The sequence below is a fragment of the Agromyces indicus genome (assembly GCF_031432295.1).
GTDB classification, from domain to species: Bacteria; Actinomycetota; Actinomycetes; order Actinomycetales; family Microbacteriaceae; genus Agromyces; species Agromyces indicus.
Genome location: NZ_JAVKGS010000003.1, coordinates 629,290 through 684,832 on the forward strand (window position 1 = coordinate 629,290; position 55,543 = coordinate 684,832).

Consider the following 55,543-nt stretch of genomic DNA (forward strand, 5'->3'; position numbering starts at 1 on the left):
ATCTCGGCCTGCTTCACGGCGTCCTCGCGGCGGTTGTCGATGACGCTGACGATCCAGCCGAGCAGGAAGGCGAGCGGGATGGACACGATGCCCGGGTTCGACAGCGGGAAGATCGCGAAGTCGATCGCCTCCGTCTTCAGCATCGAGGTCTCCGAACCCGACACGACCGGCGAGAACGCGATGAGCACGATCGCCGAGATCAGGCCGCCGTACATGCTCCACAGCGCACCGCGGGTGGTGAACCGCTTCCAGAACAGCGAGTAGACGATCGTGGGCAGGTTGGCGGATGCCGCGACCGCGAACGCCAGCGCCACGAGGAACGCGATGTTCTGGCCGTTGGCGCCGATGCCGCCGATGATCGCGACGACGCCGATGATCACCACGGTGCGGCGGGCGACCTTGACCTCGGCGCCCGGCTCGGGCTTGCCCTTCTTCACGACCGACGCGTAGATGTCGTGCGCGAACGAGGCCGCCGCCGTGATCGTGAGGCCCGCGACGACCGCGAGGATCGTCGCGAACGCGACCGCCGAGATGAGGCCGAGCAGCAGCGGCCCGCCGAGCGAGAACGCGAGCAGCGGTGCCGCCGAGTTCGGGCCGCCGGGTGCTGCGGCGATGACCTCGGGACCGACGAGCGCCGCCGCGCCGTAGCCGAGCACCAGCGTGAACACGTAGAAGATGCCGATGAGCCAGATCGCCCAGACGACCGACTTGCGCGCCTCCTTCGCCGTGGGCACGGTGTAGAACCGCATGAGCACGTGCGGCAGGGCCGCGGTGCCGAGCACCAGGGCGAGGCCGAGCGACACGAAGTCGACCTTGGCGAGCTCCGAGACGCCGTACTTCAGGCCCGGGTCGAGGATCGCCGGGTTCTCCGCGACCTCGACCGCGCGGTCGAGCAGCGTCGAGAAGTTGAAGCCGTACATCGCGAGCACCCAGACCGTCATGAGCCCGGCACCGGCGATGAGCAGCACGGCCTTGATGATCTGCACCCAGGTGGTGCCCTTCATGCCGCCGACGAGCACGTAGAGGATCATGAGCCCGCCGACGACCGTGATGACGAGCGCCTGGCCGACCTGGTCGCCGATGCCGAGCAGGAGCGACACCAGGCCGCCCGCGCCGGCCATCTGGGCGAGGAGGTAGAAGAAGCACACGACGAGGGTCGTGGTGGCCGCGGCGATGCGCACGGGGCGCTGCTTCAGGCGGAACGACAGCACGTCGGCCATCGTGAACTTGCCCGTGTTGCGAAGCAGCTCGGCGACGAGCAGCAGCGCGACGAGCCAGGCCACGAGGAAGCCGATGGAGTACAGGAACCCGTCGTAGCCGGTCATCGCGATCGCGCCGACGATGCCGAGGAAGGACGCCGCCGAGAGGTAGTCGCCGGCGATGGCCGAACCGTTCTGCCCGCCCGTGAAGGAGCGACCGGCGGCGTAGTAGTCGGCCGCGGTGCGGTTGTTCCGGCTGGCGCGGAACACGATGACCATCGTCACGGCGACGAACGCGCCGAAGATGGCGATGTTGAGCCAGGGCTCGCCGGGTGAGGCGGCTGCCGCTTCGAACCGGAACATCAGCGCACCGCCCCTTCGTCGGCGCGGTCGAGGAACACGCCCGTCTCGATCTCGTCGCGGATCCGCTCGGCCTTCGGGTCGAGGTGCTTGTTCGCGAAGCTGACGTACCACATGGTCACGGCGAACGTCGTGACCACCTGGGCGAGCCCGAGGAGCATGGCGACGTTGATGCTGCCGAACACCCGCGTGGACATGAAGTCGACGGCGTAGACGGCGAGGAGCACGTAGGCCAGGTACCAGGCCAGGCAGGCTCCGAGCACCGGGAAGACGAAGCGCCGGTGCGTGCTCCGGAGCTCTTGGAATTCTGGTGATTGCTGCACTGCGGGATAGTCGACGTGGCTGAGGTCGACGTCCGCGCTCAGGGCCTCGTTGCCCATGGCGTCTCTCCTTCGAGGGGGTGCGGCGGGGCCGGGGCCCGCGTCGCTGCGGTCGCGATCCGTCCATGCTGACGAAGCCGGGGGCGCGCCGGGGGCCTCGACCGCTCGTCGTCGGCGAACGGCGGAAGCGGTGCGACGAACGGCGGAGCACGGCGACGAACGACGGCTACAGTGACCTGCATGCCCGAGTCGATGCTGCTCGTCGCCGCCGCCGGCGTCGTCGCCGGGGCGCTCGCCGTCGGGGTCGTGGTGCTGCTGCGGCGCTTCGCGGTGCAGTCGAAGGAGCTCGGCACCGACGCCGAACGGGCGACGTACCAGACGCTCCACCTGGCCTCGAGCGCGGCGAAGCACCTGCGCGGCGACATGAGCACGGCGGATGCCGCGAGGGCCGCCCGCCACCTGCGCGCCATGCTCGGCGCCGACACGCTGGCCCTCGTGATGTCGGGCGGCCCGGCCGCGGCCGACGGCGACGAGGCGCTGCTGCCGACCGCCGAGCGCCTCGCGGAGGAGGCGGTGGGGTCGGCGCGTCCGCACGTCGAGCGGCGCCTCGCGTCGCCCTCGGGCGAGACGGATGCCGCGGCCGCGCCGATCCTCGCGGGCGGCGAGGTCGTCGGCGCCGTGGTCGCCTTCGCGCCCCGCGTCCGGGCCGGTCTGGTGCGGGCGACGGGCGAGGTCGCCGACTGGGTCGCGGCGCAGGTCGAACTCGGGGAGCTCGACGCGTCGCGGGCGGCGCTCGCCGAGCTCGAGGTCCGGGCCCTGCGCGCGCAGATCAGCCCGCACTTCATCTACAACTCGCTGAACGCCATCGCGTCGTTCATCAACACCGACCCCGCCAAGGCGCGCGACCTCGTGCTCGAGTTCGCCGACTTCACGAGGTACTCGTTCCGCCGCGCCGGCGACTTCACGACCGTCGCCGAGGAGCTCCGCTCGATCGACTCGTACCTGAAGCTCGAACGCGCCCGGTTCGGCGACCGTCTGCGGGTGACCCTCCAGGTCGCGCCCGAGGTGCTCTCGACGGTGATCCCGTTCCTGTCGATGCAGCCGCTGGTCGAGAACGCCGTGCGGCACGGACTCGAGGCCAAGGAGGGCGGCGGTCGCATCACGATCACCGCGCAGGACGCCGGCGCGTTCGCCGAGATCACCGTCGAGGACGACGGCGTCGGCATCGACCCCGAGCGGCTCGCCGAGGTGCTCGCCGGCGGCCCGCCGGGCGAGCACGTGGGACTGCGCAACGTCGACGCCCGCCTCCGGCAGGTGTACGGCGACGAGCACGGCCTCGTCGTCGAGACGAACGTGGGCGCGGGCACGCTCGTGCGGATGCGGGTGCCGAAGTCGCAGCCGGGCCGGGCCGCGGCATCCGTCGACGTCGCCACGCGCGGCGAGCCGGATGGGAGACTGGTGCCGTGATCTCGGTCCTCATCGCCGACGACGAGCAGCCCGCCGTGGACGAGCTCGCGTTCCTACTCGGCCAGGACCCGCGGATCGGCACGATCCACCGCGCGAACTCCGGCTCGGAGGCCATCCGCATCCTCACGCGCGAACCCGTCGACGCGGCGTTCCTCGACATCCACATGCCGGGACTGTCGGGCTTCGACCTGGCGCGAGCGCTGCAGCGGTTCGAGCACAAGCCCGCGTTCGTGTTCGTGACGGCCGACGAGGAGGGGGCGCTCGAGGCGTTCGACCTCGCGGCCGTCGACTACCTGCTGAAGCCCGTGCGCACCGAGCGCCTGCAGCGGTCGGTCACGCGCGTGGTCGAGGCGATGCGGCAGGCCCAGCCGGGGGCGACGGATGCCGCGGCGAAGCGCCCCGAGATGATCGCCGTGACGCTCGGCGGCACGACCCGGATGATCCGCCGCGACGACGTGCGGTACGTGCAGGCGCAGGGCGACTACGCGCGCCTGCACACCGACGAGGCGAGCTATCTCGTGCGCGTGCCGATGTCCGACCTCGAGCGGCAGTGGGCGGAGGCGGGCTTCGTGCGCGTGCACCGCTCGTACCTCGTGGCGCTCCCCCACGTGACGCGCGTCCGGCTCGGCGGCGAGCGCCCCACGGTCGTGGTGGGGCAGGCGGAGCTGCCGGTGAGCCGTCGACTGCTGCCGGGGCTCCGGGAGCGGCTCGACCAGGTCACCCCGCGGGCCCGGCCGTGACCGACGACGAGGCGCCCCCCGGTGGTCGAGGAGGACGCGAAGCGCCCGTATCGAGACCGACCCGCGTCCGCGTCACCGCCCCGCGCACCCCCGCGCCCGCGGCATCCGCTCGCCCCTCGATCGCCCGCACCCGCCCGGGCGGGAGCGGCGACGTCGACGCGATGTACGTGCGGTCGCTCATCCGGTCGCAGCTGCGCCTCGCGCTGATCTGCGCGGGCGGGTTCGTCGCGGCGACCGCCGTGTTCGTGATCGGCATCGCGCTGCTGCCCGCCCTCGACGAGACGTTCGTCGCCGGCGTGCCCGTGTCGTGGCTGCTGCTCGGGCTCGGCGTGTACCCGCTCGCCATCAGCGTCGCGGCGCTGTACGTGCGCGCGGCCCAGCGCAACGAGGCCCGGTACCGCTCGCTCGCGGAGCAGGCGTGAACCCCGCCGTCGGCTACGCCGCGATCGTCGCGGTCGCGGCCGTGTCGGTGCTGATCGGCGTCTACGGCCTGCGGATCTCGCGCACGACGAGCGACTTCTACGTCGCGAGCCGCACGGTCCGCCCGTGGTGGAACGCGTCGGCGATCGGCGGCGAGTACCTCTCGGCGGCGTCCTTCCTCGGCATCGCGGGGCTCATCCTGCTGACGGGCGCCTCGGCGCTGTGGTTCCCGATCGGGTACACCGCGGGCTACCTGATGCTGCTGCTCTTCGTCGCGGCGCCGCTGCGACGCTCGGGCGCGTACACGATCCCCGACTTCACCGAGGCCCGCCTCGAGTCCGCCGTCGTGCGGCGCGTCACGAGCGTGCTCGTCGTGGTGATCGGCTGGCTCTACATCGTGCCGCAGCTGCAGGGCGCCGCGCTCACCGTGCGGATCACGACGGGCCTGCCCAGCTGGGCCGGCTCGGTCGCGGTCGCGGTGCTCGTGGCCGTCGTCGTCGCGGCCGGCGGCATGCGGTCGATCACGTTCGTGCAGGCGTTCCAGTTCTGGCTGAAGCTCGCCGCGCTCGCGATCCCGGTCGTCGCGCTGCTCATGGTGACCGGGGCGATCGAACCGGAACTCGCGCCGTCGACGGCGTTCCCCGCCGACGCCGGGCCCGGCTCCCTCGAGGTGTACCGCACCATCTCGCTCATGGTCGCCCTGCTGCTCGGCACGCTCGGGCTGCCGCACGTGCTCGTGCGGTTCTACACGAACCCGGACGGCCCGGCGGCACGACGCACGACGTTCATCGTGCTCGTGCTGCTGTCGGCGTTCTACCTCTTCCCGACCGCGTTCGGGCTGCTCGGCCGCACCTTCGCGCCAGACCTCGCGACCCCGGGCGACGCGGACGCGCTCGTCCTCGTGCTGCCCGACCGGCTCGTGCCCGGCGTCGCCGGCGAACTGCTCACGGCCCTGGTCATCGGCGGCGCGTTCGCGGCGTTCCTCTCCACGTCGTCGGGCCTCGTCGTCTCCGTCGCGGGCGTCATCTCGCAGGACCTCCTCGGCGGCAGCGTGCGCGGCTTCCGCATCGCGGCGTTCGCGTCGACCGCCGTCCCGCTCGCGGTCGCCCTCGCGACCGAGCCCGCGGGGCTCGCGGGCAGCGTCGGGCTCGTGTTCGCGTTCACCGCGTCGACGCTCTGCCCGGTCCTGCTGCTCGGCATCTGGTGGCGCGGACTCACCGCGCGCGGCGCGATCGCGGGCATGGCGACCGGCGCCGTGCTGTCGGCGGCGGCGATCCTCGGCAGCACGTTCGTGGCGGCGGCGGCGCCCGGCATCCGCCCGCTCGTCGAGCAGCCGGCCGCCTGGACCGTGCCGATCGCGGTGCTCGTGACCGTGCTGGTCTCCGGTGCCGACCGGCGGCGCGTGCCGCGGGGCGTGGACGCGTTCCTCGCGCGCCTGCACCTGCCGGAGCAGGGCGGCGCCTGAGCGCTTCAGTCGGCGGGCCGGTCGGAGCTCGGCGCCGACTCCCCGGACGCCTTCGGGGTCCGCTCGGATGCGACCCCGGTGTGCAGGGCCGGTCGGAGCCCGCGACGCGCCCGCTCCTCGGCGATCCACGCGTCGGCATGGCGGCGCGCGAACCGGCGCAACAGGGCCGAGCCGAGCAGGAGCGCGAGCCCCGCCGAGTAGTACACCCAGAAGAACCAGTCGCTCACCCGGCCGTAGCCGAGGCCCACGTAGAGGCCGACCATGATCGCCCCGAACAGCGCGACGGCGCCGAGCACCCCGAGCACGACGGCGGCGCGCCGCATCCGCCGGTCGACCGGAGCGGCTTCGCGCAGCGCCCAGGCGACGGCGAGGTCGTCGCGCACGGTGGAGACCACCTCGCGCTCCGGCGACGGATCCATCTGGGCGAGCACCTGCCCCAGTCGCTCCGCGCGCCGGAGATCGTCGGCGCGCACGTTCGCGAGCGCGATCGTGACGCTCGCCGCGGCGGTGATGAGGGCGACGACGAGCGGCGTCCAGAGGCCGGTCAGCAGCGCCGTGCCGGCCTGCTCCAGGTGAAGCATCCTCGACTCCTGACTGCGTGAACGGTACCAGCGTCCGGTCCCCCGCCGCAGCACCGGCCCGTTGCCGGGAGCCGCGCGGGCCGATCCCGATCGACCGGCGCAGCGACGGATGCCGCTACCCGGCGGCCGCGTCCGTCGCGAGCTCGACGGGCCGGTCGCCCCACCCCGCCAGTCGCGCCTCGAGGCCGGATCGAACACCGGGCCACTCGTCGACGAGGATCGAGTACACCGCCGTGTCGCGCCAGGTGCCGTCCGGCCGGGCGAGGTGCCGTCGCAGCACGCCCTCGAACCGAGCACCGAGCTTCTCGATCGCGGCACGCGACCGCGCGTTCCGGGCGTCGGCCTGCAGCTTGACGCGCCCGAAGCCGTGGTCGAACGCCAGCCCGAGCAGGAGCAGCTTCACCTCGGGGTTCACGACGGTGCCCCAGACGCGCGGGTCGTAGGCGGTCCAGCCGAGGTGGGCCGATTCGTTCGGCAGGTCGAGGTCGCCGAGCTTCGTGGCGCCGACGACCGCGCCGTCGTCGGGTCCGCCCCGGAGCCGCACGACGAACGGCAGCGCGTCGTCGGCCGGGGTGTACGACCGACGGGCGAACGTCGCGAAAGCCTCGGCATCGGCGGGAAACGACGACGGCCCGCCGCCGAAGCCGCTCGCGAACACCTCCGGGCGGCGGATGGCGGCCTCGAGCGCGGGCACGTCGGCGACGGTCATCGGGCTGAGCGTCACCGCCAGTCCGACGAGCGGCTGGGCGGCGGGGCAGGTCGCGGGCACCGTCCGAGTCTGGCACGCGGCGGTGCCGACGGCCGCGTCGCGATGACGGATGCCGCGGTCCCGAGCGTTCGCTGTGGAACCCGCGATCGCGGCATCCGCTCGCCGTACGATGACCCCGGAATCACCCATCGCAGAGAAGGGACCGGGGGACATGGGAGCACTGGACGACCTCGCGAAGAACGCGCAGCAGTTCGTCGAGGACAACAAGGACAAGATCAACGAGGCGCTGAACAGCCAGCAGGCCGAGGACATCAGCGACAAGGTCCTCGACGCCGTCGCCGACGCCGCCAAGAAGGTCACGCCGGACGAGCACGACGCCAAGGTCGACGAGGTCCGCGCGAACCTCGACAATTCCATCGGCACCGAGCCCTAGGCCGGCGCGCGTCCACAATCCGAGGGGCGGATGCCGCGTGGCATCCGCCCTTCGTCGTGGCCGGCCCGCCGCGGTGAACCCGAGTCGTCCTGCGCGTGAACATCGCGTGACGGTGGTGTGCGAGCATGGACGCACCCCCCGCCGAGAGGACGATCGATGGAGATCCGCGCCCCCAGGTCGAGGTTCGCGCGCTCGCGCACCGCCCTCGGCCTCGACGAGCCCCTCGCGGGCGGCATCCTGCTGCTGCTCTGGGGCACCACGGCCGCCTTCGTCGCCGCGCACCTCACCCACAAGCTCGTCGGCGCGCCGTGGCATCCGTTCTTCAACCTCGGCGCAGAGCGCGGCTACGCCGAGCTGTTCTTCCAGATGCTCACCGGGTGGAGCGTCCTGCTGTTCGCGATCGCCGCGACCCGCCGCCGCGCGCCCATCCTGGTCGCCTTCGCCGCGTTCTCGGCGTACCTGCTCGCCGACGACTACTTCCAGTTCCACGAGCGCATGGGCACCGGGTTCGGGCAGTGGTTCGACCGCGAGGTGGTCTACCTGCACGGCCTCGCGACGCACCTGGGCGAAGCGCTCTACCTCGGGGCCGTCGGCGTCGCGGTCGTCGCGATCTTCGCCATCGCCTACCGGCTCGCACGACGCGACGCACGACCCATGGCCGTCACCGGCGCCGTGCTCTACGCGGCGCTCGCCTTCTTCGGGGTCGCCGTCGACATCGTGCACGCCCCCTTCATCGACGCGCCGGTCATCGACCCGATCTTCATCGCCCTCGAGGACGGCGGCGAGGTCGCCGTCATGGCCCTCATCGTCACGTACTCGCTGTCGCTGGCGTTCGGTCGGCGCGACGGCACGGATGCCGCGGGCCCGGCCGCCGCCGCCGACGCACCCGCGGCGACGGACGAGCAGACGCCCACCGCGGTGGGCTCACCGGCCTGACGGCCGCGCGGTGGCACGGCCACCCGGCCGCGGGACGGCCGGGACGCAGGCGCCCTCAGTCCAGCAGGTCGTGCAGCTGCACGATCTCGTCGCGGCCAGGTCCGACGCCGATCGCCGAGAACCGCGCACCCGACATCGCCTCGAGCTCGCGGACGTAGCTCTGCGCGTTCGCCGGGAGGTCCTCGAAGCTGCGGGCACCCGAGATGTCCTCGGTCCAGCCGGGGAACTCCTCGTAGACGGGCTTGGCGTGGTGGAAGTCGGACTGCGAGACCGGGACCTCCTCCATGATCACGCCGTCGACGTCGTACGCGACCGCGACCGGGATGCGGTCGATGCCGGTCAGCACGTCGAGCTTGGTGAGGACGAAGTCGGTGACGCCGTTGATGCGGGCGGTGTAGCGGGCGATGGGCGCGTCGTACCATCCGGTGCGGCGACGACGGCCCGTCGTGGTGCCGAACTCGTGCCCCTTGTCGGCGAGGAACTCGCCCCACTCGTCGAAGAGCTCGGTGGGGAACGGCCCGGAGCCGACGCGCGTCGTATACGCCTTGACGATGCCGATGACCCGGTCGATGCGGTTCGGCGCGATGCCCGACCCGGTCACGGCGCCGCCCGAGGTCGCGTTCGACGAAGTGACGAACGGGTACGTGCCGTGGTCGACGTCGAGCATGGTCGCCTGGCCGCCCTCGAACAGCACGGTCTCGCCGGCTTCGAGCGCGCGGTGCAGCAGCAGCGACGTGTCGGTCACCATCGGGCGCAGCCGCTCGGTGTACCCGAGCAGCTCGTCGACGACCTCGTCGACCCCGATCGCGCGGCGGTTGTAGACCTTCACGAGCAGGTGGTTCTTCTGGTCGAGGGCACCCTCGACCTTCTGCCGCAGGATGTTCTCGTCGAACAGGTCCTGCATGCGGATGCCGACGCGGTTGATCTTGTCGGCGTAGGTGGGCCCGATGCCGCGACCGGTGGTGCCGATCTGCCGCTTGCCGAGGAACCGCTCGGTGACCTTGTCGAGCGTCCGGTGGTACTGCGTGATGACGTGGGCGTTGGCCGAGATGCGCAGCTTCGACGTGTCGACCCCGCGCGTCTCGAGGCCCTCGATCTCCTCGAACAGCACCTCGATGTCGACGACGACGCCGTTGGAGATGACGGGCGTGACCCCCGGCGTGAGGATGCCGCTCGGCAGCAGGTGCAGCGCGTACTTCTCGTCACCCACGACGACCGTGTGCCCGGCGTTGTTGCCGCCGTTGAACTTGACGACGTAGTCGAGGCGCGAGGCGAGCAGGTCGGTCGCCTTGCCCTTGCCCTCGTCGCCCCACTGTGCACCGATCAGTACGACCGCGGGCATCTCAGTCCTCTCCTGCCGCGTCGGCGGCGTTCGGTTCGGCGACGGGGTCGCCGGTGCGTGCCTCGGTGCCGACGACCGGCGCGAACGCACCGGCTCCGGCCCCGACGATGGTGATGACCTGGGTGGGCGTGAACTCCGAGGCGATGCGCGCGGCGGCCTCGCCGTCGGCGGCGGCGAGATCGGCGGCGGCGCGCTCGGCGCGCTCGTCCAGGCCGAGTCGCTCGGCCGACCGGCGCTCCGCGTCGAGCGCCCGCAGGTAGGCGCGGTTGGACTCGGCGGACCACGGGACGGGCTGGCCGTCGCGCCATCCGCTCGCTCGGAGCTGCTCGCGGGCGAGGTCGACGGCCACCACGGCGTACGCGAAGGCGTCGAGGGCCCGCCCCTCGGAATCGGCCAGGTCGGCGAGCTCGGCCCACGCCAGCGGGGACGCGGGGTGGGCGGTCACGACTCCGGCGACCGCCGCCCGGTCGCCCTCGGTCAGCGCCCGACGGACCTCGGGTTCATCGGCGAGCACCGCCTCGGCCTCCGGTGGGGTCTGTTCCTGAGTCACACTCAACCGTAACGCATGGGGTTTCGGCACCCCGGGAGCTCGCGCGGGCGACCCGGTCAGGCCACCGGCGGCACTCCCTCGAGGGCGGGGCCCAGCCCCAGGTCGACGAGCACGACGCGGCCGGCGAAGCGCGCGCCCGGCTCGCGCAGCAGCCCCGCCTTCACGGCGCCCATGGTGACCGTGACGTCGGCGGGCAGCACCGTCGGGTCGGGCACGCTGCCGTCGTCGGGCGAGATGCCGCTCGGCAGGTCGACGGCGACGACGAGCGGATGCCGCGGCGCGCCGCCGACGTCGGCCGCCCAGCGCGGCCCGAGCAGCTCGAGCACGCGCGCGACCACCTCGCGGCTCCGACCCCGGAGCGCCGGGCTCGCGGCCGCACCGATTCCGAGGATGCCGTCGACGAGCACGTCGGCGAGGCGCACGACCCGCTCGAACTCGTCGGGGTCCGCGTCGGGGTCGAGGTCGGCGGCGCCCGCGCGGCGGGCGGCGGCGGCGCCCTCCTCGTGCAGGGCCGATCCCGTGGCGACGATGCGCACGTCGGCGCCGCGCTCGGCCAGATGCGAGGCGGCGAAGAGGGCGTCGCCGCCGTTGTCGCCCGACCCGGCGAGCACGACGACGATCGACCGCCCCGCGGCATCCGTCGCCTCGCCGTCGTCGCCCTCGCTGCCGTCGCCGTCGGGGGCCTCGTCGTCGTCGGGAGCCTCGGGCAGGTCGAGCATGCGCGCGATCTCCTCGGCGAGCGCCGTCGAGGCGCGCCGCATGAGCGGCTCGCCCGCGTCGAGCAGGGGCCGCTCGGCCGCGCGGACCTGCTCGGCGGTGTAGCCGGCGTGCGGTGACGGCGCGGAGGCGGAACCGGATGCGTCGCTGCTCATGCGACCGACCCTACGCGCGACCCGCCGACACGGCGACGGGGCCGGGCCCGAATGGACCCGGCCCCGCCGGCGCGGACGTCAGCGCGTCACTGGACCGCGTTCAGCGCGTTGACGTTGCCGGCTCCGTAGAAGCCGTTGCGCTGGCCGCCCGTGCAGGTCGCCGGGTAGCCGGGTCGGAGCTCGAAGACCCCGTCCGGGCAGGCGATCGGCGTGGCGGTGCGCTCGAGGAACGACGCCAACTGGCCCGGCTTCATGCCGGGGTGCGCCGAGAGCGCGAGCGCGGCGACGCCCGACGCGTGCGGCGCGGCCATCGACGTGCCCTGCGAGTAGCCGTAGCCGCCGCCCGGGATCGTCGAGAGCACGGCGTCGGTCGCGGTCGAGACCGCCGGGTTGCGCCAGCGGCTGTCACCACCGGGAGCCGTCACGTCGACCACGCCCTGGCCGTACGAGGAGTAGTAGCTCTTGACCTCGGCCGGGCCGACGGCCGAGACCGTCACGACGCCGGGCGCCTCGGCGGGCAGGTCGACGCACGCGCCGTTGATGGTGCGGTCCTCGACCGGGGCGCTGCCGTCGTTGGGGCTGCCCGAGTCGACGAACTTGTGCTGCAGGTCGACGTTGCTGTTGCCGGCCGATGCGATCGCGAGGCCGCCCTTCGACGAGGCGTACTTCAGCGCACGCTGCACCGCGAGCCACACGGGCCGCTGGCGCTCGTCGTTGCGGCAGTTGAACTCCCACGGGTCGATGTAATAGCTGTGGTTCGTGATGGGCATGCCCTGCTCGGCCGCCCACAGGATGCCGCAGACCGCCGCCTCGGGGTAGATGTACCCGTCGTCGTTCACGACCTTGACCGACGCCACCTTCACGCCGGGCGCGACGCCCGAGATGCCGACGCCGTTGAGGGCGGCGGCGATCGTGCCGGCCACGTGCGTGCCGTGCGACGAGGTGGTCGGGCTCCAGGCGGCCTGGCTGCGGTCGACGACGCCACCGATGCACGACGCGCTCTGGTCCCTCGCGACCTGCGTGGCGAGGTCGGGGTGGTCGGCGTCGATGCCGGAGTCGAGCACGCCGACGACGACCGACGGGTCGCCGGTGGTCACCGCGTGCGCGGCCGGGACGTCGATCTGCGCCATGTCCCACTGGCGGGTCCAGAGCGGCTCGCCCGTCGGGTCGCCGGTGGCCTCCACGACGGCCGAGTCGACCGTCTCGACGATCTCGCCCTCGTCGAGCACGGTGCCGAGCCCATCGGTGCTGGCGACGGCCTCGACGCCGCGCCCGGCGACGGCGCGCTCGAACGCCGTGCTCGACGAGCGTGCGACGAGCACGCCGATCTGGTCGTACGTCGCGACGACGGTGCCGTCGGCGGCGGCCACGCGCGCGGCGGCGGCCTTCGTGCCGGCGCCCTGCGGCGCGAGCACGAGGTAGGTGTGCTCGGGTCCGGTCGCGGCGGCCGGCGCGATCGCCGTGCCGACGAGACCGACGGCGAGGGCGACGGCGGATGCCGCGCCGATCACCTTGTGGTTCCTCATCCTGTCTCCGTTTCGAGAGTGCGGAATGCCCCCGGTCGGGTCGGCCGGCGGCCCGGTCCGTCCAGTGGATGCGACGCGGCGGCGACGATGGCGCTGCGCGACCGGTGAGGGCGAGCCTACCCACGACCACCCCCGTCCGGGGGACATCGGCGCGGACGCGGCATCCGTGTTCCGGCCCCCGGCCGCCGATCGTCATGCGAACGCGAGCAATCCGCGGCTCCCGTAGGCTTGAGGCCATGTCGAAGGTCCTCACCTCCCTGCCCGCCGGCGAACGCGTCGGCATCGCCTTCTCGGGAGGTCTCGACACCTCCGTGGCGGTCGCGTGGATGCGTGAGAAGGGCGCGGTGCCCTGCACCTACACCGCCGACCTCGGCCAGCCCGACGAGCCCGACGTCGAGGCGGTGCCCGGTCGGGCGCTCGAGTACGGCGCCGAGCTGAGCCGCCTGGTCGACGTGAAGACCGCGCTCGTCGAGGAGGGGCTCGTCGCGCTGCAGTGCGGCGCGTTCCACATCCGCAGCGGCGGCAAGACGTACTTCAACACCACGCCCCTCGGCCGCGCGGTCACGGGCACGCTGCTCGTCCGCGCCATGATGGAGGACGGCGTCGACATCTGGGGCGACGGCTCCACCTACAAGGGCAACGACATCGAGCGGTTCTACCGCTACGGGCTGCTCGCGAACCCGCGCCTGCGCATCTACAAGCCGTGGCTCGACAGCGCGTTCGTCACCGAGCTCGGCGGCCGCAAGGAGATGAGCGAGTGGATGCAGGCGCGCGACCTGCCCTACCGCGCCTCGGTCGAGAAGGCGTACTCGACCGATGCCAACATCTGGGGTGCCACGCACGAGGCCAAGAAGCTGGAGGACCTCGACGCGGGCATCACGATCGTCGAGCCGATCATGGGCGTCCGCTTCTGGGACGAGTCGGTCGCGATCGAGCCTGAAGACGTCACGGTCCGCTACGTCGAGGGTCGCCCGGTGGCCATCAACGGCGTCGAGTTCGACGACCCGGTCGAGCTCGTGCTCGAGGCGAACCGCATCGGCGGCCGCCACGGGCTCGGCATGAGCGACCAGATCGAGAACCGCATCATCGAGGCGAAGTCGCGCGGCATCTACGAGGCCCCCGGCATGGCGCTGCTGCACATCACCTACGAGCGGCTGCTGAACGCGATCCACAACGAGGACACCGTCGCGAGCTACCACAACGAGGGTCGCCGCCTCGGCCGCCTCATGTACGAGGGCCGCTGGCTCGACCCGCAGTCGCTCATGCTGCGGGAGTCGATCGTGAAGTGGGTCGCCTCGGCCGTCACGGGCGAAGTCACGCTGCGCCTGCGCCGCGGCGACGACTACACGATCATGAACACGAGCGGCCCGGCGCTGAGCTACCACCCCGACAAGCTCTCGATGGAGCGCGTCGGCGACCAGGCGTTCGGCCCGGAGGACCGGATCGGCCAGCTCACCATGCGCAACCTCGACATCGCCGACTCGCGCGCTCGTCTCGAGCAGTACGCGCAGCTCGGCATCGTCGGCGGCGCGACCGCGCAGCTCGTGGGCGAGATCGCCGCGGGCCGCGCGGCGGAGATCCTCGCGGGCGAGGCCGAGACCGACCTCGACGCCGCGACGGATGCCGCGAACGAGGCCGCCGCGTTCGACCTCGGCACCGACTGACGCGTCAGGCCGGCGTCTGCTGGTGCGCGGCCACGTGCCACGCCCCGTCGTCGTACAGGTACGTGGTCGACATCCGCAGGTTCGCCACCTCGTCGCCGCGACGGGCGACGGCCCGGTAGGCGAGGATGCCGGCGTGCTCGCCCAGGCGCACGACCGCGGGCTCGTGGATCTCGTAGGAGTCCCACGGGGGCGCGCTGGCGAAGGCCCGCATCATGTCGTCGCGACCGAGCGCCGCGCCCTCGACGATCATGATCCCGTCACGCGTCATCGCGCGGGTGTAGTGCGCTCCCCCGTGTCCGGCGAGGATGGCGCGCCATCCGGCGTGCTCCTCGTGCAGCAGGCGGGCGGGCAGATCGTCGGTGATCTCGGTCATGCGGCCACGCTACCGGCCCGGCCGGGGTCGACCTAGAGCCAGTTGCGGCGCTTGAAGACGACGTAGAGCCCGACCGCGAGCGCGACCATGGCGAGCAGCGCGGCGGGGTAGCCGAGCGGATGCTCCAGTTCGGGCATGTGCCGGAAGTTCATGCCGTACACCGTGCCGATGAGGGTGGGTGCGAAGATGATCGCCGCCCAGCTGGAGATCTTCTTGACCTCCTCGCTCTGCCGGAGGCTCGTCTCGGTGAGGCGCTGCATCTCGTCGTTCTGTCGCTGGGTCACGAGCGTCGAGTGCACGGCGAGCGCGTTCTGCAGCAGCTGTCGGTACGCCTCGCCGCGGTCGACGATGCGGAGCACGTGGTCGAGCACGTCGCGCAGGTACCGCTGGAGTTCGAGGTCGACGCGGTACTTCTCGAAGCCGCGCTCGAGGGCCTCGAACATGCCGACGAGCGGGCGTGTCGCGCGCTGGAAGTCCATGACCTCGGCGGCGAGGTCGTAGATGCGGCGCGTCACGGCGGGGTCGCCGTCGAAGAGCTGCTGCTCGATCTCGTCGATGTCGTTCTCGAGGCCGGCGAGCACGGGCGCGTACTCGTCGACGACCTCGTCGAGCACGGCGTAGAGCACGGCCTCCGTGCCGCGAGCGAGCAGCTCGGGGGCCGCCTCGAGCCGTCGGCGCACCCGGGCGAGGTCGGGCGCCTCGGCGTGCCGGATGGTGACGGCGAAGTTCGAGCCGACGAACACGTGCAGCTCGCCGAACTCGACCTCCTCGGTCGCGTCGAGGTACCGCGCGGGCCGCAGGACGACGAAGAGCGTGGCGCCGTAGCGTTCGAGCTTGGGGCGCTGGTGGCCCTTCGCGGCGTCCTCGGCGGCGAGCGGATGCAGCCCGAACTCGTCCACGAGCGCCGCGAGCTCGTCGGGCGTCGGCCGGTACAGCCCGATCCAGGCGAATCCGCCCGGGTGCTCGGCGAGCGTCTCGAACGTCTCCTGGAGGGTGGGCGGGTTCGCGACCCGGAGTCCGTCGCGGTAGACGGCGTTGTCGATGAGCGGCACGGGTCCAGTGTGGGGCGGCACGGCGGCGGCGGTCGCCGGGCGCGCCGGGGCGCTCAGCGAACGCGCGGGTGGGCGGGGCAGGCTGCGTGGCATGGGTCGGCAGCGGGGCGGGGCGGATGCCGCGGCATCCGTCGACGAGCGGACGTGCGCGTCGTGCGGCCGCCGCATCGAGTGGCGTGCGAAGTGGGCGCGCGACTGGGATGCGGTGCGCTACTGCAGCGACGCGTGCCGTCGGCGCGGCGTCCGGGCGGTCGATCGGCAGCTCGAGGAGGAGATCCGGGCGCTGCTCGCCCAGCGGGCGGCATCCGCGACGATCTGCCCCTCGGAGGCGGCGCGGCGCATCGGCGGCGATGACGGGTGGCGCGAGTTGATGGAGCCGGCGCGGCGGGCCGCGCGGCGGCTCGTGGCCGCGGGCGAGGTGGAGATCACGCAGCGCGGGCAGGTGGTCGACCCGTCGACGGCGAAGGGGCCCATCCGCATCCGCCGCGCACCGCGTTGAGTGCGCGTGCTCAGTCGCCGGGTTCGGCGGCCGCGACCGGGGCGTCGGCGGCGGCGGCCGGCGGCGTGGCCCAGAGCCCGCGGGTGGGCGTGGGCCGCGTGCGCGACAGCGCGCCGGGCTGCATCTTGAGGTGCTCCTCGGCGGCGCGGAAGACGATGCGGTCGGCTTCGGCCTCGTCGATCAGCCCGATGGCGTGGTGCTGCACGGCGACGCCGTCGACGAGCGCCGTGAGCATGCGCGCGTCGGCGGCGGGATCCGCGCTGGTGGCGTGGCCGGCGTCGACCACGCGCTGGATGACGCCCGCGAGGTGCCGGTCCGAGTCGCGGTGATGGCGCGTGAGCGCCGCGAGCAGCTCGGGATTGCGGGGCGCCTCGCTCCACGCGTCGATCCACACGAGGTAGTGGCCGCGCGGCGTGGTCGAGAGCCAGTCGGCGAGCGCGGCGACCGGCTCGAGGCCTTCCTCGACCTCGGCGTCGGCGCGCAGTTCGCCGAGCACGGCCGCGTCGAACGCCGCGGCGACGAGCTGCTCCCGGGTGGCGAAGTAGTGGCGGATGAGGCCGTGCACGACGCCGACCTCGGCGGCCACGTCGCGGAGGGTGACGCGCGCGAACCCGTCGCGGGCGACGAGCCGCAGCGTCGCCGCGAGGATCTGCTCGCGTCGCTGCGCCGGATCGAGTCGGGTGGCCACGCGCCCATCGTAGTGGTCTTGTCCGCGCGGCCAACACTGCCGGCGGATGGCGCGGGTCAGTGCCGGGCGTGCCGTCGGACCCACTCGTGCATGACGATCGCGGCCGCGGCGGCGGCGTTGATCGATCGGGTGGAGCCGTACTGCGTGATCTCGACGGCGAGGTCGGCGGCGGCGAGCGCCTCGGGGCTCAGCCCCGGTCCCTCCTGGCCGAAGAGCAGGATGCAGCGTTCGGGCAGCTCGGCGGTGTCGACGGGCTGCGAGCCCTCGACGTTGTCGACGGCGACGATCGGCAGGCCTTCGGCGCGCGCCCAGGCGACGAGGTCGGCGACCTCCGGATGGTGCAGGAGGTGCTGGTAGCGATCGGTGACCATCGCGCCGCGCCGGTTCCAGCGGCGCCGCCCGACGATGTGGACGGTCTCGGCGGCGAACGCGTTGGCGGTGCGGACGATGGAGCCGATGTTGAGGTCGTGCTGCCAGTTCTCGATGGCCACGTGGAACGGATGCCGCCTCGTGTCGAGGTCGGCCACGATCGCCTCGAGCCGCCAGTACCGGTAGCGATCGACCACGTTGCGGCGGTCGCCGTGCTCGAGGAGGTCCGGGTCGTACCGCTCGTCGGCGGGCCACGCCTCGCGGCCGCCGGGCCAGGGGCCGACGCCGTGCAACGGCAGCTGCGGCTCGGGGTGCGCGTCGTCGCCGACCGCTCCGCCCGCGGCATCCGTTCGCTCGTCGCCCACGCCCCTACGCTAGCCGTCGCGGTCGGCGCGGAACGCCGGTTTCGGCACACCGAAAATCCGGTACGATTTCGGTATGCCGAAAGGTGCCGCCGTCGCCGCCCTGCTCACCGCCGCCGCACTCGCGCTGAGCGGGTGCAGCGGCTCGGCCGCGAACGGCGAGGGCGACGACCGCCCCGTCGTCCTGACGACCTTCACCGTGCTGGCCGACATCGCCGAGGAGGTCGCGGGCGACCGCCTCCGCGTCGAGTCGATCACGAAGGTCGGCGCCGAGATCCACGGGTACGAGCCCACCCCGGGCGACCTGCGCCGGGCGGCCGGGGCCGACCTGATCCTCGACAACGGGCTGAACCTCGAGGCGTGGTTCGCGCAGTTCGTCGAGGGACTCGACGTGCCGCACGTCGTCGTCAGCGAGGGCGTCGAGCCCATCCCGATCGCCGACGGCGCCGCCGAGGGCCTGCCGAACCCGCACGCGTGGATGTCGCCGCTGAACGTCCAGGTCTACGCCGACAACATGGCCGAGGCGTTCGCCGAGCTGGCCCCCGAGCACGCCGACGAGTTCGCCGCGAACGCCGAGGCGTACGGCGCCGAACTGCAGGCGGTCCACGACGAGCTCGTGGCCGAGCTCGCGGCGCTGCCCGAGTCGCAGCGCGCGCTCGTCACCTGCGAGGGCGCCTTCTCGTACCTCGCCCGCGACGCAGGGCTCACCGAGCAGTACCTCTGGGCCGTGAACGCCGAGCAGCAGGCCACCCCGAAGTCCATCGCGCGCACCATCGAGTTCGTCGACGACCAGGGGGTGCCGGCGGTGTTCTGCGAGTCGACGGTCTCCGACGAGGCCATGCAGCAGGTGGTCGAGGCGACGGATGCCGCATTCGGCGGTGTCCTCTACGTCGACTCGCTCTCCGAGCCGGGCGGGCCGGTGCCCACCTACCTCGACCTGCTGCGGCACGACGTCGAGGTCATCACCGACGGGCTCACGGGCGGCGCGCGATGACCGGGCCCGCGGCATCCGCTCGCCCCGACGCCTCGGCCGGTGACGAGGCCCCGGCCCTCGAGGTGCACGGCCTCACGGTGCACTACGGCGACGTGCTCGCGCTCGACGACGTGAGCCTCACGCTCCGGCGCGGCACCGTCTGCGGCCTCATCGGCATGAACGGATCGGGCAAGTCGACGCTGTTCAAGGCGATCATGGGCACGGTGCATCCCGACCGGGGCCGCGTCGCGATCGCGGGGCGCACCCCGCGCCAGGCCCGGCGGGCGGGCGTCGTCGGGTACGTGCCGCAGAGCGAGGAGGTCGACTGGGCGTTCCCGCTCAGCGTGCACGACGTGGTGATGATGGGCCGGTACGGCCACCAGGGCTTCACCCGGCGGCCCCGCCCCGCCGACCGGGCGGCGGTCGCCGAGGCCCTCGAGCGCGTCGAGCTCGCCGACCTCGCGGACCGGCGCATCGGCGCACTGTCGGGCGGTCAGCGCAAGCGCGCGTTCGTGGCGCGCGGCCTCGCCCAGGGCGCCGACGTGCTGCTGCTCGACGAGCCGTTCGCGGGCGTCGACCGGCCGAGCGAGCGCACGATCAGCGAACTGCTCCGCGAGCTCGCGGCCGGCGGCGCGACCGTACTGGTGTCGTCGCACGACCTCGAGGCGCTGCCCCGGCTCGCCGACGAGGTGATCCTGCTGCTGCGTCGCGTGCTGCTGCACGGCAGCCCCGACGAGGCGCTGCAGCCCGAGCAGCTCGCGCGCGCGTTCGGCCTCGACCTCACCGGCCGTTCGGAGGACTGACCATGCCCGTCGTCGACTTCCTGCTCGAGCCGCTCGGCTACGACTTCATGCAGCGCGCGTTCCTCGTCACGGTCACCGCCGCGATCGTCTGCGGCGTGCTGAGCTGCTGGCTCGTCCTCATCGGGTGGTCCCTCATGGGCGACGCCGTCTCCCACGCCGTGCTGCCGGGCGTCGTGCTCGCGTACCTGCTGGGCACGCCGTTCGCGGTGGGCGCGCTCGTGTTCGGGCTCGGGGCGGTGGCGCTCATCTTCCTCGTCCGTGCGACGAGCCGGGTGAAGGGCGATGCGGCGATCGGGGTCGTCTTCACGACGCTCTTCGCGCTCGGCCTCGTGCTCATCTCGGTCGTGCCCAGCCAGACCGACCTCGGGCACATCCTCTTCGGCAACCTGCTCGGGGTCAGCGCCGCCGACCTCGTGCAGGTGCTCGTGCTCGGCGCCGTCACCCTCGCCATCCTCGTGCTGAAGCGGCGCGACCTGACGCTGTACGCGTTCGACCCCACCCACGCGCACGCGATCGGCCTGAACCCCAAGGCGCTGGGCGCACTGCTGCTGGCGCTCCTGGCGCTCACGGTCGTGGTCGCGCTGCAGGCCGTCGGCGTCGTGCTCGTCGTCGCCATGGTCATCATCCCGGGCGCGACCGCCTACCTGCTCACCGACCGCTTCGCGCGCATGCTCGTGATCGCGCCCGCGATCGCCGCGGTCTGCGCGATCGTCGGCATCTACGCGAGCTACTACCTCGACGCGGCATCCGGCGGCATGGTCGTGCTCACGATGGGTGTCGCGTTCGCGCTCGCCTACCTCTTCGCTCCCCGGCACGGCGTCGTCGGGCGCCGGGTGCTCGCCACGCGACGGCGTCGTTCGGCCACGGCGGCCGCGGTCTCGCAGCCCGACCCCGCGCGGGTAGGGTGAGGCCGATGCCCGCCTCCGCCAGCCCCGCCGTCGAGGACTACCTCAAGACGGTCTACGCGCACACCGAGTGGCAGTCCGAGCCCATCACGCCGTCCGGACTCGCCGCGGCCCTCGGCGTCGCGCCGTCGTCGGTGACCGAGATGGTGAAGAAGATGGCCGCGCAGGGGCTCGTGCAGCACGTGCCCTACGGCGCCATCCGGCTGACGGATGCCGGGCGCGCCCGCGCCCTCGCCGTCGTGCGCCGCCACCGGCTCATCGAGACGTGGCTCGTGCGCGAGATGGGCTACGCGTGGGACGAGGTCCACGACGAGGCCGAGATCCTCGAGCACGCCGTCTCCGACCGCCTGCTCGAGGCCATCGACGAGCGGCTCGGGCGACCGGAGCGCGACCCGCACGGCGACCCCATCCCCGCCGCCGACGGCAGCCTGGTCTCCGAGCCGTCGGTGCGCCTCGACGAGGCGGTCGCCGGGCACGTGGGCCGCGTCATCCGCATCAGCGACCGCGACCCGGCGGTGCTCCGCGAGCTCGACGGCGCCGGCGTCGGGCCGGGCAGCGAACTGCGGGTGACGGATGCCGCCGACCCCGCCGCGGTCACCGTGACCGTGGGCGACACCGGCCGGACCATCGCTCGCGCCGCCGCCGCGGGCATCTGGATCACCGCCTGATTCGTCCGACCCCTTCCCGCTCGCGGACATCGTGGGCGAGGATGGCCACATGGGTCGCACCAAGCAGAAGATCAGGCCCGAACTCACCGATGCCCAGTGGGATCGGCTGCGTCGCTACGGCGTGCCCCAGGCCACCGAGGTCGGCGACGTGCTGTTCCGCACCGGAGACCGCTGGTACGACCTCATCCTCGTCGAGGAGGGCGAGGTCGAGGTCGTGCGCGATGCGCTCTCGTGGACCGAGGAGACCCGGCTCGCGGTGCTCGGGCCCCGGACCTTCGTCGGCGAGCTCGGGCTGCTGAACGGGCAGCGCGCGTTCCTCACCTCGCGCGTCACCCAGCCGGGTCGCGTGCTGCGGGTCGACCACGACGCACTCCAGCGCCTGATGGCCGAGGACGACGAGCTGTGCGACCTCATGCTGCGCACGCTGTGGGCGCGCCGCGAACTCCTGCGACACGGGCCGGCGGCGTGGACCCTGAAGATCGTCGGCTCGACGGGTTCGCCCGAGTCGATGGCGCTCCGCCGCTACGCCGAGCGGCTCGAGCTCGCCCACACGTGGGTCGACGTCGACGACCCGGCCCTCGACCACGACGTGTGGTCGCACGGCTTCACGCGCGAGCACCTGCCCGTCGCGTTCGTGCAGGGCGAGCCCGTGCACAACGCCACGCCGGGCCGCATCGCGGACATGCTCGGGCTCGCCTACACCGCCGACGACGACCTCGAGTTCGACCTCGCGGTCGTCGGCGCCGGACCGGCGGGGCTCGCCGCGGCGATCTACGGCGCGTCCGAGGGCCTGCGCACCGTGCTGCTCGACGCCGTCGCCCCGGGCGGCCAGTCCGCGACGACCTCGCGCATCGAGAACTACCTCGGCTTCCCGTTCGGCGTGAGCGGTGACGCGCTCACCTCGCAGGCGTCGCTTCAGGCGTTCAAGTTCGGCGTGCGGATCGCGGCGCCGTGCCCCGTCGTGCGCCTCGACCCCGAGGGCGGCGTGCACCGCCTCCTCCTCGCCGACGGAGCGATCGTGCGCGCTCGCGCCGTCGTCGTCACGACCGGCGTCGCCTACCGCGGCCTCCCCCTCGAGCGGTGGGACGACTTCGAGGGCGCCGGCATCCACCACGCCGCGACGGCCCTCGAGCTCCGGCAGGTCGCGGGGTCCGACGTGGTCGTCGTCGGCGGGGCCAACTCGGCCGGCCAGGCGGCGCTCGCCCTCGCCGCGAACTCGTGCCGGGTCCGACTCGTCGTCCGCTCGAACGACCTGTCCGAACGGATGTCGAGCTACCTCGTCGACCGCATCCGCGAGGATCCCCGCATCGAGGTGCATACCGGCACGCAGGTCGCGGGCCTGCACGGCGACGACCGCCTCGCCGCCGTCACGCTCCGCGGCGCGACGGAGCAGATCGTCGACTGCACGGGGCTCTTCTGCTTCATCGGCGCCGTGCCCGCGACGGACTGGCTCGCCGGGCTCGAACGCGACGAGCACGGCTTCCTCCGCACCGGCGCCGACGTGGTCGCGCTGGGCGACGGCTGGCGCGATCTCGGCCGGATGCCGCTGCCGTTCGAGACCTCGGTGCCGCGCGTCTTCGCGGCCGGCGACGTGCGCCGCGGATCCATGAAGCGCGTCGCGGCGGCCGTCGGCGAGGGCTCGAGCGCCGTTGCCTCGGTCCACCAGTCGCTCGCGACCACGGAGGTGTACGCATGACCGACCAGCAGACGGCTCCGCCGCCCTCCGGCACGGGCTGCGTCGAATGCCTCGACGCCGGCGGATGGTGGTGGCACCTGCGTCGCTGCGTCGAGTGCGGGCACGTCGGATGCTGCGACTCGTCGCCCGAGCAGCACGCGAGCCGCCACGCGCGCGACGCCGGGCACGCCGTCGCGACCTCGTTCGAACCCGGCGAGGACTGGTTCTGGGACTACGAGGCCGGCGCGTCGGCGCGCCGGGTCCCGCTCAGCCCGCCGTTCTCCCGGCCCGAGGACCAGCCCGCCCCCGGACCCGAGGGCAAGGTGCCGCCCGACTGGAAGTCGCTGCTGCACCGGGGGTGACGGGCCGGCCCGCGGCATCCGCTGTTCATCGGGCTGTGATCTGCGCGGCCTAGGCTGTGCGCATGGCGAAGCGCGATGAGGTCGAGTCCTGGCTCACCGACATGGACGGCGTGCTCGTGCACGAGAACCACGCGTTGCCCGGCGCGGCCGCGCTGCTGCAGCACTGGGAGGACACCGGCACCCCGTACCTCGTGCTCACGAACAACTCGATCTTCACCGCGCGGGACCTGTCGGCGCGCCTGCGCGCGTCGGGGCTCAACGTTCCCGAAGATCGCATCTGGACCTCGGCGCTCGCCACGGCCGACTTCCTCCACCAGCAGCTGCCGGGCGGCACCGCGTTCGTCATCGGCGAGGCCGGCATCCTCACCGCGCTGCACGATGCGGGCTTCGTGATGACCGAGACGAACCCCGACTTCGTCGTCGTCGGCGAAACCCGCAACTACTCGTTCGAGGCCATCACGAAGGCGATCCGCCTCATCGGCAACGGTGCCCGGTTCATCGTCACCAACCCGGATGCCACGGGGCCGTCGGCTGAGGGCCCGCTGCCCGCCACCGGCGCCATCGCCGCGCTCATCACCAAGGCGACCGGGCGGGAGCCGTACGTGGTCGGCAAGCCGAACCCGATGATGTTCCGTTCGGCGCTGAACAAGATCGGCGCGCACTCCGAGAACACGGCGATGATCGGCGACCGCATGGACACCGACATCGTCGCGGGCATCGAGGCCGGGCTGCACACGATCCTCGTGATGACCGGCATCAGCGACCAGGCCGAGATCGAGAAGTACCCGTTCCGGCCCGACGAGATCCTCACGGGCGTGGCCGAGCTCGTGCCGGCCGAGCCGGTCGAGGTCGAGCTCTAGCCGCCCTCGTCAGGGGTGCAGCTCGAGCTCCCGGTCGGCGTCCCACGGTTCGGTCCACCCGAGACGGTCGAACATCGCGTCGAGCACGAGCCCCGTGAAGCCCCACACCAGCCGCTCGGCACCGCCTGCCGTGACGGTGAAGCCGGGCCCGCGCCATTCACGGTCGTCGCGACGGATGACGGTGGTGCACCGGTTCGCCGGGTCGAGCAGGTCGGCGACGGGGGTGCGGAAGACCGCGGACGACTCGGCCCGGTCGACGGGCGCGACGGGCGTCGGCGCCGCCCACCACCCGAGCACCGGGGTCACCACGTGGCGGGAGTACGCGAGCGGGATCTCGCCGAGCGTGCCGAGCACCTCCACGCCCGCCGGGTCGAGTCCGGTCTCCTCCCGCGCCTCGCGGAGTGCGGCGGCCACCGGGCCGGCCTCGCCGTCGTCGACGCGGCCGCCGGGGAAGGCGATCTGGCCCGCGTGCGAGCGGAGGGTGGTCGCGCGCGCGAGCAGGAGCACGTCGAGGTCGCGCGAGACCGCGCGCGCCTGCGCCTCGTGGTCGCTCGGCAGGTGGTCGAGCACGCCGAACAGCACGAGCACCGCGGCGGGCCGCGCGTCGTCGCCGACGGGCTCTCGCACGGCCTGCCAGAGGTCGTGCACGGCCGGGTCGTCGACGAGCGCCGCGAGCTGCGCCCGCGCCGATGCGGAAGCGTCGTCGCGTGAGGTCACCCGTCGAGGGTAGCCCGCGCGGCCGTGATCGCCGATGCCGTGGCGGCTACGACCGGCCGCCCGGGCCGTCGGCATCGCCCGGAGGATCCGAGCGGTCCGACCCGTCGGGCTCGTCGCGCTCCTCCGGCCGCCACCGCTGCGACCACCGGCTCTCGTGCAGGAACACCTGCGTCACGACGACGAGCACGACGATGACCACGCCGCCGACCCAGAACGTCCAGTCCACGACGGCTCCGCTCAGCCGAGCCGGCCGTAGGCCAGTTCGACGGCGGCCCAGAAGCGCTCGACGTCGAGCCCGACCGCCACGTGCGCGTTCGGTTCGCGGGCGAGCATGCCGTCGAGGTCGACGCTCGTCGCCCCGACGGTCTCGGCCCCGACGAGCTCCACGTCCAGCCGGGTGTGCACGACCTCGACCGCGTCCGGGTCGGCGAGCACGGCCACCGCCACCGGGTCGTGGAGGGGACCGTCGGGCATGCCGAACACGTCGTCGTTGGTCCGGCAGAAGAACTCGAGCAGCTCGTCGCCGAACGCGGCGGTGCGGTTGCCCACCGCCGCCAGCCGTTCCCGCACGCGGGAGGTCACGAGCGCGCGGTGCGTCACGTTCAGCCCCACCATCGTGAAGCGGATGCCGCTGCCGAGCACCCGGTCGAGCGCCTCCGGGTCGACCCAGGCATTGAACTCGGCGTACGGAGTGACGTTGCCGCGCTCGGTGGAGCCGCCCATCCACACGATCTCGCGCACCCGGTCCGCGAGGTCCGGACGTTCGCGGAGGAAGACGGCGACGTTCGTGATCGGCCCGGTCGCGATGATGGCGACCGGCTCGGATGCCGCCTCCAGCGTGTCGGCGATGAGCTCCGTCGCACTCCGCGGATCGAGCGGCACCCGGGTCGGGGACGTGTCGGGGTCGGGAAGCTCGGGCCCCCCGAGCCCGTTCTCGCCGTGGATCCACTCGGCCGTCGACAGCTCGCGAGCGAGCGGCCCGCTCGCGCCCGCGGCGACGGGCACGTCGCCCACCCCGGCGACGGCGAGCGCGATGCGGGCGTTCCGGCTCGTGTGCTCGAGCGGCACGTTGCCACCGACGGTGGTCACCGCGACGAGGTCGAGCGCCGGGTGGCCCGCCGCGAGCCACAGCGCCATGACGTCGTCGTGGCCCGGGTCGCAGTCGACGATCACGGGAATGGTCACACGGCCTCCGTCCGGTCGGCGAGCGCGAGCACGTCGTCGCGGCGCGCGTAGGAATCCACGGTGCCCCGACCCTGGACGGCGAGCGCGCCCGCGGCGACGGCGGCGCGCACCGCGTCGGGCAGGGCGCGTCCCTCGGCCAGCATCGCGGCGAGCACGCCGGTCGCGGCATCCCCCGCCCCGGTCGTGTCGACCGCGGCGACGCGCGGCGCTGCCACGCTCCACGAACCGGTCGCATCGGCGGCCACGGCGCCGCGGTCGCCGAGCGTCACCACGATCGAGCGGGCCAGGGCACCGACGACGGATGCCGCGGCATCCCGCCACGTCTCGGCCGACGCGTCATCGGCGAGCCCCTCGCCCAGGCCGAGCGTGCGCGCCTCGTGGACGTTCACGACCAGCGGATCGGCGACCGCGAGGGCCGACCGCGAGACGGCGACCGGCGGGGCGAGGTTGAGCACGAAGCGGACGCCCGCGGCGTCGCTCGCCGCCGCGATCGCCTCGATGGAGCGCACCGGGAGCTCACCCTGCGTGAGCACGAGTGCGGCGCCGTCGAGCCGAGCCGCCTCCGACCGCACCGCGTCGGCGTCGAACGACGCGTTGGCGCCGGCCGTGACGATGATGGTGTTCTCGCCCGACTCGGCGACGGTGATCTGCGCGATGCCCGTCGGTTCGCCGGGCACGACCCCCACGGCGTCAGTCGGCAGCCCGAACCGAGCGAACGCGGCGCGAGCCACCTCGGCGTTCGCGTCGTCGCCGAGCCGGGCCACGAGCTCCACGCCGGCCCCGGCGAGGTGCGCCGCGACCGCCTGATTCGCCCCCTTGCCCCCGAGCGCCACCCGGAAGTCCCGCGAATGCACGGTCTCGCCGGGGCGCGGGAAGTCCGCGACGTAGCTCGTCGCGTCGACGTTCACCGAGCCGAACACGACGACGGCGCCGTGCCGGCCCCCGCCGCCGGCGGGACCCGCCTCGGCCACGTCAGCCCTGCTGCCCGGCCGTGCCCTGCACGTCGGCGGTGATCGGCGAACCGCCGCGGCGGGTGACGAAGCAGTAGAAATCGCGCTCGCCCGCGGCCCACTGCTCCTCGGTCACCGGGTAGGACCCCTCGACCTGCAGGTCGCCGGCCATCGCCGCCATGTCGGGATCGATCACGTTCTCGGCACCGCAGAGGGCCGCGACCTGCGCCGCCAGCTCCGCCTCGCCCGGGAACGGCGCGGACTCGTCGGCGGAGACCTCGCCGCGGAGCACCAGCTGGGCGGCGTGCGGCGTCGCACAGTCGATCACCGTGAACTCCTCGGCCCACGGACCCTCGAACGGCTCGAGGCACTCGCCGCCGAAGAGCTCGTTCCAGGCGTACGTACCCGGCGGCTGCATGGCCGTGGGTTCCGTCGCCCCGCCGGCTCCCCCATCGGCGGTCTCGTCTCCTCCGCCGCGGAGCAGCTGGGCGCCGAACGCGATGCCCGCGACCACGAGGAGCACGGCGGCGAGGCCGCCCGCGATCCACGCGAGGAGCTTCACCGGCGAACGCCCGCCCCGGTCGTCGTCGTCGTCCCGCGTCCGCGGTGCCGCCGGGCCGCCCCGACCGCCGCGGTCATCGCGGGCGTACCGGTCGTCATCGCGGCCGTACCGGTCGTACCGGTCGTCATCGCGGCCGTACCGGTCATCGCGGGCGTAGGCGCCGTACCGGTCGTCGCGGGCGTACCGGTCGTCATCGCGGGCGTATCGGTCGTCGCGGGCGTCGTACGGGTCGACGTCGCGATCGCGCTGTGCCGCAGCACCACCGACGAGGGGGGTCGGCGCCGTGGCGCCGAAGCCGGCACCGCCGAACAGCGAGGCGAGGCCGTCGTCATCGCTCTCGTCGTCGACGGCGTCCCGGTCGTGCGGGCCGTCGTACGCGAATCCGCGGGCGCGGTCGCCCCGGGGGTCGCGGCGGTCGTCGCGGTCGTACGGCGCGTCGGACCACTCGTCGCGGGGGTCCCGGTACTCGCGATCGTCCCGGTACTCGAGGTCGTCCCGGAACTCGCGATCGTCCCGGTACTCGCGATCGTCCCGGTGGTCGCGATCGCCGTACTCCGCCTCACGCGGGTCGGAGGGCACGTCCGCGTCATCGGCGACGCCGTCGGGGATGGGATCCCACTGGTCGACCGCGGGGTACGGCTCAGCAGAACGGTCGTCGTCTCCGGGGCGCGCATCCCGATCGTCGCGCGACCGTCCGCCCGGTGCAGCGTCGGAGTCGGACGCCCCGCGTCGGCGGGGACCCGGCCGGTCGTCCTCGACCGGGGCCTTGGGATCGGGCGCCGTCGGGTCGGGAGTGAGGTTCCAGAAGTAGCCGGCCTGCGCCATCTCGCGCGCCATGGGCGAGCCGTCCTGCTCGTCGTACGCGGGCTGCTCGGAGCGGGGCTCGTCGTACCGAGCCTCCCGGTCGTACTCCTGCCGGCCCCAGCCGTCCCGGTGGGAGCCCTGGTGATCGCGGTCCTGCGGGTCCCAGCCCTGCTGGTCGTACGCCGGCACGTCCGGAACCCGCTCGCCCGCGGCCCGCTGGTCGTCCCAGCCCTGCTGGTCGTCGTACGCGTGCTCGCCCGGGGTCCGCTGGTCCCAACCCTGTTGGGCGTACGCCTGCTCGTCCTGAACCGGCTCGGCGGCGGCCCGCTGGTCGTAGCCCTGCTGGTCGTACGCCCGGGTGTCGGAGCCCTGCTGGTCGTACGCCTGCTGGTCCCAGCCCTGCGGCTCGTGCGCCCGCGGGTCGTACCCCGGCTGGTCGAACTCGTGGTCGTCGTACTGGCCCGACGCGTCGGCGTAGGCCTGCTCGTCGGAGTAGCCCCGGCCATCGTCGGAGTAGCCCCGGCCATCGTCGGAGGCGGGAACCCGGTCGTCGCGCGTGGCCGCACCGGCGGCCGCCGGGTCCTCGTTGAGCGCCGACCAGAGCTGGTCGTCGAAGTCGGTCCGGGCCGCCGGGAAGGCGGTGCCCGCGGGCGGGGTCACCGGGGTGAAGGACTGCCGGGCGACCGGCGGCGGCGTGAACCCCGCGAACGGGGAGTCAGCCGATCCCGGCACGTCGCGCGGGTCGACCGGAGGCTCGTCGCGGTGCGGCTCGACCGGACGCCGGTCGTCGCGGGGTCGCTGCGGCGGCGGCTCCACGGGGTCCGAGAGCTGCCGGAACGCCGCACGGAGACCGTCCTCGGTCTCGATGGGCTGCTCACCCCAGGTCAGGGCGAAGTTCGAGGGCGGGGTGACCGGCCCGGGCGGCGGGCCGGGAGGCGGTGCCTGCGGGCCGCCGAAGGCCGGCGGCACGGGTGCCCCGCCCACGGGCGGCTCGACCGAGGTGAGGCGATCGTCGGGCCGCTGCGGCTCGCGCGGCGTCGCCGGAGGTCGGCGGTCGTCCCAGCCGGGAGGCTGGTTCCACGCCGGGGCCTGCGGCTCCCACGTCGGAGCGGGCGCCTGCCGGGGCGGCTCCGCACGGGGCGGAAGCGGCTCGCCCACGACGGGAAGCTCCCGCGTCGCGGCATCCGTCTCGGACTGGGCGTCGGCGAGCGAGAACCAGTCGAGCGATTCCTCGCTGCGGCGACGGGGCCGCTCCATGGGCGGCGGGGAGACCGGCTCGGCCGGCTGCTGGGGCGGTGCGACGGGCGGCTGGGGAGCCTGGCGGCCCTCGAGGTCGGGGCGACGGCCGCTGCCCAGCTGGCTGAGCAGCCAGTCGGCGTCGTTCATGTCGTCCGAGTCGTGGCGTCCGTCGCGTCGGTTCATGACAGTCCCAGATCCTTCAATCCGATGGCCGCGAGGTAGGGAACCCCCGCGGCTTCGATGACCTCGCGCGCGCACGTGTCGCGGTCGACGACGACCGCGACCGCGGCGACCTCCGCGCCCACGGCGCGCAGGGCCTCGATCGCCTTGAGCGGCGAGCCTCCGGTGGTCGAGGTGTCCTCGAGCACGATGACCCGCTTGCCGGCGACATCCGGCCCCTCGACCTGCTTGCCGCGGCCGTGGTCCTTCGGTTCCTTGCGCACGACGAAGGCGTCGTAGGCGAGCCCGCGGGCCGCACCCTGGTGCAGGACCGCGGTGGCGATGGGGTCGGCCCCCATCGTCATGCCGCCGACGGCGGCGACCTCCGGAACCTCGGCGATGAGGTCGAGCATGACCTGCCCGATCAGCGGCGCCACGCGGTGGTCGAGGCTCACCTTGCGGAGGTCGACGTAGTACGTGGCCTTCTTGCCGCTGGTGAGCGTGAAGTCGCCGTGGAACACCGCCTCGCTCGAGATGAACTCGATGAGCTGTCGGCGGGCCTCGGCGGACTGGGGGTTCCGGGAAGTCACCCGAATACTCTACGTCGTGGTCCCTGAGTGCCGCGGGGTCGGATCCTCGGGCTCGTGGGCCGCCGGGCACGGGCGGACGGCCCGGTTGCGGCATCCGTTCAGCGACCGTCGCGGTGCTCGCCCTCCCGGCGCTCCTCGTCGCGCCGCCGCGAGGAACGGGTCGTCGTGGCCTCCGCGATGCGCGAGAGCACGGGCTCGTCGGACGGCGCGAGCACCGTGGGCAGGTCGATGTGGAACTCGGAGAGCTCCTGCGCGCTGCGTCGCATGAACCGGTAGAGCGCCGAGCCGATGAGCACGCCCAGCGAGATCGACATGACCGTGACGAACGCGGCCGAGAAGTCGGCGATCCCGGCGGAGGCGGCGACCGCGCCCTCCGTGACGCCGACCAGACCCGACGCCCCGGGCACGAGCACCCAGAAGGCCGGGAGGAAGATCATCTGCGACGGCACGCCGCCGCGGCGCAGGTCCTCGATCCACAGCACGAACGGCGTGACGACGAGCGCGCCGATGAGCCCGCTCACCGCCGAGCCGAAGGCCAGCGCGCCGAGCTGCTGCGCCCCGTACGCCACCACGAGCGCGAGGAGCACCCAGCCGTAGCTGCGACCGGGGGCCGCGAAGTGGAGGTAGTTGCCGAGGCCGTACAGGGCGAGGCCGATGCCCGCGACCCACCACGGCAGCGTCGTGGACGCGTCGAGCGGGAGGTAGTCCTCGTTGCCGACGCCCACCACCGTGCCCGCCGTCAGGATGCCGAACGCCAGCAGGCCGAGCTGGACCAGACCCGCGCCCAGTCGCGACGTCCCGGCGACCATCTGCCCGGCCGCGAGCTCGCGCACGCCCGTGGTGAGGAGGGCACCGGGCAGGAAGGTGGCCAGTGGCGCGATGAGCACGCGCAGCGGGTCGCCGAGCTCGACGTACGGCGCGAGGAGGAAGACGATGAGCGCGCACACGAAGGACGCGACGATGGGCAGCACGAGCGTGAGCGTCTGCGAGCGCACGAGCTTCGCCACGCCGATGAGCGCGCCCAGGACGAAGCCGACGACCGCGGCCTGCCAACTCGGCGCGAGGAGCAGCGCGAGCCCGGCGGTGAGCATGGCGTGGCCGAGGGTCCGCATGAACCAGTGCCGGGTGGGCGGCATCGCGCCGATCTCGTTGAGGCGGCGGATGCCGTCGCCGGGCGAGATCGCCGCCTCGCGGGCCTCGCGCAGCAGCCGACCCATCTCGGCGATCTGGTCGAAGCGGAACGTCGCCTGCACCGACTTCAGTGCGACGCGTGCGGTGTCGCCGCGGCCCGTCTGCACGAACGCGATCGTGGGCAGCACGACCAGGTCGACGTCGTCGAGGCCGTAGGCACGCGCGATCTGCACGACGTCGGCGCGGATCCGGTCCACCGACTCCTGGGAGGCCGTCATGCCCTCGGCGAGGCCGAGCAGGAACGTTCGCAGGACGGCCGGGTCGTCGACGGGCGCCTGCTGGGCGTCGCCCTCGGCGCCGGGGCGTTCGGGTGGGGTGGGGGTGATGGGCATCCGCTCGCTCCGTCAGTCGCTCGGGCCCGGGTCGCGTGGGATGACCCGAGCTGTTCGGGTGTCGTCACGTTATCCGCGGTGCGCGCGGATGTCGAGGGCGGCCGCAGACGAACGAAGGGCCGCCCCGCGGGGTGTCCCTCCCCCGCGCGGCGGCCCTGCATCGGAGCCCGGGGGCTCCGCGGTCGCGCGACTCAGACGGTGCGCGCGAACGTCTCGCGCGGCTGACGACGGTATCCGTCGCGAGCGGTCACGAGGACCGAGCCGACGACGCCGGCGATCGAGGCGCTGATGAGGAGGACGGTGAGGCTGAACACGGCGGTTCCTTTCGAGAGATCGTTGGAATGTCGGGCGACTGGGTGCGCCCTTGCACGTGTCCGACCCCTCAATTGTGACGGAGTAAACCGTTCAGCACAATCTTACGAAACTACACGGACGATGTAGCATTGCTACATGGATATACGCCGTCTCGACCTCCTCCGCGAACTCGCCGAGCGCGGCAGCGTGACCGCCGTCGCCGAGGCCACCGGCCGCACCCCGTCGGCGGTCTCCCAGCAGCTCAAGGTGCTCGAACGCGAGGCGGGCATGCCGCTGACCGAGCGGGTCGGTCGCGGCGTCGTGCTCACCAGCGCCGGCCAGGCGCTCGCCCGCTCCGCGACGGAGGTCGCGATCGCCCTCGAGCGCGCGTCGGCGCTGTGGGACGAGTTCCGTAACCACCCGAGCGGCGAGGTGACGCTCCTCACGTTCCCGACGGTCGGCGCCACCCTCCTCCCCCAGGTGCTCACCGACCTCCGCGCCGTGACCGGGCTCGTGGTGCGCGCCACCGACCTCGACCCCGAACTGGCCGAGTTCCCCGACCTCGCCAACGAGTACGACATCGTGCTCGCCCACACCATGCCGGGCGAGCTGCCGTGGGGCGGCCGCGGCCTGCGCGCCCTGCCGCTGCTGACCGAGCCGCTCGACGTCGGCCTCCCCGCCGGGCACCGGCTCGCCAACCGCGCGCTCGTGACGCCCGCCGACGTGGTCGGCGAGACCTGGCTCGGGGTGCCGAGCGGGTACCCGTTCGAGCGGATCCTGCACGCGATCGAGCAGGCGACCACCGGCCGGATCGAGATCAGCCAGCGGTTCAGCGACATGCGAATCGTCGAGGCGTTCATCCAGGCCGGTCACGGCATCGCGCTCGTTCCCCGCTACACCTCGGGGGCGCTGCCCGAGGGGATCGTGCTGAAGCCGCTGCGGGGCGTGGCATCCGTTCGCCAGATCTTCGCCCTGGTGCGGCCGGATGTCGCGGAGCGCCTCGCCGTGCGGACCGTGCTCGAGGTCATCGTCGACCGAGCGGCACGGCTCGAGCAGGCGTACGGCCACCCGTCGCGCGGCACCCCCGCGGAGCCCCCGGGCGAGGCGGCCGCCGCCACCTAGGCGCTCACGCCGGCGGGCGCAGCCCCTCGCTCACCACGACCCGCGCGTGTGCGTTCGCGGCTCGGAGCGCCCCGCCCTCGGCGTGGTACTCGAACAGGCTCAGGCCTGCCCGATCGGCGAAGGCCACCCCGCCCGCCGTGTACGTGCCCGAGGTGAAGAACAGCGCGCGGCGGCCGTCGTGGGCGGCGACGCCGGCGAGCTCGCGCACCTGCGCCACCGGCACCGCCGTGCGCTCGGCGAGGTTCTTGACCTGCGCGATCCAGTGCGCGCTGACCACGTCGACGCCGCCGTCGGCCGTGAACCGGGTCACCTCGGCGTCGAACGCCCCGAGGTGGCGCATCCAGTCGGCGACGAGCTGCTCGGCGCCGCGGTGCGAGACCCCGTAGGGCTGCGGCGCCGGCCGCGGCCACGCCACCGCGAGCGGGAACGCCGGCTCGGCTCGGCCCGGGCGCTGCGCCTCGAGCAGGCCCACGCGGGCGGCCAGCTCGGCGACGGCGCGCGCGAGCGATGCCGCACGGTCGCCGTGCGACTCGAGCAGCCAGCGCTGCACCACGGCGACGAGCACCGCGGCGACCACGAGCAGCACCGCGAACGCCGCCGGCCCGGCCGCGAGCGGCCAGGGGAACCCGGGCCGGTCGACGAGCGAGGACGCGGCGCCGCACGCGACCGCCCATGCGCCGGCGTACCCGATCCACCACCACCACGTCGCCGGTCGCGGTGGGCCGGCCTCGGCGACGATGCGCGTCGCCGCGACGGCCGCTGCCCGCGCGACCGTCTCGCTCGCGGCGGCGGCCGGGAGGCCGAGCGGGACGCGCGCGCCGAGCCGTCGCCCGAGTTCGACCGCGGCGTGGTGGAGGGGCTCGGTCAGCACGCACGCATACTACGAGCGGCATACGACACCGGTCGCGTAGCATCCGAGGATGCCCGACGACGTGATCCTGTTCGACGTGCGCGACGGCCTCGCGCACGTGACGCTCAATCGCCCCGCCCGGCTGAACGCGGTCGACCCGGCGGCGATCGCCCGGTGGCAGGACCTCGCGCACGAGATCGCCGACCGCGACGACATCGGCGCCGTGCTGTTCGACGCGAACGGTCGCGCGTTCTGCGCCGGCGGCGACGTGCTCGCGATGTCCGCGCTCGCGAGCGACGGCGACGAGCCCGCGGGCGAGATCGTGCGGCGGCTCGCCGACCGCATCCACGACGGCCACCGCACCCTGCGCGAGAGCACCAAGCCGATCGTGGCGGCGGTGCAGGGCCCGGTCGCCGGCGGCGGACTCGGCTTCATGCTCGTCGCCGACGTCGTGATCACCTCCGACCGGGCGACCTTCGCGAGCCGGTACGCCGACATCGGGCTCACGCCCGACTGCGGCGTGAGCACCCTCCTCCCCGAGGCCGTCGGCGTGCGGCGCGCGCTCGAGCTCACGCTCACGTCGCGCACGCTGACCGCCGCCGAAGCACTCGACTGGGGGCTCGTCGCGGAGGTCGTCGCACCCGACGCGCTGGACGCGCGGGCCCGCGCCGTGGCATCCGCCTGGCTCGCCGGACCCACGAGCGCATTCGGCCAGACGAAGCGCCTCATGCGCTCGGGCCTCGGCCGGCCCTTCCAGGAGGCGCTCGACGACGAGGCGAGGACCATCGGCGCGTCGATCGAGACGCCGTACGCCCGTCGCGCCGTCGCGGCCTTCGCCCGGTCGGCCTCGTCGCGCTGAACGCCGGCGCGCGGCGCGGCCTCGTCAACCCGATGCCGACCGCGGTGCCGCTCGGCAGAATGGGCCCATGGCAGACGACGACCTCCAGTCCCTGACCGACGAGATCGGCCGGCTCGCACGCGACCGTTCCATCTCCGTCGCCGCGGCCGAATCGCTCACGTCCGGGGCCATCGCGAGCGCGTTCGGGCGCGGCGAGCAGGCGTCGGCGTGGTTCGCGGGCGGCGTCGTCGCCTACGACGAGCGCGTCAAGCGCGAGGTGCTCGGCGTCACCGCCGAGTCGGTGCTCACGCCGCAGTGCGCGCGCGAGCTCGCCGCGGGCGTCGCACGGCTCCTCGGCGCCGACGTGGCCGTGGCGGTCACGGGCGTCGGCGGGCCGGAGCCCGAGGAGGACCTGGCCCCGGGCACCGTGTTCGCCGCGATCTGCGTCGGCGAGACCGTGACGGATGCCGCGTGGCGCTTCGACGGCGACCCGTCGGCCGTCGTCGAGCAGACCGTGCTCGCCGCGCTCCGCCTCGCGCGCGACGCTCTCGCCTGAGCGCGGGCGCCGCGCCGCCGCGCCTCAGTCGTGCTGCGGGAAGCCCAGGTTCAGGCCGCCGTGGCTCGGGTCGAGCCACCGGCTCGTGATCGCCTTCTCCTGCGTGAAGAAGTCGAAGCCGCGCGGGCCGTACGCCTTCGCATCGCCGAACAGCGAGTCCTTCCAGCCGCCGAACGAGTGGTACGCGACGGGCACCGGGATCGGCACGTTGATGCCGACCATGCCGACCGTCACCTCGCGCTGGAAGCGCCGTGCGGCACCCCCGTCGTTGGTGAAGATCGCCGTGCCGTTGCCGTACCGCGACGAGTTGATGAGGTCGAGCCCCTCCTCGTAGCCGTCGACCCGCACGACCGACAGCACCGGCCCGAAGATCTCGTCGCGGTACACCGCCGACGACGTGGGCACCCGGTCGATGAGCGTCGGTCCCATCCAGAACCCGTCGGGTTCGCCGTCGACGTCCGGATCGCGTCCGTCGACGACGACCGAGGCGCCGTCGGATGCCGCGACGTCGAGGTAGCCGGCGACCTTGTCGCGGTGCTCGCGCGTGATGAGCGGCCCCATGTCGCAGCCGCGCGTGCCGTCGCCGGTGCGCAGTCGCGACATCCGCTCGCTGATCTTCGCGACGAGCTCGTCGGCGATCGAGTCGACCGCGACGACCGCCGAGATGGCCATGCAGCGTTCGCCCGCCGAGCCGAAGCCGGCGTTGACGGCCGCGTCGGCCGCGAGGTCGAGGTCGGCGTCGGGCAGCACGAGCATGTGGTTCTTCGCGCCGCCGAGGGCCTGCACGCGCTTGCCGTTCGCCGTGGCGGTCGCGTAGATGTACTGCGCGATCGGCGTCGAGCCGACGAACGAGATCGAGCGCACCGCGGGGTGCTCGAGCAGCGCGTCGACCGCGACCTTGTCGCCGTGCACCACGTTGAGGACACCGTCGGGCAGGCCGGCCTCCTGCATGAGGCGGGCGAGCCAGATCGACGCCGACGGGTCCTTCTCGCTGGGCTTCAGCACGACGGTGTTGCCCGCCGCGATCGCCAGCGGGAAGAACCACATGGGCACCATCGCCGGGAAGTTGAACGGGCTGATCACGCCGACCACGCCGAGCGGCTGACGCAGCGTGTAGACGTCGATGCCGGTCGAGACGTTCTCGGAGTACTCGCCCTTCGTGTACGCGGGCATGGCGCAGGCGAGCTCGACGACCTCGAGCCCGCGGGAGATCTCGCCCGCCGCGTCGCCCAGCACCTTGCCGTGCTCGCTCGTGAGGATCGCCGCGAGCTCGTCGCTGCGGGCGTTCAGCAGCTCGCGGAACGCGAACATCACCTGCTGGCGCTTGGCGATCGACGTGTCGCGCCACATCGGGAACGCGCGCGCCGCGGCCTGCACCGCGGCATCCACGTCGGCCGTCGTCGCGAAGCGCACCCGCCGCTGCTCGACGCCGCGCGCCGGGTTGTAGACGGGTCCGGTGCGGTCGGATTCGCCGGGGGCGGGCGCCCCGTCGATCCAGTGCTCGACGACCTCGGCGGTCGCGGTGCCCTCGGCGGTGGGGGCGGTTCGGGTGTCGGTCATGATGCTCTTCCTTCCGGTCGAGTGGTTCGGGTCGGTGAAGACGGCGACGGATGCCGCGGCATCCGCCTCACAGGGAGACGGTGCCGAGCACCTCGTCGTAGACGGCCGCCGCCTGGGCGACCTCGTCGGCGGTGACCACGCAGGGCGGCACCACGTGGATGCGGTTGTCGGCGATGAACGGCAGCAGCCCGCGTTCGACGAGCGCGCCCTTGATGCGGCCCATCTCGACGGCCGGCAGCGGTTCGCGCGTCTCGGGGTCGGCGACGAGCTCCATCGCCCAGAACACGCCCTCGCCGCGCACCTCGCCGATGACGCGGTGCTTCTCGGCGAGCTCCGACAGGGCGGGCGCGATCGCCTCCGCGCCGACCTCGCGCGCATGGTCGACGATGCCCTCGGATTCCATGGCATCGATCGAGCCGACGATCGAGGCCATCGCGAGCGGGTGGCCCGAGTAGGTGAGCCCGCCCGGGAAGACGCGCTCGTCGAAGTCGGCGGCGATCTCGTCGGAGATGATGACGCCGCCCACGGGCACGTAGCCCGAGTTCACGCCCTTGGCGAAGGTGATGAGGTCGGGCGTCACGTCGTAGCCGTCGAACGCGAACCAGCGTCCGGTGCGGCCGAAGCCCGCCATCACCTCGTCGACGATCAGCACGATGCCGTGCCGGTCGCAGAGCTCCCGGACGCCCGCGAGGTAGCCGGGCGGCGGGATGAGCACGCCCGCCGTGCCCGGGACGGTCTCGACGAGGATCGCCGCGATCGACGACGGGCCCTCGGCCTCGACGACGCGCCGCAGGTGGTGCAGCGCGCGCTCCGACTCCTCCTCGGGCGTCGTCGCCCAGAACTCGGAGCGGTACAGGTACGGCCCGAAGAAGTGCACGTGGCCGCGCGCGAAGCGGTTGGGCACGCGGCGCCAGTCGCCGGTCGCGACGATCGCCGCGCCCGTGTTGCCGTGGTACGAGCGGTACGTCGAGAGGACCGTGTCGCGACCGGTGTGCAGGCGCGCCATCCGGATCGCGTTCTCGTTGGCGTCGGCGCCGCCGTTGGTGAAGAAGACCTTGGAGTGCCGTTCGGGGGCGCGGGCGACGATGCGCTTGGCCGCCTCGCCGCGCGCGAGGTTCACGGCCGACGGGGCGACCGTGGCGAGCAGGCCCGCCTGCTCGATGATGGCCTGCACCACCGCCGGATGCTGGTGGCCGATGTTGACGTTCACGAGCTGGCTCGAGAAGTCGAGGTACTCCTTGCCCGCGTGGTCCCACACGGTCGTGCCGCGTCCGCTCGCGATGACCAGCTGCGGCGGGCTGCCCTGGGCCGACCACGAGTGGAACACGTGCTCGGCGTCGAGCTCGCGTGCGAGCTGGTCGAGCCCTTCGGTGAGGTTGTCGGTCATGGCGTCGCTGCCTTTCGTGCGGTTCGGGTTCCGGTGGTCGAGTAGCGCCCGGCGGAGCCGGACGCGTACCGAGATCGCTGCACGGGTCTCGATACGGCGCTGCGCGCCCACTCGACCACCGGGTGGTGCTAGTTGCCGCCCTCGTTGAGGGTGACCTCGATGGGTTCGAAGGACTCGCCGGTCGTGTCGACCTCGTCGCCGAGCTCCTCGATGGCCCGTTCGATGTACTCGTTGGTCCACGCCGAGGCGGGCGGCTCCTCCGTGATCGGGCTCGCGCCCGACTCGTTGACCGCCGACAGGGCGCCTTCGACCGTGCGGTTCCAGGCCTCCTCGTCGATCACGCCGATGCCGTTCTCGGCGGGCCAGATGAGCTTGTTGGTCTCGTTGACCATCCACAGCTCGTGGCTCGGGCCCCAGCCGGAGCCGGCCGCGATCGTGATCTCGGACGCCTCCTCGGGGTTGTCGCGCACGAAGGCCCAGCCCTTGATGACCGCCTTGAGGAAGGCGACCGTGGTCTCCTGGTACTCCTCGTCGCTCTCGAGGCGCTCGGTGTCGGCCCAGATCGCGTCCTGCAGCATGGCGCCCACGGTGTCCTCGTAGCTGATGACGTTGAAGTCCTCGGGCGTGTACAGCTCACCCGTGTCGGGGTCCACCGTCTCGAGCAGCTGCGCGTACTCGTTGTAGGTCATGGCCTGGGCCGCGTCGATGTCGCCCTGCAGGAACGCGTTCATGTTGAAGTCCTGCGTGATGATCTCGACGGTCGACGAGTCGAGGCCCTCGGCGGCCATGGCCGCGAAGATCTCCCACTCGTTGCCGAAGCCCCACGAGCCGATCTTCTTGCCCTCGAAGTCGGCCACCGACTCGATGTCGGAGTCGGCCCACGACACCTGCAGGGTGCCCGAGCGCTGGAAGATCTGCGCGACGTTGGTGAGGTTGGCGCCCTGCTCGATCGAGCCGAGCACCTTCGGCACCCAGGCGATCGCGTAGTCGACGTCGCCGTTGGCGAGCGCGTCCTGCGGCACGATGTCGCCGCCGGACGGGATGATCTCGACCTCGAGGCCCTCCTCCTCGAAGTAGCCGTTCTCGACGGCCGCGAAGTAGCCGGCGAACTGGCCCTGCGGCAGCCACTGGAGCTGGAGCTTGACGGGCGTGAGCTCGCCCTCGCCCCCGCCCGTGGCGCCGTTGCCGCCGCCGTCGCCCGAGTCGCCGCCCGCGCAGGCGGAGAGGAGCAGTGCCGCCGAGACGGCGAACGCTCCGGCCGCGAGTCCGCGGCGTGTGCTGTGCTTCATGTCGGTCCTTCCTGGTTCCCGGTGCGTGCGATGGTGCTGGTGGTGATGGTGGTGCCATCCCCTGCAGGGCGGGGACGCCTGCGCCTGACCGCGTGGTGGGCGGTGCGGGCGAGCGGATGCCGCGGGGCCGGCGCCGGGCGCGTCATCGCGCACCTCCGCCGGGGCCGCGGCGCAGCACGATCCGTTCGAGGGCCAGCGTCGCGAGGTAGAAGACGAGGCCGAGCACGATCGAGGCGAGCACGTACGCCCACGCGCGCGCATAGGCGCTGGATGCCGCCGAGGTCGAGATCAGCGATCCCAGCCCGCCGCGCGGGCCGCCGAAGTACTCGGCGACGAGGGCCGAGATGACGGCGAGCGACGAGGCGATGCGGATGCCGGTGAGCACGAACGGCACCGCGGTCGGCAGCGTCAGCACGCGCATCACCTGCTGCGAGTTCGCGGCGTACGCCTTCATGAGGTCGCGGTGCACGGGCTGGGTCTGCCGGAATCCGCGCAGGGTGTTGATGAACACCGGCACGAACGAGGCGAGCGCGGCGATCGCCTGCCGGCCGAACTGGCTGTCCGCGCCGAACATCGAGTTCAGCACGGGCGCGAGGGCCACGATCGGCACCACGGCGAGCGCCGCGACGATCGGGGCGCTCATCCGGTCGACGACCTTCCAGCGCGCGGCGAGCGAGGCGAGGAGGATGCCGAGCAGGGAACCGACGATGAGTCCGAGCAGGGCGTTGGTCCCGGTGATGAGGGTCGCGGCGAGGATCGACGGGAAGAACGCGACGAACTGCTCGATGATCGACGCCGGGCTCGGCAGCAGGTAGTCGGAGACGCCGACGACGCTGACGAGGAACTGCCAGACGCCGAGCACGATGAGCCCGACCGCGATGGGCGCGACGACGCGCAGCGCCGCCTCGGTGCGGGGGCTCATGCGGGTCGGTCGCCCGGCGGTCGTCGCGCTCATCAGCGGGTCTCCACCCCGCGCGGGCCGGATGACACGGGCGAGCCGCCGTGCAGCGCCTCGCGCACCGCGGTGACCATGTCGAAGAACGCGCGCTCCTCGCGGAGCTCCTCGGTGCGCGCGGCCCGCTCGGCCTCCGCGCCGAGCCGCATGGGCACGACCTGCTGGATGCGACCGGGCCGCGGCGACATGACGACGACCCGGTCGGAGAGGAACACGGCCTCGGGGATCGAGTGGGTGACGAACACGACGGCGGCGCCCGTCTCGGCGGAGATGCGCACGAGCTCGGTCTGCATCTTCTCGCGCGTCATCTCGTCGAGCGCGCCGAACGGCTCGTCCATGAGCAGGAGGCGCGGCTGCTCGGCGAGCGCGCGGGCGATCGCGACGCGCTGCTGCATGCCGCCGGAGAGCTGGTCGGGGTAGCGGTCGGCGAAGTCCGACAGGCCGACCATGTCGAGCAGGTGCTCGACGCGGCTGCGTCGTTCCGCGGAGCCGACGCCGTGCAGCTCGAGCGGCAGGGCGACGTTGGCCGCGACGGTGCGCCACGGCAGCAGGCCCGCCTGCTGGAACGCGATGCCGTAGTCCTGGTCGAGCCGGGCCTGGCGGGCGGTCTTGCCGAAGACGGTGAGCGTGCCGCCGGTGGGCTCGTCGAGGTCGGCGATGAGGCGCATGAGGGTGGACTTGCCGCATCCGCTCGGCCCGATGAGCGAGATGAACTCGCCCGGCGCGATGGCGAGGTCGATGGCGTCGAGGGCGTGCACCTGGCCGGTGCGGGTCTCGAACACCTTGTCGACGCCGCGCACTTCGACGGCGGCCGTCGAGTCGGGCGTGGTGGGGGTGGCCTCCGTCATGCGGACTCCTCGGATCGTCGGTAGTTCTTCAGGATGGCGCCGAGCAGGGCGACCGAGCCCGCGGCGACGAGGCCGAGGAGGATCGCACCGAAGATCGGGCCCCACGCCTTGGCGGGGTCGCCGGAGGCCTGCCCGGCGAACTGGATGAGGATGCGGCCGATGCCGCCCTGCAGGCCCGTCGACACCTCGGCGACGACCGCGCCGATCACGGCGTTCGCGGCGCCGAGCCGGAGTGCCGGGAGCAGGTACGGCACGGCCGCGGGGAACCGGAGCTTCACGAGGGTCTGCCAGTAGCCGGCGGCGTACGTCTGCATGAGCTCGGTGTGGATGCGGTCGGGCGACTGCAGGCCCTTCAGCGCGCCGACCGCGATCGGGAAGAACGCGAGGTAGCTCGCGATGAGCGCGACCGACATCCAGTCCTGCCACTCGAACGCGCCGATCTCGACGCGCGACCCCCAGCTCTTCACGACCGGCGCGAACGCGATGAGCGGCACGGTCTGGCTGAGCACGATCCAGGGCAGCAGGCCCCACTCGGCGATCCGCCACCGCTGCATGACGAGCGCGAGCCCGATGCCGACGACGACGCCCACGAGCCACCCGGCGGCGGCGATGCCGAGCGTGGTGAGCGCCGCGAGCAGCACGACGAGCCACAGCGGCTGCGCCGACGGCGAGCGCGTCACGGGTTCGGCGAGGCGGGCGATCATGTCCCAGACGTGCGGCATGGCGAGGTCGGTCGAGCGCGGCAGCACCCTGGTGCCCGCGATCACGACGCCGTCCGCCGGGGCGAGGAACTTGTAGCCCTCCCAGAGCAGGGCGAGGGCGAGGATGCCGGCGAGGCCCCAGGCCCACGCGGCGGCGGTCCGGCCGGCGCGACGCGAGCGTCCGACGCGCCCGGCGCGCCCGGCCGAGCGGATGCCGCCGGGCACGCCTCCCGGGACGGCGTCGGCCGTCTCGCGCTCGCGCAGGTCGGTCATGACTTCGCCGCGACGTGCTCGGAGAGCGCCGGGATCACGGTCTCGCCGTAGACCCGCAGCGTCTCCTCCTTGTTGTCGTGCTGGAGGTACCCGGCGAACTGGTCGACGCCCAGTTCGGCGAGGGCCTTCAGCTTCCGGATGTGCTGGTCGGCCGACCCGAGCACGCAGAACCGCTCGACGATCTCGTCGGGGACGAAGTCGACGTGGTCGTTCTCGGCCTTGCCGTGCGTGTTGTAGTCGTACCCCTCGCGCCCGCGGATGTAGTCGGTGAGCGCGTCGGGCACCGTGCCGTGCGCCCCGTACTTGGCGACGATGTCGGCGACGTGGTTGCCCACCATCCCGCCGAACCACCGGCACTGGTCGCGCATGTGCCCCCAGTCGTCGCCGATGTACATGGGCGCGGCGACGCAGAACTTCACCGACATCGGGTCCCGCCCGACCTTCTCCGCGGCATCCCGGACGGTCTTGATCATCCACGCGGCGACGTCGAGGTCGGCCAGCTGCAGGATGAACCCGTCGCCGACCTCGCCCGCGACCCGCAGCGCCATCGGTCCGTAGGCGGCCACCCACACCTCGAGCTCGGAGCCCCTGCTCCACGGGAATCGGATGGTGGAGCCGTGGTACTCGACCGGCCGGGAGTTGCCGAGTTCGCGGATCACGTGGATTGACTCCCGCAGCTCCGTCATCGTCGTCGGCTTGCCGTTGGTCACGCGCACCGCCGAGTCGCCCCGGCCGATGCCGCAGACCGTGCGGTTGCCGAACATCTCGTTGAGCGTCGCGAAGACGGATGCCGTGACCGTCCAGTCGCGCGTCGCCGGGTTCGTCACGAACGGGCCGACCTTGATGCGCTGGGTCTGCGCGAGGATCTGGCTGTAGATGACGTAGGGCTCCTGCCAGAGGATGTGCGAGTCGAACGTCCACACGTGGCTGAAGCCGTGCACCTCGGCGAGCTTCGCGAGCTGGATCGTGCGCGATGCCGGGGGGTTGGTCTGCAGGACCGCTCCGAATTCCATCCGTGCTCCTTAGATGAGGTACTGGCTGAGGCCGCGCTTGAGGAAGCGCCCGTCGCCCTTGGCGCCGACGTACGTGTCGTCCTCGACGACGACCTTGCCGCGGCTCATGACCGTGTCGACCTTGCCGTCGATCTCGTATCCCTCCCATGCGGAGTAGTCCATGTTCATGTGGTGGGTCTTCTCGAGGCCGATCGACGTGTGGCCGTTCGGGTCGTACACGACGATGTCGGCGTCGGCGCCGGGCTGGATGACGCCCTTCGTGCCGTACAGCCCGAACATGCGCGCCGGGGTCGTGCTCGTGAGCTCCACCCAGCGCTCGAGCGTGATCTCGCCCGTGACGACCCCCTGGTACATGAGGTCCATGCGGTGCTCGATCGAGCCGATGCCGTTGGGGATCTTGCGGAAGTCGCCGAGGCCGAGCTCCTTCTGGTCCTTCATGCAGAACGGGCAGTGGTCGGTCGAGACCATCTGCAGGTCGTTCGTGCGCAGCGCCTGCCACATCGAGTCCTGGTGGCCCTCGGCGCGGCTGCGGAGCGGCGTGGAGCACACCCACTTCGCGCCCTCGAACGCGCCCCACTCGTCGCTCTTCGCGCCGAGCTGGTCCTCCAGCGACAGGTAGAGGTACTGCGGGCAGGTCTCGCCGTAGACGTTCTGGCCGCGGTCGCGCGCCCAGGCCAGCTGCTCGACCGCCTGCTTCGCCGACACGTGCACCACGTAGAGCGGTGCGCCCGTCAGCTTCGCGAGCATGATCGCGCGGTGGGTGGCCTCCTCCTCCATTTCCCACGCGCGGGCGATGCCGTGGTAGTGCGGGTCGGTCTTGCCCTCGTCGATGAGCTGCTGGGCGAGCACGTCGATCGCGGGCCCGTTCTCGGCGTGCATCATCGTGAGCAGCCCCGTGTCGCGCGACACCTGCATGGCCCGGAGGATCTGCGCGTCATCCGAGTAGAAGACGCCGGGGTAGGCCATGAACATCTTGAAGCTCGTGATGCCCTCGTCGGGCAGCTTCCGCATGGCCGCGAGCGACGCCTCGTTGACGTCGCCGACGATCTGGTGGAACCCGTAGTCGATCGCGCAGTTGCCGCCGGCCTTCTCGTGCCAGGCGGCGAGGCCGTCCTCGATGCGCTGCCCGTAGGTCTGCACCGCGAAGTCGATGATCGAGGTGGTGCCGCCGTGCGCGGCGGCCCGCGTGCCCGATTCGAAGGTGTCGGATGCCTCGGTGCCGCCGAACGGCAGTTGCATGTGCGTGTGCGCGTCGATGCCGCCGGGGATCACGTACTTGCCGGTGGCGTCGATGACCCGGTCGACGGATGCCGCGACATCCGTGCCCATGAGCTCGCTGCCGGGCTGCAGCACGGCGACGATGCGCTCGCCGTCGACGAGCACGTCGGCCTCGACGCGCCCGGTCGCGCTCACCACGGTGCCGCCGGAGATGAGGGTGGTCGTCATTGCTTCTCCTTGTTCCCGGTGGTCGAGTAGGCCGCCTGCGGCCGTATCGAGACCCGGTGACGCGATCTCGGTACGCTCGCTTCGCTCGCTACTCGATCACCGACTCGGTCGGGTTACGGCTTCGGGATGGCCTCGTACGAGTCGGGCCGGCGGTCGCGGTAGAACTGCCACGTGTTGCGCACCTCGCGGATGAGGTCGAGGTCGAGGTCGCGGACGACGACCTCCTCGTGCTCCTCGGAGCCGTAGTCGCCGACGAGGTTGCCGCGCGGGTCGACGAACTGGCTCTTGCCGTAGAAGGTCACCGCGAGGTCGCCGTACTCGTTGTCCTCCTTGCCGACGCGGTTGGGCGCGGCGACGAAGTAGCCGTTGGCGGCCGCGGCGGCGGGCTGCTCGATCTCCCAGAGGCGGTTGGAGAGCGCGGGCTTGGTGGCGTTGGGGTTGAAGACGATCTGCGCGCCGTTCAGGCCCAGCTCGCGCCATCCCTCGGGGAAGTGCCGGTCGTAGCAGATGTAGACGCCAACGGGGCCGACGGCGGTGTTGAACACCGGGTAGCCGAGGTTGCCGGGACGGAAGTAGAACTTCTCCCAGAACTTCTCGAGGTTCGGGATGTGGTGCTTGCGGTACTTGCCGAGGATCTCGCCGTCGGCGTCGACGACCACCGCGGTGTTGTAGTACACGCCGGGCTGCTCCTCCTCGTAGATGGGAAGGATCATGACCATGCCGAGCTCCTTGGCGACCTTCGCGAAGCGCTGCACGATCGGCCCGTCGGCCGGCTCGGCGTAGTCGTAGTACTTCACGTCTTCCGTGATGCCGAAGTACGGACCGTAGAACAGCTCCTGGAAGCAGATCACCTGGGCGCCCTGCTCCTTGGCCTGCCGGGCGAACTGCTCGTGCTTGTCGAGCATCGACTCCTTGTCGCCCGTCCAGGTCGTCTGGGTGATGGCCGCTCGAACGATCGTCATGTTGCCTCCTGAGTCGGTCGGCGCCGTTGCCGCCCGCTGGACAGGCCGTGGGACTAGTGCCTGCCTTGCGTGCCGCGACGCCGAGCAATGGTGCCGAGGACCGTCGTCGGCTGCGGGCCGGCGACGGGTGCCGAACGGGGCTTGCGACCCGTTCTGTTATTCTTCGGCGTGAACATTTCCCTTGTGTTTCAGTCTGTGACGCGGTGGTTAAACATCCTGTCCCCTGCTGCGTGAGGAGGCAATGGTGGGATCTGCTCTTCGCATGGATGTCACCGAGCTGCGCTCGCTCGCGCCCTTCGACGACACGACCCCGCGCGGCATCGCGGGAGACCTGGCACGACTGGTCAACAGCGGCGAACTCGCCGGCGGCGCCCGGCTGCCCACCGTGCGCGAGCTGGCCTCCGAACTGGGGGTGAGCCCGGCCACGGTGAGCCAGGCCTGGCAGGCCCTCGCGCGCGCCGGGCTGATCGAGTCACGGGGTCGTGCGGGTAGCTTCGTGCGGCGCGGTGCCGCCGAGGGTCCCGCCACGCGCATGCGCGGCATGGCCGCACCCGACGACCCGGTGCGGCTGGACCTGTCGCGCGGCACGCCCGACCCGCTCCTGCTGCCGCCGCTCGGCGCGGCGATCTCGCGCATCTCGGCCCGGGCCGACGTCGGCAGCTACCAGGACGAGCCCGTGCTGCCCGCGCTCGCCGCGGTGCTGCGCCGGTCGTGGCCGAGCGACGCCGAGGCCCTCGTGGTCGTCGACGGCGCGCTCGACGCGATCTCGCGCACCCTCGACCAGGTGGTGCGCTTCGGCGACCGCGTCGTCGTCGAGCACCCCGGGTTCCCGCCGTTCCTCGACCTGCTCGACCTGCTCGGCGCCGAGGCCGTCCCCGTCGCGATCGACGAGCACGGGATGTCGCCCGACGGACTCGCGGCGGCCCTGCGACGCCGACCGAGCGCGGTGCTCCTGCAGCCGCGCGCGCAGAACCCGACGGGCGCGTCGATGACGCCCGAGCGCGTGGAGGCGCTCGCGCGCGTCATCCGCTCGGCCGAGGGCGTCGACGACCTCGTCGTCATCGAGGACGACCACTCGGGACTCATCTCGACCGAGGGCGACGTGACCCTCGGCACGCACCTGCCCGGCCGCGTCGTGCATGTGCGCAGCTTCGCCAAGTCGCACGGCCCCGACCTGCGCATCGCCGCGGTCGGCGGGCCGCGCGACCTCGTCGGCCGCATCATGGCCCGGCGCATGCTCGGCCCGGGCTGGACCTCGCGGCTGCTGCAGTCGATCCTGCTCGACCTGCTGACGGACGGCGCCGCGATCGACGCCGTCGCCGAGGCCCGGCGCGCGTACTACACCCGGCAGCGGGCGCTCGGCGACGCACTGCGCTCGCGTGGGGTGCCGGTCGCGCACGCCGACGGGATCAACCTGTGGATGCCCGTCCTGTCGGAGCGGTCGACGCTCGTCCAGCTCGCGGCGGCCGGCATCCGGGTCGCCGGCGGGACGCCGTTCCTCGCCGCGTCGGCGGGCGGGGCCGTGGTGGCGGGGGCGCGCCGCGGGCCCGAGGGCGAGTTCGTGCGGGTCACCGTGGGCGTGGTGCGGGAGGATGCGGCATCCGTCGCCGACGCGCTCGCGAGCGCGGCCCGCCACCTCGCCGCCGGCGGCTACTGAGGGTCACCCCGACACGGGCGAGGCAGGCGAGCGCGCGGGTCAGGCGCGGGAGTGGTTCGGGGCCTTGGCGTAGTGGTCGGGGGACATCGTGAGCTCGGCCTGGCCGGCGGTGATCGAGCGCAGGTCGAGCACGTAGCGCGCGAGCTCGGCCTCGGGCACGTGCGCGACGACGCGGGCTCGCCCGCCGTCGGCCGCCTCGGTCGCGTGCACGCGTCCGCGACGGCCCGACAGGTCGGTGAGCACCGCGCCCTGCAGGTCGTTCGGCACGGTCACCGTCACCGCCGACACGGGCTCGAGCAGCACGGTGCCCGCCTCGGCGAGCGCCGCCTTCACCCCGATGGATGCCGCGGTGCGGAACGCCATCTCGGATGAGTCGACCGAGTGCGACTTGCCGTCGTACAGCTCGACGCGCACGTCGACCACCGGGTGCCCCTGCGGTCCGCCCGCGGCGAGCGCGTCGCGCGCGCCCTTCTCGACGGCGCCGATGTACTGGCGCGGCACCGCGCCGCCCGTGACCGAGTCGACGAACTCGAACCCGCTTCCGGGCGGCAGGGGCGAGACGCGCAGTTGCACGACGGCGAACTGCCCGTGCCCGCCCGACTGCTTCTTGAGCTTGCCCTCGACCTGTGCCGAGCCCGCGATCGTCTCCCGGTACGCGACGGGCGCGGGCCCCGTGTTCACGTGCACCCCGAAGACGCGGGCGAGCCGCTCGACGGCGACGGCGAGGTGGGTGTCGCCGAGGCCCCGCAGCACGGTCTGGTCGCCGGCACGGTCGACCACGAGGGTCGGATCCTCGGCGACGAGCCGCGAGAGCGCGCCCGACATCTTCTCGTCGTCGGACTGGGAGGCCGGGTCGAGGCTCACCGCGTAGACCGGCGGCCGCTCGGGCAGCATCGCCGGGCGCGCCGTGCCGGTGGGCCGCGACCACAGCAGCGAACCCGACGGCGACCCGGTGAGCTTCGCGACCGCACCGACCTCGCCCGCGGCGAGCGTGCCCGCGGTGAGGTGCTCGTTGCCGCGCAGCCGGAACAGCCCGTGGATGCGCTCGTCGGCGCCGGTCGTGGCGTTGCGCAGCCTGTCGCCCGTGCGGAGCGTGCCCGAGAGCACCTTGAGCATCGACACCTGGCCGACGAACGGATCGGCGACCGTGCGGAACACGTGGACGACGGTCTCGCCCGCCGGGTTCGGCGCCACCTTCACCTCGGCGCCGCCCGTGCCCTCCCCGACACGGATGCGCCCGTCGCGATCGGTGGCGGCGGGCGTGAGTTCACAGACGAGATCGGCGACGCGGTCCACCCCCGCTTCGGTGACGCCCGAGCACACGAGCACGGGCACGGCCTCACCCGCCGCGACCTCGCGGGCGAAGGTGCGCTCGAGTTCGGCGACCGAGGGCTCCTGCCCCTCGAGGTACGCCTCGAGCTGGGCGTCATCGTGCGACACGATGTCCTCGGTCACCTCGACGTGCATCCGGTGCTCCTCGTCCGCCGCCTCGGGCGGCAGCGGCTCGTCGTGGTGGTGGCCGGTGTCGTCGTACACGTGCGCCTGTTCGCTGAGCACGTCGGCGATCGCGCGGAACCCGGCCTCCTCGCCGAGCGGCAACTCGAGTGCCCACAGGTGGTCGCCGAACGCGTCGCGCAGTTCGGCGAGCACGCGGCGGAAGTCGGCACGAGCCTTGTCCTCCTGCGTCACGACGACCACGCGCGGCACGCCCGCGGCCTCGGCGGCGGCCCACACGGACCGCGTGCCGCCGGTGACCCCGTCGACCGCGCTCACGACGACGACCGCGATATCCGCGATCGACAGCGCCGCGTCGACGCCGCCCACGAAGTCGGGATGCCCGGGGGTGTCGGCGAGCGTCACCGCGTACGCCGTGCCGTCGGGGCCGGTCCAGTCGAAGCAGGCGAGCGAGAGTCCGAGGCTCGTGTGGCGGGCGATCTCCTCGGGCTCGTGGTCGCAGACGGTCGTGCCGTTCTCGACGCTGCCCGCCCTCGGGATGGCGCCGGCGCGATGCAGCAGCGCCTCGGCGAGGGTGGTCTTGCCCGAGCCGGCCGCGCCCACGAGGGCGATGGTCCGGTGGGTCGGAGTCGATGCGTCGTTCATGGGGCCTCCCGCGCCGCTGCGGATCCGTGGGTCCATCGTCGCGCGGTCGCGCCGCGAGCGCCAGAGGTCGGAGGTCCCGGCGTCTCGGTACGCGGCCTTCGGCGGCTACTCGACCACCGATGCGGCGGCGCGGCGGTCAGCGGTCCCGGTCTCGATACGCGGCCTTCGGCGGCTACTCGACCACCGGTGCGGCGGCGCGGCGGTCGGCGACGAGCGCCCGGGCCTCGGGCGCGACCCGGGCGGCGACGTCGGCGACGAACGCCTCGTCGTCGCCGGTCACGATGAACGTCGAGACGCCGTGGCGGGTCGCGAGGTCGGCGATGACGTCGGGTCGCGCCTCGCGCGGCCCGATGTTCAGCAGTCGACGGATGCCGCGGGGGTCGCGCCCCGCGGCCGTGGCCGCGCGGTCGATGACGGCGTGCCCCGCGTCGAGCGACGCGGTGCCGTCCTCGAGACGCCCGAGCGAGGGCAGCCACCCGTCGGCCGCGCGTCCCACGAGCCGGAGACCCTTGGGCTTCAGCACGCCCAGCCAGATGGGCATCGGCCGCTGCACGGGCGCCGGCCCGCGCTTGGCCCCGCGGATGGGATGGAAGCGGTGGTCGAGGAACACCCCGCCCGCGGCATCCGTGTCGTGCAGTTCGCGGATCACCGCGATCGCCTCGGCGAGCGCGTCGCCCGACTCCGCCGGCGTGCGGACCGGTGCCCCCATCGCCTCGGCGGCCTGTGCGAACCCGCCCGCGCCGAGCGCGAGCACCACGCGGCCGCCGGTGAGCAGGTCGAGGGATGCCGCGGCGCGCGCGAGCACGGCCGGCGGACGCAGCAGCAGGTTGTGCACGTTCGCCGAGATGCGGATGCGGTTCGTGCGCGCGCCGACCCAGCTCATCAGGGTCCAGGTGTCGAGGAACCTCGGCTGGTACGGGTGGTCCTGGAACGTGGCGAACTCGTATCCGGCCTCCTCGGCGGCGACGGCGAGCGCGACGGTGCGCTGCGGGTCGAGCGCGGAGGGCGTGATGAAGGTGCCGAACTCGATGGGCTGGCCGTAGTCGGGCATGCCGCAACGCTACGCCGTTCGACCCGTCCTGCGGCGGGCGGCTTCGAGCAGCGCCGCGACCTCCTCGTCGCTCGTCGGCGAGAAGTCCTCGTAGCGCTGCCCGACCGCGTGGAACGACGCGGGGGTCTCGACGCACACGACCTCGTCGGCCGACGGCACCCGCGCCGCGGCATCCGTCGGCCCCACCGGCACGGCGAGCACCACGCGCCGGGCGCCCAGGGTTCGCGCCACCCGGCACGCCACCTCGGCGGTGGACCCGGTGGCGAGGCCGTCGTCGACCACGATCGCGGTGCGACCCTCGAGCAGGATCGGATCGGCGCCGCGCCGGAGCAGGCGCACGCGTCGTTCGAGCGTGGCGCGCTCGCGGCGCTCCACCGCGGACAGCTGGGCGATCGACACGCCGGCCTGTCCGAGCAGTTCGGCGTCGACCAGGCGCGCGCCGCCCTCGCCGATCGCGCCCATGGCGACCTCCGGCTCGTGCGGCAGGCCGAGCTTGCGCACCACGATCACGTCGAGCGGCAGGCCCAGGCCCCGCGCGACCTCGGCCGCGACCGGCACGCCGCCGCGCGGGAGTCCCAGCACCACGGCGTCCTCGCCGCGGAACCGGTCCAGTCGAGCGAGCAACTGGGCCCCCGCATCGGCCCGATCGCGGAACACCCTTCCATGGTCGCGTCGACGGATGCCGCGGGCAGGGGTCGGAGGTCCCGCGGCACCGGACTCGGGCTCGCCAGACTGGGAGGACGACGGCACGGCGGGAGGATCGCGGTGGACGGTTGGATCACGGCGGGCGACGGCACGCTGACTGCGTCGCCCCTGCCGGAGCCCGAACCGGCGGGCGACGAGCTCGTCGTCGAGGTGGTCGCGTGCGGGGTGTGCCGCACCGACCTGCACGTGATCGACGGCGAGCTGGCGCCCCACCGCTCCCCCGTGGTCCCCGGCCACCAGGTGGTGGGGCGCGTCGTGGGCGTCGGTCCGCGCGTGCAGCGGGTGCGGCAGGGCGACCTCGTCGGCATCGCCTGGCTCCGCGCGACGTGCGGTTCGTGCCGGTGGTGCCGCTCGGGCCGCGAGAACCTGTGCCCGGCGGCGACGTTCACCGGGTGGGACGCCGACGGCGGGTACGCCGAGTACGCCACGGTCTCGGAGGCGTTCGCCTACCCGCTGCCGGCCGACGCCGACCCCGTGGCGATCGCCCCGCTGCTCTGCGCGGGCATCATCGGCCACCGGGCGCTGCGACGCGCCAACCTGCCGCCGGGCGGGCTGCTCGGCGTCTACGGCTTCGGCTCGAGCGCCCACCTGACCGCCCGGCTCGCGATGGCGTCGGGGGCGACGGTCGCGGCGATGACCCGCGGTGCGGCGAACCGCGAGCTCGCACGTGACCTCGGCGCGGCGTTCGTGGGCGACGAGCGAGCGGACCCGCCCGAGCCGCTCGACGCGGCGATCGTGTTCGCGCCGGCGGGCGACCTCGTGCCGCTCGCGCTGCGGGCGACGACGCGCGGCGGCACGGTCGTGGTCGCCGGCATCCACCTGAGCGACGTCCCGGCGATGACCTACGCCGAGCACCTGTTCCTCGAGCGCGACCTCCGCAGCGTCACCGCGAACACCCGGGCCGACGGCGACGAGTTCCTGCGGGTCGCGCGCACCCTCGGGCTGCGGGCGACGGCGACGCCCTACGCGTTCGACCGGGCGCCCGAGGCGGTCGACGACCTGCGCTCGGGGCGGGCGTCGGGCTCGCTCGTGCTCGTGCGCGACGCCTGACCCGGGAGACGGGCGGGGCGCGAGCGGTAGCGTGGAACGATGCGGATCACGGTGCTCGCGGGCGGGGTCGGGGGTGCCCGGTTCGTGCGGGGGCTGCGCGAGGAGTGCGCGCGACGCCGGCCTGCCGGACCCGGCGCGACGCCCGCCGCCGACGGCACCCCGGCGACCGCCGCCGAGCTCACCGTCGTCGTGAACACCGGCGACGACCTCTGGCTCGCGGGCGTACGGCTCATGCCCGACTTCGACTCCCTCCTGTACGCCCTCGCAGGCGTGAACGACGTCGAGCGCGGCTGGGGGCGCGCGGGCGAGACCGAGCGGGTGGCGGCGGAGCTGCGCGAGTGGGGCGTCGGCTGGCCGTGGTTCACGCTCGGCGACCTCGACCTCGGCACGCACCTGGCCCGCACGTCGTGGCTGCGCGACGGGCGCACGCCCTCCGAGGTGGCCGACCGCCTGCAGCGGCGGTGGACGCTCGGCGTCCGGCTCCTGCCGGCGACCGACGCCGAGGTCGACACGCACGTGCGCATCGACCCCGCGTCGCCCGGCGCCGACGGGCGCGACGAACTCCACTTCCAGGAGTGGTGGACCCGGCACCGCGCCGCGATCCCCGCCCTCGGCTTCACGCAGCACGGCATCGCCGCCGCACGACCCGCACCGGGCGTCGAGGCGGCCATCGCCGACGCCGACGTCGTCCTGCTCGCTCCGTCCAACCCGGTGGTGTCGATCGGCACGATCCTCGCCGTCCCGGGCATCCGCGAGGCGCTCGCCGCGACCGCGGCGCCCGTCGTCGGCGTCTCCCCCATCATCGGCGGACGCGTGGTGCGCGGCATGGCCGACGCGTGCCTGTCGGCCATCGGGATCGAGACGGATGCCGCGGCCGTCGCCCGGCACTACGGCGCACGTCGCGCCGCCGACGTCGACCCCGCGGCGACGGGCCTGCTCGACGGGTGGCTCGTCGACGAGACCGATGCGGCCGCGGTGCCCGCGCTCGAGGCCGAGGGCATCGCCGCGGCATCCGTGCCCCTCTGGATGCGCGACCTCGACACGTCGGCCGCGCTCGCCGGCGACGCGCTCGACCTCGCCGAACGCGTGCGCACCGGCCGCTGATCCGCGTCAACCCCGTGCGGGCGAGCGCCGCGACCCGTAGCGTCGCCCGGAGATCGGAGGCGGACGCATGCGCATCGTCATCGTCGGGGCGACCGGCAACGTGGGATCGGGCCTGCTGCGGCGGCTGCAGGAGTCGGAGCAGGAGCACGAGCTCGTCGGCATCGCGCGCCGGCGACCGAACGCCGGCACGGCGCCGTACGCGGACGTCCAGTGGCATGAGGCGGACGTCTCGGACCCGCGCTCGCGCGGGCGGCTCGCCCGGCTCTTCGCCGGTGCCGACGCGGTCGTGCACCTCGCCTGGCTGCTCCAGCCGAACCGGCGCGAGCGCATCATGCGGGCGACCAACGTCGACGGGCATCGGCACGCGATCGCCGCGGCGGTCGACGCGGGCGTGCCGCACCTCGTCGTCGTGACCTCGGTCGCCTCCTACAGTCCCGGCCCGAAGGCGACCCGGGTCGACGAGCGCTGGCCGACCGGCGGCGTGCACACGTCGCACTACAGCCGGCACAAGGCGGCGACCGAGCGGATGCTCGACGCCCTCGAACGGGACCACCCGCAGGTGCGCCTCACGCGCGTGCGACCCGGGTTCGTGTTCCAGCGGGATGCCGCGGCCGAGCTCGCGCGCCTCTTCATCGGCCGGCACCGCCCGACTCGGTGGCTCGGTCGCATCCGCCTGCCCGTCCTGCCGATCCCCCGTCGCGCCGTCGGCCAGGCGGTGCACGCCGACGACCTCGGCGACGCGATCACGCGCATCGTCGAGCAGCGCGCCGGCGGGGCGTTCAACATCGCCGCCGAACCCGTCCTCGACCCCGAGGCGCTCCGCCGTGTGCTCGGCGCCCGGGCGGTCGTGCCGGTGCCGTTCGAGGTCGCCCGGAGCGCGGTGTGGGCGAGCTGGGCCCTCGGCATCCACGCGACCGACCCCGGTTGGCTGGACCTCGCGGTCACCGTGCCGGTCATGTCGACCGAGCGGGCGCGGACCGAACTCGGCTGGGAGCCCCGGCACCGATCGACCGAGGCGCTGCGGGAGGTGCTCGACGGCATCGGGGAGGGCGCCCACGTGCCGGCCTCGCCGCCGCTCTCCCCGTCGTCGCCGCCATCGGCATAGACTGGTCCGGACCGCCGGTCGGGCTTGACCGGTGGAGTCGGCCCGGGATTGGGCCGCGATTCGCCGACGTCTGTCGGGATCCCGAACACGCACGCCATCCCGGAGGTTCCATGCCCGCATCGCCCCGCCCCGCCCGCCGCGCCGTCCGTCGTTCCGGCGCGATCGTCGCCGCCGCGGCATCCGTCGCCCTGCTCGCCGGGTGCGCGGCCAGCGCCGACGCCGGCACCGACTCGCAGGGCACCACGGATGCCGCCGCATCCGGCTTCCCGCTCACGATCGACAACTGCGGCACCGAGGTGACGTTCGAGCAGGCCCCCGAGCGGGTCGTGACCATCAAGTCGTCGACGCTCGAGCTGCTGCTCGCCCTCGGCCTGGAGGACCGCGTGGTCGGCGCCGCCTTCACCGACGGACCCGTGCCGGAGGAGTACGCCGACGCCGCGGAGGGCATCGAGACGCTCTCCGACCGGGTGCCGTCGCAGGAGGCGACGCTCGCCGCCGAGCCCGACCTCGTGTTCGCCGGATGGGAGTCGAACCTCACCGCCGAGGGCGCGGGCGACCGGGCCACGCTCGAGCAGCTCGGCGTGCGCACCTACGTCGCGCCCGCCGCGTGCCAGGGCGAGGGCTACCGGCCCGATCCGCTCACCTTCGACGGCGTCTTCGCCGGGTTCGAGCAGGCCGGCGAGATCTTCGGCGTGACGGATGCCGCGGCCGACCTCGTCGCGGAGCACCGCGCCGCGCTCGACGCCATCGAACCGAGCGACGCCGGGCTCACCGC

The 55,543-nt window shown here is 73.3% G+C and carries 56 protein-coding genes (2 of these 56 running past the window's edge); 23 read left to right on the top strand and 33 right to left on the bottom strand.

The annotated features are described in order from the left end of the window. Together RH861_RS12905 and RH861_RS12910 are read right to left on the bottom strand one after the other, a co-directional pair. Positions 1-1,562: the 5' portion of a monocarboxylic acid transporter gene (locus tag RH861_RS12905; protein WP_067948346.1), read on the bottom strand. 52 nt of this gene lie to the left of the window's left edge; 1,562 of the gene's 1,614 nt are visible here — the first part of the coding sequence; it begins with the start codon at positions 1,560-1,562; its stop codon lies beyond the left edge, outside the window. Then, positions 1,562-1,939 (bottom strand): DUF485 domain-containing protein, encoded by a 378-nt coding sequence (locus RH861_RS12910; RefSeq protein WP_310521305.1) that lies wholly within the window; start codon positions 1,937-1,939, stop codon positions 1,562-1,564. Before RH861_RS12910 ends, RH861_RS12905 begins: the two co-directional genes overlap by 1 nt. 180 nt (positions 1,940-2,119) lie before the next feature. Here RH861_RS12910 and RH861_RS12915 point away from each other — a divergent pair, with 180 nt between their 5' ends. Genes RH861_RS12915 through RH861_RS12930 form a run of 4 tightly spaced genes read left to right on the top strand, consistent with a single transcriptional unit; the run spans position 2,120 to position 5,971 of the window. Further along, positions 2,120-3,346, top strand: coding sequence for a sensor histidine kinase (locus RH861_RS12915; RefSeq protein WP_310521306.1), 1,227 nt, complete (start codon positions 2,120-2,122; stop codon positions 3,344-3,346). Next, positions 3,343-4,086 carry a LytR/AlgR family response regulator transcription factor gene (locus tag RH861_RS12920; protein WP_067948351.1) on the top strand — a complete coding sequence of 248 codons (744 nt, stop codon included), beginning with the start codon at positions 3,343-3,345 and terminating at the stop codon, positions 4,084-4,086. Before RH861_RS12915 ends, RH861_RS12920 begins: the two co-directional genes overlap by 4 nt. Beyond that, positions 4,083-4,508, top strand: coding sequence for a DUF485 domain-containing protein (locus RH861_RS12925; protein WP_310521307.1), 426 nt, complete (start codon positions 4,083-4,085; stop codon positions 4,506-4,508). The genes RH861_RS12920 and RH861_RS12925 overlap by 4 nt, the downstream gene beginning before the upstream one ends. Continuing rightward, positions 4,505-5,971: a sodium/solute symporter gene (locus RH861_RS12930; protein WP_310521308.1), complete on the top strand. Its 1,467-nt coding sequence runs from the start codon at positions 4,505-4,507 to the stop codon at positions 5,969-5,971. Before RH861_RS12925 ends, RH861_RS12930 begins: the two co-directional genes overlap by 4 nt. Before the next feature lie 5 nt (positions 5,972-5,976). On the opposite strand, the gene RH861_RS12935 is transcribed toward RH861_RS12930, so the two are convergent. Continuing rightward, on the bottom strand, positions 5,977-6,552 hold the full coding sequence (locus tag RH861_RS12935; RefSeq protein WP_310521309.1) for a hypothetical protein: 576 nt from the start codon (positions 6,550-6,552) through the stop codon (positions 5,977-5,979). A 115-nt stretch (positions 6,553-6,667) separates the two neighbouring features. Further along, positions 6,668-7,321 (bottom strand): GNAT family N-acetyltransferase, encoded by a 654-nt coding sequence (locus tag RH861_RS12940; RefSeq protein ID WP_310521310.1) that lies wholly within the window; start codon positions 7,319-7,321, stop codon positions 6,668-6,670. 151 nt (positions 7,322-7,472) lie between these two features. Here RH861_RS12940 and RH861_RS12945 point away from each other — a divergent pair, with 151 nt between their 5' ends. Both RH861_RS12945 and RH861_RS12950 read left to right on the top strand, forming a co-directional pair. Further along, positions 7,473-7,694, top strand: a complete 222-nt coding sequence (locus RH861_RS12945; protein WP_310521311.1) for an Rv0909 family putative TA system antitoxin — start codon at positions 7,473-7,475, stop codon at positions 7,692-7,694. Between the two features lie 156 nt (positions 7,695-7,850). Next, positions 7,851-8,630 carry a DUF8692 domain-containing protein gene (locus tag RH861_RS12950; protein WP_310521312.1) on the top strand — a complete coding sequence of 260 codons (780 nt, stop codon included), beginning with the start codon at positions 7,851-7,853 and terminating at the stop codon, positions 8,628-8,630. A gap of 55 nt (positions 8,631-8,685) precedes the next feature. Here the strand turns inward: RH861_RS12950 and RH861_RS12955 are convergent, their stop codons facing one another. The 4 genes from RH861_RS12955 to RH861_RS12970 form a co-directional block, all read right to left on the bottom strand. Next, positions 8,686-9,972 (bottom strand): adenylosuccinate synthase, encoded by a 1,287-nt coding sequence (locus tag RH861_RS12955; RefSeq protein ID WP_067948359.1) that lies wholly within the window; start codon positions 9,970-9,972, stop codon positions 8,686-8,688. A gap of 1 nt (position 9,973) precedes the next feature. Further along, positions 9,974-10,522, bottom strand: coding sequence for a DUF3151 family protein (locus tag RH861_RS12960; protein ID WP_197466998.1), 549 nt, complete (start codon positions 10,520-10,522; stop codon positions 9,974-9,976). A 56-nt stretch (positions 10,523-10,578) separates the two neighbouring features. After that, on the bottom strand, positions 10,579-11,394 hold the full coding sequence (locus tag RH861_RS12965; RefSeq protein WP_310521313.1) for an NAD(P)H-hydrate epimerase: 816 nt from the start codon (positions 11,392-11,394) through the stop codon (positions 10,579-10,581). Between the two features lie 86 nt (positions 11,395-11,480). Further along, positions 11,481-12,920, bottom strand: coding sequence for a S8 family peptidase (locus RH861_RS12970; RefSeq protein ID WP_310521314.1), 1,440 nt, complete (start codon positions 12,918-12,920; stop codon positions 11,481-11,483). Positions 12,921-13,156: 236 nt separating this feature from the next. On the opposite strand from RH861_RS12970, the gene argG reads away from it, so the two are divergent. Further along, positions 13,157-14,584 carry an argininosuccinate synthase gene (argG, locus tag RH861_RS12975; RefSeq protein WP_067948367.1) on the top strand — a complete coding sequence of 476 codons (1,428 nt, stop codon included), beginning with the start codon at positions 13,157-13,159 and terminating at the stop codon, positions 14,582-14,584. Positions 14,585-14,588: 4 nt separating this feature from the next. Here the strand turns inward: argG and RH861_RS12980 are convergent, their stop codons facing one another. After that, a complete protein-coding gene (locus RH861_RS12980; RefSeq protein ID WP_067948369.1) occupies positions 14,589-14,957 on the bottom strand; it encodes a DUF4440 domain-containing protein in 369 nt (122 codons plus the stop codon). Between the two features lie 32 nt (positions 14,958-14,989). Further along, entirely contained in the window at positions 14,990-16,009 is a 1,020-nt protein-coding gene (locus tag RH861_RS12985) for a magnesium and cobalt transport protein CorA (RefSeq protein WP_310521315.1), read from the bottom strand. Between the two features lie 91 nt (positions 16,010-16,100). On the opposite strand from RH861_RS12985, the gene RH861_RS12990 reads away from it, so the two are divergent. Beyond that, entirely contained in the window at positions 16,101-16,508 is a 408-nt protein-coding gene (locus RH861_RS12990; RefSeq protein WP_310521316.1) for a DUF3253 domain-containing protein, read from the top strand. Positions 16,509-16,518: 10 nt separating this feature from the next. On the opposite strand, the gene RH861_RS12995 is transcribed toward RH861_RS12990, so the two are convergent. Both RH861_RS12995 and RH861_RS13000 read right to left on the bottom strand, forming a co-directional pair. Further along, complete coding sequence (locus RH861_RS12995; RefSeq protein ID WP_310521317.1) at positions 16,519-17,196, bottom strand: TetR/AcrR family transcriptional regulator; 678 nt, start codon at positions 17,194-17,196, stop codon at positions 16,519-16,521. A 56-nt stretch (positions 17,197-17,252) separates the two neighbouring features. After that, entirely contained in the window at positions 17,253-17,930 is a 678-nt protein-coding gene (locus RH861_RS13000; protein ID WP_374760979.1) for a TrmH family RNA methyltransferase, read from the bottom strand. Between the two features lie 73 nt (positions 17,931-18,003). Between RH861_RS13000 and RH861_RS13005 the strand changes: the two genes are divergently transcribed. The 7 genes from RH861_RS13005 (at position 18,004) to RH861_RS13035 (ending at position 24,173) form a co-directional block, all read left to right on the top strand. Then, a complete protein-coding gene (locus tag RH861_RS13005) occupies positions 18,004-18,921 on the top strand; it encodes a metal ABC transporter substrate-binding protein (protein WP_310521318.1) in 918 nt (305 codons plus the stop codon). Then, the gene (locus RH861_RS13010; RefSeq protein ID WP_310521319.1) at positions 18,918-19,703 is read left to right on the top strand and encodes a metal ABC transporter ATP-binding protein; all 786 of its coding nucleotides are present in this window, start codon (positions 18,918-18,920) and stop codon (positions 19,701-19,703) included. Before RH861_RS13005 ends, RH861_RS13010 begins: the two co-directional genes overlap by 4 nt. Before the next feature lie 2 nt (positions 19,704-19,705). After that, on the top strand, positions 19,706-20,611 hold the full coding sequence (locus RH861_RS13015; protein WP_310521320.1) for a metal ABC transporter permease: 906 nt from the start codon (positions 19,706-19,708) through the stop codon (positions 20,609-20,611). 5 nt (positions 20,612-20,616) lie between these two features. Continuing rightward, positions 20,617-21,276, top strand: coding sequence for a metal-dependent transcriptional regulator (locus RH861_RS13020; protein ID WP_067948385.1), 660 nt, complete (start codon positions 20,617-20,619; stop codon positions 21,274-21,276). A gap of 49 nt (positions 21,277-21,325) precedes the next feature. After that, positions 21,326-22,972, top strand: a complete 1,647-nt coding sequence (locus RH861_RS13025; protein WP_310521321.1) for an FAD-dependent oxidoreductase — start codon at positions 21,326-21,328, stop codon at positions 22,970-22,972. Next, positions 22,969-23,313, top strand: coding sequence for a UBP-type zinc finger domain-containing protein (locus tag RH861_RS13030; RefSeq protein ID WP_310521322.1), 345 nt, complete (start codon positions 22,969-22,971; stop codon positions 23,311-23,313). Before RH861_RS13025 ends, RH861_RS13030 begins: the two co-directional genes overlap by 4 nt. A gap of 62 nt (positions 23,314-23,375) precedes the next feature. Further along, a complete protein-coding gene (locus RH861_RS13035) occupies positions 23,376-24,173 on the top strand; it encodes an HAD-IIA family hydrolase (protein ID WP_067948391.1) in 798 nt (265 codons plus the stop codon). Between the two features lie 9 nt (positions 24,174-24,182). Here RH861_RS13035 and RH861_RS13040 read toward each other — a convergent pair whose 3' ends face one another. The 8 genes from RH861_RS13040 to RH861_RS13075 all read right to left on the bottom strand — a co-directional run bounded on the left by RH861_RS13040 (position 24,183) and on the right by RH861_RS13075 (position 32,216). Then, on the bottom strand, positions 24,183-24,890 hold the full coding sequence (locus tag RH861_RS13040) for an NUDIX hydrolase (RefSeq protein WP_374760980.1): 708 nt from the start codon (positions 24,888-24,890) through the stop codon (positions 24,183-24,185). Between the two features lie 46 nt (positions 24,891-24,936). Continuing rightward, entirely contained in the window at positions 24,937-25,116 is a 180-nt protein-coding gene (locus RH861_RS13045) for a hypothetical protein (protein ID WP_310521323.1), read from the bottom strand. A gap of 11 nt (positions 25,117-25,127) precedes the next feature. Then, on the bottom strand, positions 25,128-26,075 hold the full coding sequence (locus RH861_RS13050) for a nucleoside hydrolase (RefSeq protein WP_310521324.1): 948 nt from the start codon (positions 26,073-26,075) through the stop codon (positions 25,128-25,130). Continuing rightward, the gene (locus RH861_RS13055; protein WP_310521325.1) at positions 26,072-27,046 is read right to left on the bottom strand and encodes a ribokinase; all 975 of its coding nucleotides are present in this window, start codon (positions 27,044-27,046) and stop codon (positions 26,072-26,074) included. The genes RH861_RS13050 and RH861_RS13055 overlap by 4 nt, the downstream gene beginning before the upstream one ends. 1 nt (position 27,047) lies before the next feature. Next, positions 27,048-29,813: a septum formation family protein gene (locus RH861_RS13060; RefSeq protein ID WP_310521326.1), complete on the bottom strand. Its 2,766-nt coding sequence runs from the start codon at positions 29,811-29,813 to the stop codon at positions 27,048-27,050. Further along, entirely contained in the window at positions 29,810-30,379 is a 570-nt protein-coding gene (pyrE, locus tag RH861_RS13065) for an orotate phosphoribosyltransferase (protein ID WP_310521327.1), read from the bottom strand. Before pyrE ends, RH861_RS13060 begins: the two co-directional genes overlap by 4 nt. A gap of 98 nt (positions 30,380-30,477) precedes the next feature. Further along, entirely contained in the window at positions 30,478-31,902 is a 1,425-nt protein-coding gene (locus tag RH861_RS13070) for a threonine/serine exporter family protein (RefSeq protein ID WP_310521328.1), read from the bottom strand. 191 nt (positions 31,903-32,093) lie between these two features. Continuing rightward, positions 32,094-32,216 (bottom strand): hypothetical protein, encoded by a 123-nt coding sequence (locus RH861_RS13075; protein WP_255361433.1) that lies wholly within the window; start codon positions 32,214-32,216, stop codon positions 32,094-32,096. Positions 32,217-32,352: 136 nt separating this feature from the next. On the opposite strand from RH861_RS13075, the gene RH861_RS13080 reads away from it, so the two are divergent. Then, the gene (locus RH861_RS13080) at positions 32,353-33,318 is read left to right on the top strand and encodes a LysR family transcriptional regulator (protein WP_310521329.1); all 966 of its coding nucleotides are present in this window, start codon (positions 32,353-32,355) and stop codon (positions 33,316-33,318) included. A 4-nt stretch (positions 33,319-33,322) separates the two neighbouring features. On the opposite strand, the gene RH861_RS13085 is transcribed toward RH861_RS13080, so the two are convergent. Next, entirely contained in the window at positions 33,323-34,189 is an 867-nt protein-coding gene (locus RH861_RS13085; RefSeq protein ID WP_310521330.1) for a restriction endonuclease, read from the bottom strand. A gap of 49 nt (positions 34,190-34,238) precedes the next feature. Between RH861_RS13085 and RH861_RS13090 the strand changes: the two genes are divergently transcribed. Next, a complete protein-coding gene (locus tag RH861_RS13090; protein ID WP_310521331.1) occupies positions 34,239-35,027 on the top strand; it encodes an enoyl-CoA hydratase/isomerase family protein in 789 nt (262 codons plus the stop codon). Positions 35,028-35,094: 67 nt separating this feature from the next. Beyond that, positions 35,095-35,562 carry a CinA family protein gene (locus tag RH861_RS13095; RefSeq protein WP_310521332.1) on the top strand — a complete coding sequence of 156 codons (468 nt, stop codon included), beginning with the start codon at positions 35,095-35,097 and terminating at the stop codon, positions 35,560-35,562. A 24-nt stretch (positions 35,563-35,586) separates the two neighbouring features. Here RH861_RS13095 and RH861_RS13100 read toward each other — a convergent pair whose 3' ends face one another. The 9 genes from RH861_RS13100 to RH861_RS13140 all read right to left on the bottom strand — a co-directional run bounded on the left by RH861_RS13100 (position 35,587) and on the right by RH861_RS13140 (position 45,996). Beyond that, positions 35,587-37,122: a CoA-acylating methylmalonate-semialdehyde dehydrogenase gene (locus tag RH861_RS13100; RefSeq protein WP_310521333.1), complete on the bottom strand. Its 1,536-nt coding sequence runs from the start codon at positions 37,120-37,122 to the stop codon at positions 35,587-35,589. Between the two features lie 67 nt (positions 37,123-37,189). Then, on the bottom strand, positions 37,190-38,509 hold the full coding sequence (locus tag RH861_RS13105; protein ID WP_310521334.1) for an aspartate aminotransferase family protein: 1,320 nt from the start codon (positions 38,507-38,509) through the stop codon (positions 37,190-37,192). A 128-nt stretch (positions 38,510-38,637) separates the two neighbouring features. Further along, on the bottom strand, positions 38,638-39,798 hold the full coding sequence (locus tag RH861_RS13110; protein ID WP_310521335.1) for an ABC transporter substrate-binding protein: 1,161 nt from the start codon (positions 39,796-39,798) through the stop codon (positions 38,638-38,640). 142 nt (positions 39,799-39,940) lie between these two features. After that, complete coding sequence (locus RH861_RS13115; protein ID WP_310521336.1) at positions 39,941-40,753, bottom strand: ABC transporter permease; 813 nt, start codon at positions 40,751-40,753, stop codon at positions 39,941-39,943. Beyond that, a complete protein-coding gene (locus RH861_RS13120) occupies positions 40,753-41,601 on the bottom strand; it encodes an ABC transporter ATP-binding protein (protein WP_310521337.1) in 849 nt (282 codons plus the stop codon). The genes RH861_RS13115 and RH861_RS13120 overlap by 1 nt, the downstream gene beginning before the upstream one ends. Further along, positions 41,598-42,575, bottom strand: coding sequence for an ABC transporter permease (locus RH861_RS13125; protein ID WP_310521338.1), 978 nt, complete (start codon positions 42,573-42,575; stop codon positions 41,598-41,600). Before RH861_RS13125 ends, RH861_RS13120 begins: the two co-directional genes overlap by 4 nt. Then, complete coding sequence (locus RH861_RS13130; protein ID WP_310521339.1) at positions 42,572-43,588, bottom strand: TIGR03842 family LLM class F420-dependent oxidoreductase; 1,017 nt, start codon at positions 43,586-43,588, stop codon at positions 42,572-42,574. The genes RH861_RS13125 and RH861_RS13130 overlap by 4 nt, the downstream gene beginning before the upstream one ends. A 9-nt stretch (positions 43,589-43,597) precedes the next feature. Beyond that, a complete protein-coding gene (hydA, locus tag RH861_RS13135; protein WP_310521340.1) occupies positions 43,598-45,034 on the bottom strand; it encodes a dihydropyrimidinase in 1,437 nt (478 codons plus the stop codon). A gap of 113 nt (positions 45,035-45,147) precedes the next feature. Continuing rightward, positions 45,148-45,996, bottom strand: coding sequence for a nitrilase-related carbon-nitrogen hydrolase (locus RH861_RS13140; RefSeq protein WP_310521341.1), 849 nt, complete (start codon positions 45,994-45,996; stop codon positions 45,148-45,150). 262 nt (positions 45,997-46,258) lie between these two features. Between RH861_RS13140 and RH861_RS13145 the strand changes: the two genes are divergently transcribed. Next, positions 46,259-47,653 (top strand): aminotransferase class I/II-fold pyridoxal phosphate-dependent enzyme, encoded by a 1,395-nt coding sequence (locus RH861_RS13145; RefSeq protein ID WP_310521342.1) that lies wholly within the window; start codon positions 46,259-46,261, stop codon positions 47,651-47,653. Between the two features lie 39 nt (positions 47,654-47,692). Here RH861_RS13145 and RH861_RS13150 read toward each other — a convergent pair whose 3' ends face one another. The 3 genes from RH861_RS13150 to RH861_RS13160 all read right to left on the bottom strand — a co-directional run bounded on the left by RH861_RS13150 (position 47,693) and on the right by RH861_RS13160 (position 51,461). Continuing rightward, positions 47,693-49,753 (bottom strand): elongation factor G, encoded by a 2,061-nt coding sequence (locus RH861_RS13150; protein ID WP_310521343.1) that lies wholly within the window; start codon positions 49,751-49,753, stop codon positions 47,693-47,695. A 172-nt stretch (positions 49,754-49,925) separates the two neighbouring features. Continuing rightward, complete coding sequence (locus RH861_RS13155) at positions 49,926-50,804, bottom strand: LLM class flavin-dependent oxidoreductase (protein WP_310521344.1); 879 nt, start codon at positions 50,802-50,804, stop codon at positions 49,926-49,928. 9 nt (positions 50,805-50,813) lie between these two features. Next, entirely contained in the window at positions 50,814-51,461 is a 648-nt protein-coding gene (locus RH861_RS13160; RefSeq protein WP_310521345.1) for a phosphoribosyltransferase, read from the bottom strand. Between the two features lie 108 nt (positions 51,462-51,569). Here RH861_RS13160 and RH861_RS13165 point away from each other — a divergent pair, with 108 nt between their 5' ends. The 4 genes from RH861_RS13165 to RH861_RS13180 form a co-directional block, all read left to right on the top strand. Then, a complete protein-coding gene (locus RH861_RS13165) occupies positions 51,570-52,559 on the top strand; it encodes a zinc-binding alcohol dehydrogenase family protein (RefSeq protein WP_310521346.1) in 990 nt (329 codons plus the stop codon). A gap of 39 nt (positions 52,560-52,598) precedes the next feature. Beyond that, positions 52,599-53,663 (top strand): 2-phospho-L-lactate transferase, encoded by a 1,065-nt coding sequence (cofD, locus tag RH861_RS13170; protein ID WP_310521347.1) that lies wholly within the window; start codon positions 52,599-52,601, stop codon positions 53,661-53,663. A gap of 67 nt (positions 53,664-53,730) precedes the next feature. Further along, positions 53,731-54,768 (top strand): NAD-dependent epimerase/dehydratase family protein, encoded by a 1,038-nt coding sequence (locus tag RH861_RS13175; protein WP_310521348.1) that lies wholly within the window; start codon positions 53,731-53,733, stop codon positions 54,766-54,768. Between the two features lie 110 nt (positions 54,769-54,878). Next, a protein-coding gene (locus RH861_RS13180) for a putative F420-0 ABC transporter substrate-binding protein (RefSeq protein WP_310521349.1) crosses the window boundary here: on the top strand, positions 54,879-55,543 show its 5' portion. 355 nt of this gene lie beyond the right edge of the window; 665 of the gene's 1,020 nt are visible here — the first part of the coding sequence; the start codon lies at positions 54,879-54,881; its stop codon lies off the right edge, out of view.

Excerpts from the sequence above, each read along its gene's own strand:
- RH861_RS12910 (WP_310521305.1), bottom strand. The coding sequence starts at position 1,939 with ATGGGCAACGAGGCCCTGAGCGCGGACGTCGACCTCAGCCACGTCGAC.
- RH861_RS12915 (WP_310521306.1), top strand. The coding sequence starts at position 2,120 with ATGCCCGAGTCGATGCTGCTCGTCGCCGCCGCCGGCGTCGTCGCCGGG.
- RH861_RS12935 (WP_310521309.1), bottom strand. The coding sequence starts at position 6,552 with ATGCTTCACCTGGAGCAGGCCGGCACGGCGCTGCTGACCGGCCTCTGG.
- RH861_RS12945 (WP_310521311.1), top strand. The coding sequence starts at position 7,473 with ATGGGAGCACTGGACGACCTCGCGAAGAACGCGCAGCAGTTCGTCGAG.
- RH861_RS12950 (WP_310521312.1), top strand. The coding sequence starts at position 7,851 with ATGGAGATCCGCGCCCCCAGGTCGAGGTTCGCGCGCTCGCGCACCGCC.
- RH861_RS12955 (WP_067948359.1), bottom strand. The coding sequence starts at position 9,972 with ATGCCCGCGGTCGTACTGATCGGTGCACAGTGGGGCGACGAGGGCAAG.
- RH861_RS12965 (WP_310521313.1), bottom strand. The coding sequence starts at position 11,394 with ATGAGCAGCGACGCATCCGGTTCCGCCTCCGCGCCGTCACCGCACGCC.
- RH861_RS12970 (WP_310521314.1), bottom strand. The coding sequence starts at position 12,920 with ATGAGGAACCACAAGGTGATCGGCGCGGCATCCGCCGTCGCCCTCGCC.
- argG (WP_067948367.1), top strand. The coding sequence starts at position 13,157 with ATGTCGAAGGTCCTCACCTCCCTGCCCGCCGGCGAACGCGTCGGCATC.
- RH861_RS12980 (WP_067948369.1), bottom strand. The coding sequence starts at position 14,957 with ATGACCGAGATCACCGACGATCTGCCCGCCCGCCTGCTGCACGAGGAG.
- RH861_RS12990 (WP_310521316.1), top strand. The coding sequence starts at position 16,101 with ATGGGTCGGCAGCGGGGCGGGGCGGATGCCGCGGCATCCGTCGACGAG.
- RH861_RS13005 (WP_310521318.1), top strand. The coding sequence starts at position 18,004 with ATGCCGAAAGGTGCCGCCGTCGCCGCCCTGCTCACCGCCGCCGCACTC.
- RH861_RS13010 (WP_310521319.1), top strand. The coding sequence starts at position 18,918 with ATGACCGGGCCCGCGGCATCCGCTCGCCCCGACGCCTCGGCCGGTGAC.
- RH861_RS13015 (WP_310521320.1), top strand. The coding sequence starts at position 19,706 with ATGCCCGTCGTCGACTTCCTGCTCGAGCCGCTCGGCTACGACTTCATG.
- RH861_RS13020 (WP_067948385.1), top strand. The coding sequence starts at position 20,617 with ATGCCCGCCTCCGCCAGCCCCGCCGTCGAGGACTACCTCAAGACGGTC.
- RH861_RS13025 (WP_310521321.1), top strand. The coding sequence starts at position 21,326 with ATGGGTCGCACCAAGCAGAAGATCAGGCCCGAACTCACCGATGCCCAG.
- RH861_RS13030 (WP_310521322.1), top strand. The coding sequence starts at position 22,969 with ATGACCGACCAGCAGACGGCTCCGCCGCCCTCCGGCACGGGCTGCGTC.
- RH861_RS13035 (WP_067948391.1), top strand. The coding sequence starts at position 23,376 with ATGGCGAAGCGCGATGAGGTCGAGTCCTGGCTCACCGACATGGACGGC.
- RH861_RS13060 (WP_310521326.1), bottom strand. The coding sequence starts at position 29,813 with ATGAACCGACGCGACGGACGCCACGACTCGGACGACATGAACGACGCC.
- RH861_RS13070 (WP_310521328.1), bottom strand. The coding sequence starts at position 31,902 with ATGCCCATCACCCCCACCCCACCCGAACGCCCCGGCGCCGAGGGCGAC.
- RH861_RS13080 (WP_310521329.1), top strand. The coding sequence starts at position 32,353 with ATGGATATACGCCGTCTCGACCTCCTCCGCGAACTCGCCGAGCGCGGC.
- RH861_RS13090 (WP_310521331.1), top strand. The coding sequence starts at position 34,239 with ATGCCCGACGACGTGATCCTGTTCGACGTGCGCGACGGCCTCGCGCAC.
- RH861_RS13095 (WP_310521332.1), top strand. The coding sequence starts at position 35,095 with ATGGCAGACGACGACCTCCAGTCCCTGACCGACGAGATCGGCCGGCTC.
- RH861_RS13100 (WP_310521333.1), bottom strand. The coding sequence starts at position 37,122 with ATGACCGACACCCGAACCGCCCCCACCGCCGAGGGCACCGCGACCGCC.
- RH861_RS13105 (WP_310521334.1), bottom strand. The coding sequence starts at position 38,509 with ATGACCGACAACCTCACCGAAGGGCTCGACCAGCTCGCACGCGAGCTC.
- RH861_RS13110 (WP_310521335.1), bottom strand. The coding sequence starts at position 39,798 with ATGAAGCACAGCACACGCCGCGGACTCGCGGCCGGAGCGTTCGCCGTC.
- RH861_RS13115 (WP_310521336.1), bottom strand. The coding sequence starts at position 40,753 with ATGAGCGCGACGACCGCCGGGCGACCGACCCGCATGAGCCCCCGCACC.
- RH861_RS13120 (WP_310521337.1), bottom strand. The coding sequence starts at position 41,601 with ATGACGGAGGCCACCCCCACCACGCCCGACTCGACGGCCGCCGTCGAA.
- RH861_RS13125 (WP_310521338.1), bottom strand. The coding sequence starts at position 42,575 with ATGACCGACCTGCGCGAGCGCGAGACGGCCGACGCCGTCCCGGGAGGC.
- RH861_RS13130 (WP_310521339.1), bottom strand. The coding sequence starts at position 43,588 with ATGGAATTCGGAGCGGTCCTGCAGACCAACCCCCCGGCATCGCGCACG.
- hydA (WP_310521340.1), bottom strand. The coding sequence starts at position 45,034 with ATGACGACCACCCTCATCTCCGGCGGCACCGTGGTGAGCGCGACCGGG.
- RH861_RS13140 (WP_310521341.1), bottom strand. The coding sequence starts at position 45,996 with ATGACGATCGTTCGAGCGGCCATCACCCAGACGACCTGGACGGGCGAC.
- RH861_RS13145 (WP_310521342.1), top strand. The coding sequence starts at position 46,259 with ATGGATGTCACCGAGCTGCGCTCGCTCGCGCCCTTCGACGACACGACC.
- RH861_RS13150 (WP_310521343.1), bottom strand. The coding sequence starts at position 49,753 with ATGAACGACGCATCGACTCCGACCCACCGGACCATCGCCCTCGTGGGC.
- RH861_RS13155 (WP_310521344.1), bottom strand. The coding sequence starts at position 50,804 with ATGCCCGACTACGGCCAGCCCATCGAGTTCGGCACCTTCATCACGCCC.
- cofD (WP_310521347.1), top strand. The coding sequence starts at position 52,599 with ATGCGGATCACGGTGCTCGCGGGCGGGGTCGGGGGTGCCCGGTTCGTG.
- RH861_RS13175 (WP_310521348.1), top strand. The coding sequence starts at position 53,731 with ATGCGCATCGTCATCGTCGGGGCGACCGGCAACGTGGGATCGGGCCTG.